Source organism: Stenotrophomonas sp. YJH_SMC_120 (assembly GCF_059368675.1).
In genome coordinates, this window is sequence record NZ_JCAFRY010000001.1 from 1 (window position 1) to 52382 (window position 52382).

A 52382-nucleotide genomic window follows, 5' to 3' on the forward strand; every position below is an offset into this window, starting at 1 on the left:
CGTCACCGGCTCCGGCAGCTCTGCCGGGGGCTGTTCGCTCACGGCGTCGGCGGCCTCCGCAGCGGCTTCAGTGACAGTGGGTTCTTCCGTCACCGGCTCCGGCAGCTCTGCCGGGGGCTGTTCGCTCACGGCGTCGGCGGCTCCGGTGTCGATGAAGTACTGCCCGCGGCTGCTGTCCATTCGAACGGTGGTGCCGGCGCGCGGATCCGGCTCTTTGAACTTGATCAGCATGATCCTCTCCGAACCCGGCCTGCACTGTGGCAGGCCGGGATAGCCTGGAACGGTGGATTAGGCGACGTTGCCCAGGTCGCCGTAGATGAAGGCCTGCGGCCGGTAGACCGCCAGCGCCAGGCGCTCTTCGGCCAGGATGGTCACCAGGTTCTTGACGAAGTCGTCTTCGTTCTCGGTGGCCACCTCGACACGTGCCTGCCAGCGATCGAACAGCTGCGCCCCCAGCTTGAAGGCGCCAGTGAGGAACTTGTCCTCGGCGATCGCCTGGGTTGCAACGACCGGCAGGTTCCACAGCGTGGCGCCGATGACACCCTGCGGATTTCCGATGATGTAGCGGCCGGTGGTGTCCTTCAGGAGCTCGACACGTGCCCAGTCGATCGGGTTGAGCACGATGCCGCTGGCCGGGAACTCAGCCAGCTGCGCCTGCAGCATGGCCAGGCGGATCTTGTCGATTACCGTGGCATCGGCCGGCTCGAACGGTGCAGCGTAAGCCGTCGCCTGCGGGATGATGCCCAGCAGGTTCTGGCCGGTGCCGTCACCATTGAGAAGCTGCTGCTCTTCCTTGAACGCCAGACCGTAGCGCAGGCGGCCATCGATGTAGCTGGCGAGCTGCGAGGCATCGCTGAGGATCTGGCGCGATGCCTTCATGTAGTGCGCGACCACCTTGGCAGTGGTGCTCACCAGGTCGAACTTCAGGCTGGACTCGGGCTTCTTCGCACCCTCGGCCACCGGTGCGGCATTGTTGGTGAAGCCAGTTTCCTTCACGTACTCCAGCGTGTTGCCGTCCATTCGGCCCGGCGTGATCAGGTCGCGGACAGTCAGGCGGCGGTCCGGCGGCGCGATGACACCAGGCAGACGGGTGGGGGTGACCAGGTCGCCGGCCGCGCCGTCGGTGTCGGTCGTGACCGAGGTGATCGCAGCACTGAACGTCATGTCGACGCGACCACGCGGGGTGGTCTTGCTGGCGAATGCCTGGAACTCGTCACTGTTGACGAACTGCTGGCCAAACGACTGGTGTTGCACGTCGCCGCCCGCGCCGTTGGCCTCGATCTTGGCCAGCCGCTGCTCTGCGGCCTGGAGGTTGGCCTGCAGCTCGCCCTGCTTCATGAGGGCTTCATCGACTTTGGCCCGGGTTTCCGCGGACAGCTCAGTATTCTTTGCGGCCACCTCGGCGTAGGACTTCAGCTGGTCGCCTACGGTCTTCAGGTCCGCACTGACCTGCTTGTACTGCTTCTCGACGTCCTCGCCCACGTCGCCGAACTGGGCATGGCGGCGGAACTGGGGAGTGTTGCTGGGCTTGATCAGCATCGCCGCCAGGGCGACTACGCCTGCACTGCCGAGCAGGCTCATCGCAAGGACGGACGGGCCGACCTTTGCGAATGCGCCAACCGCCAGGGGAATCGCCGATGCGATGGCGAGGACGACCAGGTAGAACGTCGCGGAGAGTTTCATGGACTTCATGTGCAAAGCTCCTATTGCGGGAGATTGAAAGAAAGACGCGGCAGCGGATCTGCCTGCACCCGGATGGCCTTTCGGCCGCTATCGGTGGGATCGCCCTCACCGCTGCCAGTGGGATCGCCCCGACTGGACTTGATTTCGCTGATCAAGCGCATCGCTTCTGACTTCGGCATGCCTGTGGCACGCAAGCCGGCCTCCACACGGCGTACCGCTGAGGCGTTCTCTTTGCTTGCGCCCTTCTCCACCTGATCGGATGCCAGAAGCTCATCTGCAAAGCCGTCCTCAACTGCGGAGGCACCACCGATCCAAGTCTCGGCATCCATCAGCTTTGACATGGCCTTCTGCTCGGCACCGGTGCGCGCGGCGTAGATGCTGGCCATCGCGTCGTCGAAGGGCTTGAGCGTCGCGGCAACGTCGGCAAGGTCGTGGCGATTCCCCACGGCAACGACCCAAGCGTTGTGGATCATCAAGAAGCCGGCGCGCGCGATCTGGACCGTGTCACCGGCCATGGCGATGACGGACGCAGCCGATGCAGCCAAGCCCAGCACCTTCACAGTGACCTCGCCGTCGTGCTCGCGCAGCAGGTTGTAGATCGCCAGGCCTTCGAACATGTCGCCGCCGGGGCTGTTGATGTTGACCGTGACCGGTCCTTTCCCCATCCCACGCAGGGATGCCGCGATGCGCTTGGCGGTCACGCCTTCGCCCGTCCAGTAGTCGTAGCCGATCACGTCATAGATGCTGATGGACCGCTCCGCATCGGTGTCGGAAGCCGCCCTGACGCCAGCCTCCCAGCGGTCAAGGGCGCGCGGCTGGATCTGGCTGCTGACAGCGGCGCAGGGGCGGCCCTCCGGTACACCCGGCAGCGTCTTGATCGTCATGTGGTCAGTCCTTCTTGTCTTCGGAGAATCCCAGGAACGCGCGGATAGCGGCCCGGGCCTGGTCGGCATCTGAACCAGCGCCGATGGCATCCAGCGTGGTCATCGCGGTTTGCACGGTGAGCACGGCGGCATTACCGCCCATCGGCTCCCGGTCTTCCAACTCGCGCACTTCATCACGGGTCAGAATGCCCTTGTCCACCATCACCCCGTAGAACGCAGCGCGTCCGGCGCTGTCGGCGCGCAGAAGGCCTTCGACCGTGAACTTTGGGTAGTAGCGCAGGCGCTCCGCCGGCGTCAGCAGGTCCTTGCTGATGGCCTGCTCGATGCGCCGCAGCCACGGCCCCAGCGTGAAGGTCAGGAAGCCGATCATCTGCTGTTCGATGCCGGTTCCCCAGCTAGTCGACTTCTCCGTATGGCCAACCATCCACGGCGGCACGCGGAACCAGCGGCAGATCGACTCCACGGAGAACGCCCGCGACTCCAACAGCTGCGCGTCGGATGGCTTGATGCCAAGCGTACCGGCCTCCGTTCCACCTTCGAGCAGCGGGGTTTCACCGCGCTCAATTGAACCCATCAGGTTCTTCTTGAACTCCGTCCGCTGCTCAGGCTTCAGGAACTCCTGGACCTTGTAGTAGATCGTCTGGAGCAGCCCGTTTCGGAATGTGCGAGCCGCTGCTCGGTCTGCAGCGATGGCGTTGCCGAACACCTTGGCACCGTAGGCGATCACAGACACGCCGTTCTCGCCATCCAGCGTGAACCCTGGAATGCGCCAGATCCTCGCCGGCGCGATGATCCTGGGAGCACCATTGGCGCGCAGGTAGCGATACACCTTGTTACCGTTCAGGTCTCGATTGATGGTGAGCCTAGCTGGATCAAGGAACTGCAGGCCGATCAGGCGTTCGCCGGCGTAGAGCTTCTCAGCGTACGCGTTGCCCCGAAGAAGCATTGCGACAACCATGGCCTCCCAGAACACCGCTGCTGTCGAGTCACTGTTGGGCTGGTCGTGAACAACGAAGTGCAAAGGATGTTGGCTCGCGACGCGCTTACCTGACTTCGTCCTTTCATACATCGAGAGCGGCAAGGTTGCGATGGTCTCCGAAATCAGCCGAACGCATGCCCAGGCTGCATCGACCTGTAGAACGGTCTTGGCCGTGACAGCGACTCCAGCCTCGTTTGCCATCTCGCGGTCAATGTAGAGCTCAGCGTCGCGGGTCGTGAATGACCGCACCCAGCCATCGACTGCCGCACGCACTCGCCCGAGGACGCCTTGCCGTGGTTTCGTCTTCATGCCCTACCCGCCATGACCGGATCGCTCAGCCAATCGTCCATAGTTCCTTTCGCTTCTGGGTTCCGCGACATGAGCTCGACCGCATTCATCGCCGCCATCAGCGGGTCGATCTTTCCGGTTCCGCTTGCCGCCTTGGTGACATAGAGGGCGTTCTTGGATGCTTCGACCTTGGCGTTGCCCACGCACCAATCCATCAGCCGAGAGCCGTCATGCTCCAGCAGGCCATCGGAGAGCCAGCGCTCGAACACCTTGCAGGTTCCGGTCAACTGCCAACCCTGTCGGATGCCAATGATCAGATCGGGATCGATCTGCTCGGCCGCCAAGGCGTCGAGCACAGTGCCCAGCCCTGACGGATCCACGCCGATTCCCGCAAGCAGGCCGGCGTCGTCCACCAACTTCACCATCTTGGCCATGTCGCGCAGGTCGGTTGCACCCTCGCCCTCCATGCCGCCGACGAACATGCTGCCGTCCTTGATGAAGCCGGCATATCGCTCCTGCTCGCTCTTGCGCCGCTCAACTGCCTTGGGGTGTGCAAAGGCAAAGGACACCAGCATTTTCCGCTTGGTGTACTTGTGCCGACCGCAGAATGAGAGCCCCAACAAGTCGTCCAGCCCGCCACCGTCGATGCCGGCAGTCATGACCTCGCAGACCTTCAGCATGTGCGCGAGTTTGAGATTCTTGTTGGCCTGTTGCTCCCAGTACTCCGCACCCGCCCAACTTCCTTGGTGCAGCGCCACGCCGATCTGCACGTTGAGGTGCTGCGATGCCCAGCTGCGAAGCTCGGCCTCGCTGGTGCCGACAGCGTCGTCGAACTCTTCCACCATGCGCTCCAGCGTCATGGCCCGGCCGATGTTCGGGTTCAGCAGCGGCCACAGCTGCGGGTCCTTCCACTGCTGGTCCTTCGACTCCTGCACCTCCTGCGGGAACTCGAACAGCACCGGCAGCATCTTGCCCACCCGCTTTCCGTCGCGGATGTCCCGAGCCTTCTGCAGCTCATCTGCGAACACCCCGACGGGCTGCTCGTCGCTCTGCGTGGTGATGAACCACAGGAACGCTTCCGGGTAAGGCACCATGCCGCCGCGGATCTGGCGTAGCGCCTGGGCGGCCTTGGCCTTCTTCGCGCACACGTGCAGCTCGTCGATCAGCGCGCCGCCCGATACCTTCACGCCGGTCAACACTGCAGGGTCAAACGTCATGATCTCCAGCGAGGCCTTCGTCTCGCGGTGGATGATCGTCTTCAGGTGGTGGCGGATGTGGAACTTGGCATCCAGCACCGGGTCCAGCTCGATCGCGCCGGCGGCGGCGTCGAACGCCAGCTGGGCTGTGTCCTGCACCGGTGCCGTCATCAGGAACGTGGCACGTGGGCGCTGGTTGATCAGCGTGGCCGTCACCATCCCCAGCGCCCCGAATGTCGTCTTGGCGTTCTTCTTCGGTACCAGGGCGAACAGGTCGCGAATCTCGCGGTCACCGTTCTCCGGGTTCACCGAGCCGAACATGCAGCGCGTCACGTCCTGGAACCACTCCCCGCCCGCCTCCGCCAGCGTGGGCGTCCCCGGAACATCAGCCAGCCGCAGCCGCCCGAGAATGTTGGCTGCCCGTTCGGCCTGCGGCGTCCACAGCGGCAGGTTTCCCACTGGCAGCTGGCCGGCCTGAAGACGCTCCCACCAGTCCCGGCAGGAGAGGTCCCAGCTCACTTACCCGCTGCCCGATGGATGGGAGTGACGTTCTCGCCCAGCAGGCCTTCCCACCCGGTACCGACCTCGGCACCCACCGCCTTCGCATTGGCCTGGGCCTTCTTCCCTTCCGGCTTTGCGGCCTCCGGGGCCTGCTGCTCAGGCGCTGCGGGCGCCACTTCGAACTCCGGCGAATGCTGCAGGTACAGCCTGGCCGCCGACGTGTTGCCCTTCTTGGTTGCCGACCGGAAGGCCACCGCGAGGACCTCCATTCGCTTCAGGGACGCGCCCGAGGAAAGCTCGGTGGCGTAGTGCTTGCGCAGGGTTGGGATGGTGATGCCCAGCGCGTTGGCTATCTCTTCGTGTCGCATGCCGCCACCGGCAGCGACGGCGACCTTCAGCTGCGTGGCCTTGGTCGGCTTGTGTGCGGGTCGTGCCATGTCGGATCAGCCGTTATTTGCTTCGGAAAGCGCTCCGGTGAAATCTCCGGGGCGAGAAAAAAACCTCTGAATGAGTGGGCGGCGGGTGTCCGTGGCAAAGGGCATGAAGTTTTCTCCCTCCCCCCCGGGCCTATTCCCACCGATGTGAAACAGCCGTCGCGTCGCGTTTGGTTCCACGCGATCCGTTCAACGGCGTGCCGCACCTCGCCTTGCCTCTGCCTGGGTCTTCACCCCATGGCATTCGGTGCAGATCGCCTGCAGGTTCGTCTCGTCATCGCTGCCGCCCTCGGCCACGTTGACGATGTGATCCACCTCAGTGGCTTCGGTGACGCGTCCCTGCTGCTTGCAGGGCTGACATAGGTACTGGTCTCGCTGCATGACTGCGTCGCGCTTCCTACGCCATGGCCTGCCGCCCCTACCCTTGCCGTAGCTGGGTGCCACCGGTGCGGTCGGCCTCAGCCTGCTGGGCGCGCTGGCGATGCGCGGAGCAAGGGTGGTGACCCTCGCCATCAGGCGAGGCTCTGCGACTGGTCGCGCTCGCCGGGCACCAGCTCACCGTCCAGGCTGCGGGCTGGCTCTTCCTGCCCTTCCTCTCCCTCAGCTGCCAGTGCCGCCAAGAGGGCATCGACCTTCTCTTCGAGCCGGGCGGTGGCCTGGCGCTGCTCTTCCTGCTGCAGCTCGATGCGGCGAAGGCGGTCGGAAAGGCTCACGGCTTCACCTGCTTCTGGTCGCCGGCCGGGGCCAGCTTCTCGATGGCGTCCAGCTGGCTGTTGCACTGCTCCAGGCTCAGGACGTTGGCGTTGTAGGCCGACACCACGCTCTCGATGGTCCGCTGACTGGCCCGCTTCACGGGGCAACGGGAGGTCAGCGCCGCCGGCACAGCAACCGTGCGCTCCACCGGGACATACACCACCTTGGGCAGGTCAGGCTTCTCGGCCTTGCTGCAGCTGCCGAACCCGCACAGCGGCAGGGCCGCTGCTAGGATCACAGCAACGGAATGGCGTCGCATAGGTTCTGCTCCAACTGCTGCCGGCATCCCGGCTGGGTCTTGGCCGCCTGCAGGGCCTGCTCGGCCTGGGTAGCGCGGCGCTGGCTCTGAGCTGCTGCCGCTTCAGCCCGGCGCGCAGCTTCGTTCGCTGCCGCCTTCTGACGGGCCGACTCGTCGATCGCCGCTTGGGTCTGCCGGTTCACCTCCTGCAGCAGCTGGCCGCAGGCGTTGGCCGCGCGCAGGTTCTCGTCGGAGTTGGCCTTGGCCTGATCGCGCTGCTTCTCGGCTGCGGCGATCAGGGCCTGGTCCTTCTTGCCGCGGTAATCCGACCCCAGCCGGGCCCCTATCAGCAGGACAGCTCCCACTGCGGCAACCCACAGCCCCACGCGGATCATGCCCACGTAGGGCCGCAGGGGGTCAGGGATCAGCATCGCCGCTGCTCAACTTGGGCTGCACGAAGATGCGGGACACCGCAGCAAGGAACGACGTGACGCCAGCCGATGCCAGGGCGCTGTAGGCCACGGTCTGCTTGAACCCGTCGTGCACCACCGGCAACCAGTCCGCCGGCAGCACCATGTATGCGCCGATGATCCCAAGCGCAGTGGCACTGATGATACCGGCCAGCAGCGACAGGCGCACCGACCAGAACCGCCAGAAGTGGCGCCGGTCGCTGGTGAGTTTCACGTTCTTCACTTCAGCCCCCTTAGCTGCTTCAGCTCGCGGATGTCGGACTTGTTCTGCTCGACCTGCACGGCCTGCTTGGCCAGTTCGAGCTTCAGCGCCGGGACGTCTGCCAGCTGGGTGTTCATGATCTGCAGCTGTTGCTGCAGGCCGGTGATCTGTTGGTTCGTTACCTGCTGCTGGGTCAGAACCGATTGCATGGAACCCACCAGCCAGTAGCCGATGCTGACGATGGCGCAGGCGATGACCAGGGCAATCCAACGCTCCACCGGGCCGAGGGAGATCTTGGTTCGGCCGTCCTGGCTCGGCTGGGCTTCCATCGTCACGCCCTCACCGCCTCAACCGCGGCGCGGTAGTTCCTCGGCCAACGGTCGATGTGCGGCTTGCCGGGACGCCAGGCGTCCAGGTACTGCCCCCAAGCCACCGAGACGTTGCCGATCGGCGGCAGGCGCTTGGGCAGCGTGAACAGCAGCAGGCGGGCGAACCCAGCGGCCAGGATGTCGTCCTGCTCCAGCTGGGCATACACGGCGGCCGGCGTAGCAGTGACCCCGCGCGCGCCGCACAGCAGCGCGGCCGCTGCCCGTGTCGACGGGTGGTTCAGCACCCCGCGCACTCCGCCGCCCTGTTCGAACTGCCACAGGCCACGAGCCGGACCCTTCACCTGTCGGCGATGGGCCAGGCCAGATTCCTGCCCGGAGATGGCCAGCAGCATCACTCGCGCCTCGGGCGAGTCGTAGCGGGCGGCTCCCAGCAGTGCCAAGGCCGGGACGACCACGTGTTGCAGGCACTGCGCCGCCGTCATCGGCAGCGGTTGCTGTGACATGGGTGGATCTCCGGCGATAGGGTGCCCGTCACCGCAGCCCGGCAGGCTCGGCGAATGGGTCCGGTGAGGGTGGACGGGCGTAGGTGGTTGCGGGGCCCGGATTCGAACCGGGGACTTCCGGGTTATGAGCCCGGCGGCTTAGACCACTGGCCCACGCCCGCAGGAGACGATGCCCCGAAATGCAGAAGCCCCGGCGTTGGCCAGGGCTTCAGGGGGGACTTCTCGAATGGTGCCAAGTTTCTAGGCCACATTGTCTAGACGCAATACCTTGCACAACGACCGGATCGCATCGAGGCTCATGTGCTTCCACCGGGTTTCGCTCACGCCGAAATGCTTCACGACCAAGGCCGTTGCATCCTTCATCGCTTGCTTGTGGATGGGGTCAGACAGGTTCATGCGGAACCACTCACCCTGCGTGTGATAGGCGCGGAGCTGGTCATGGAACATGGCCTCAGCTGACCGAGCACCACGGGGTAGGTCCAGGTAGGCAACATCGGTGATCGGCATCGGGCAGCCGGTTTGCACGGCGCTGACCCGCGCAGCCAGATCGGTGGTCACCCCGATCTTGCAGAAGCTCTCACCACAGCAAGCGTCGGCGATCATCATGTATACGCGCATCTTCATGCTGCGTTCTCCTTCGAAAGTTGACCCATCACGAATGCCTTTGCAATGGCGAGATAGTCGTAGTAGGTCGGCCGCTTAATGTCGATACCCGCGCGCCGCAGGTTCTGCAGCTTCAGTTCCAGTGGCGCCGACTTCAGGAAGTACTCGCATCGCAGCGTCCGACCGGGTCGGATGTAGCCATACGCCTCCATGGCAAGCACTGCGGATTGGACTTCGTCCCCAGGCGTGTTGATGAGAATGCCGCGGTAGCCACCGGTACCCGGCACGAACCCTTGATGCTCAATCAGGGACTGAAGCAGGTTCCGGCTGGAGTAGCCGATGTGCTCGTACCGGCCACCGCCGTACTCTTCCGCCCACTGGATCAGGCGCGCTTCGAGCTGCTTCTTATCCATGGGTCACCTCAGGATTCATCGCGCATCCCCTTCAGTACGTTCTCGTCGAATCGAAACACCGGCAGCAGACCGTCGGTGTCGCAGTTCCCCCTCCTGTCCGGCCGGCGCTGGCAGTGCGCCGGGCTGCTCCCGCGCTCGCGCATGGTGCAGACCGAGCACACGCCATGCCGGCGCAGGTAGGCGTTGTATCGCTTCCGGGTGCGGGCCTCGGCTGTGGTCATGCGCCACCCCTAATCAGGCTGTCGCCGTACAGACCAATCAGCAGCGCGTCTGCCCGGCCGTTGTCCTTCTTCCGTTGCAGCTGCACCGCCGCAGCGGGGAAACGCTGGATAGCCAGCACACGGCCAGCGTCCTTGCCCTTCCCCGACAGGTCGAAGCGTCGCTTCCAGACCGATGGCTGGACCAGCAACAGCTGCATGCCCAGCAGCCGCACGGTTGCCTTCAGCTGGCCGAATCCCTCCGCTAGGTTGTGCCTGGCCACCGATCCCTCGATGGCCTTGCCCTCGCCGTTGCGCATCGGCCGGGCGTGGATCCGTTCCAAGGCCACGGCGATCAGCGCGCCAGGGTTAGCATCCCGCTGCTGCCGGAGGAACGCCGCGACCGCGCGCGCGTCAACCTCCCCGTCCATCACCGGCATGTCGACCATCGGGCCCGGCTCGCCGTCGAGCAGCGTCACGATGGCGCCGGTCAGGCCCGGGTCAATGCCGAACGTCAGGCGGCTTGCCATTGGCGCGTCTCCTTCATGTGTTTCTCGATCAGGGTGTTCTGCAGGTCCAGCAGGTAGTCGTCGCTCCCGACCTCCTGACGGAACTTGCGGGGTTGGCGGGCGTAGGATGGACCGAACAGTTCTTCGCACCGGGCAGCTGACATGCCTCCGAACGGCTCACCGCGGTGGGACCAAGGGTTAAGGCCGATGGTGAAATCGTGTCCACGGCGCTTGGCACCGTGTTTGCCGCCGACCGTGAGGTGATGAACCTCAGCCGGGATCGGTCCGTCGTCCAGGTCAATGCCAAGGCTGTGGGCAACGATGCAGCCGATTTCGGTGATGGCATCCATCCGCTGCTGCTGGGCAACGGTGGGCTTGCTGGTAGAGCGGCCGCGCTTCATGCTCTGCCTCCACATTCAGCGGAAAAAGGACTTCGAGCATGCAAGTGAAGGAACGTAGAAAGCCTCGCCACCCGATTGACTGGGGTCTTGTGTTCATGCACGTAGCGGGTATTGGTATTGGATTCATAGCTGGTGTAATCGCGACCAACTATCAGACATTGCCTGCCGGCGATCCGCTTACGACCGTTGCGACGGTCGCCGCAGCCATTGGAACCTGGGCCATAGGCATCGGCGCAAACAGATACGCAAAGTCCACCCATGAGCTTCAAAAGCAACAAGCAAATGAAAGGCTCTACGGACACTACGCGGCCCTTAGCGCTCTCACCGTGAGAGTGAAGATCGCGCGCGAAATATTCCCGCAGACTTCGGATCAACTGAAGGAAGAAAAGCGAACTCAGGCTGCAATGCACATGATCCTGGACGCCTCCGAGTCCCTTATTCCGCAGACCATCGGATCGTCCACAGTTCTTGCTGTTCCTGATAGTTTGAGAACTCGGCTGTATGTCCTCGACAGTGGTATAGCCATGTATCGCGTCGCGGTGAATGATTTCCGAATTCGCTTTGAGCGACTCTCCGATACTCCATCCGTGTCTGCCTGCACGGCATTTGACAGTGCGATGAAGCAGCTCAGAGGAATTGGCCAGATTGCGGACGAGGTGGGAGACGCTTTGGACACCTTTCGTTCTGAAGCTGGCATGACCTAGGACTGCCTGGGTCTTCATACCACCCTCCTGTTCGAACCTGCCATGTTCCAGAACTCGGCGCGCACGTCGTCGAGCATTACGTGCGTGTAGCGCTGGCCAATGTGCTCAGTGATCCCATCGAACAGGACCTGGAATCGGTCCTGTTCCATTTCGTCGAAGGACAGGCTCTCCGCCTGCTTGACCATCAGGCGGCCGACACCGGGGACGTCGATCTCCATTTCCTCGCAGCAGGTGCCGGACTCGCGCTGTAGGCGCTTCACCGCGTCGTGGCTGCCGAGCTGTTCCCAGCCCTCCACGTTGTCGACCATCAGCTGGCCGATCTTGTGCACCAGTCGGTGCTGCCAACCTTCGCGCGGCTGCTTCAACTCCGCGCGAACCTCGCGGCCCACCTTGAACTTGCGCTCTCGCATCAGGCGCTGGTCGACCTCATGCGCCGGAACCAAGGCACCTACCAGTTCACCGGTGGCCGGATCGATCAGCTTGGTCACGACCATGTAGATCGGCCGGCGCGCGCGCTTGGCCTTCACCTTTCGTGCTGCTTCCGTCTGTTTCATACGGTGCTCCCATGGTGCAGGCGACGCTTTGCGCAGACGTAAGCCGCATGCGCTTCCTCCGCTGTGTCGAAGTGCCCGAGGTGATGGAACTGCTGGCCGACTCGAATGGCAGCACGGAACTTCCCGCCCCTGGCGGGGGTTACACCGAGCAGGCCTGTCCTCGAGTTGCGCTTGGCTGATCGAACGTTCTGCTGATTCACTGCTCGCGGCACGTCCCGGAGGTTCGCCCAACGGTTGTCTGTTGAGTCTCCATTGATGTGGTCGATCTCATTGGCCGGCCATGACCCCGTCATGTAGAACCAGGCAAGTCGATGCAGTCGGTAGATCCGGCCATCAACTCGACCTTGCAGATAGACTCCGCCACGCGACGCCTTTGAGCGGGTAGCCATGACACTGCCTACGCGGGTCTTTCGCGATGTCGCCACCTTCCAGCAGAACGCGCCGGTCTCAGGTTCGTAACGAATCACTTCCAGCAGCCGGGCGTGGGTGATCTTCTTCGCTGCTGCGGTCATGGTCATGCGCGATCTCCTGCGGCGCGGTCCTTGCCACTTCTGCGGTTGCTGGCCGGCACGTCGAACCCGCCGTCCTCGTCGCCGGGCGCTTCCCGAACGATGGGCTTAAGCGTGTAGTTCGGCTTCTCGCCGTGGTAGTTCTCGAAACGGCTGCATTCGAGGTGGTGGCGCAGGTAGGAGGTACCGGTCTCGCCTTGGCGGTTCTTGGCCAGAATGAACTCCGATATGCCGGGAGCGCCGCAGGCGTCCTTCGTGTAGTAGTCGTCGCGGTAGATGAAGGCGATCACGTCGGCGTCCTGCTCAATGCCGCCGGACTCGCGCAGGTCGGCCATCACCGGGCGCTTGTCGGTACGCGTCTCCAGCGAGCGGTTGAGCTGCGAAAGTGCGATCACCGGGCAGCCCAGCGTCTTGGCCAGCTTCTTCAGCGTGCGCGAGATGTAGGAGACTTCCTCGGTCCGGTTACCGGCCTTGGCCGGCCCAGACAGCAGCTGCAGGTAGTCGACCGCGACCACGCCCAGCCCGCCCTTCACCTTGGCGTGCATGCGGGACGCGCGCGCCACCAGCGAATCCACCGGCAGCGAGCCGCAATCATCAATTGCCAGCGGCAGGCCGTGCAGGAAGTTGCGGGCGATGCTCAGCTTGTGCCAATCGTCGTCGGTCAGTTCGCCCTTGACGCGCATGCGCGACAGCGGCACGCCCGAATGCATGCTCATCAGCCGCGCGAGCAGCTGCCTGCGCGACATCTCCAGGCTGAACACCGCAGCGTGCTTGCCCTGCACTGCCACGCTGTAGACCCACTCCAGCATGTTCGCCGTCTTTCCCATCGACGGTCGAGCCGCGAGTATCATCAGGTCGGTGGGTTCCAGCCCGGGCAGCTTCCTAGACACGTTCTGCCACGGCGGGACCAGCCCCAAGTCGGCGGTACCCTCGAACCGGGCTTCCATTTCCTCCCACATGCCCTGTAGGTCGCTGCGCACCATCACAAGGCCACCGTTGCCGCCTGACTGCACGCTGAGGTTGGCGAACTTCGCGGTGGCGCTGGCCACCAGCGCATCAGCGTCCTCGTCGGCGGTGCCGTAGGCGTCGTTGGTGATTTCGGTCGCACGTTCGATCACCCCCCGCAGCAGCGCCTTGTTTCGCACGATCTCGGCATAGCCACGAATGTTCGCCGCCGAGGGCGTTGTGCTGGCCAGCTCCACCAGATACGCACCGTCGCCCACCAGCTCCAGCTTCCCCTGGTTCTCGAACCAGTTGCCCAGCAGCACCGCGTCAAACGGCTGCTCGCGGTCGGCCAGGTCGCAGATGGCTTGCCAGATCAGCTGGTGGTCGCGGCGGTAGAAATTCTGCTCGGTCAGCACATCGCGGACCTCGCGCAGCGCTTCCGGGGCAAGCATCAGGCCGCCGAGAACCGACTGCTCGGCGTCGATCGAATGCGGCGGCACCTGCAGGTAGGCGTAGTCGTCGCGGTAGGCGGGCTGGGCGCTCATGCGGCCTGCTCCTGCTCACGGGCCTTCTCGGCATCACGCTCACGGGCCAACTGCACGCCCGCCGTGGTCAGTTCGCAGGGTCCGGTCGCCGGGAACCACCAGAGCTTGAACCAGTTGCGGCGAACGGCGTCGCGGAAATGGGCCCGCCAGTCCTTCTGCATCCGGCCACTGTCGCGGTGCCGGGCGGTGAACTCGCGCCACGCCAGGTGCAGGAAGTCCCTCGGGATCCCGGTGTCCGTGGCGAACGTGAAGATCGGGTCTGTCCGCGGGATGGCCGACTCGCCGGACTCCTGGCACAGGTCGAGGAACGCAGCGAAGGTGATCTTCTCCCGCTTCCGTCGTCCGGGCTTCGCCCCCTCGGCGTCAGCCGGGGGGGTATGGGGGGGCTTTTCTTCTTTTGGAGACGGAGATGGAGACGGAGACGGAGCATTGCTAGAAGCTGCTGGACGCATTGCTGCGTCACTGCTACCTGCATTGCTAGTAGCATCGTTTTTCTTTCTACCAGCATCTGAATCGGCGTTTGCAGCACGAATCCGTGCGTATTCTGGAACCTGCCGATCAGCCTCAGATTCGCCGTGATGACGCTTGACCGCGTTCCATTTCGCCTTCAGTGAGCGCAGATCCGACCCTGCCGACCACGGTTGGTGATCAGCCCAGTCATGCAACTGGTAGGCCCCTTCCACGCCATCCAGGAAGCCAACGGACGCCAGCTCGCGGACGAACGCGTCGTTCTCTCCAGTCCAATCAGCGGCCAGCTCGATGTCCTCCGCTGACATGCCGGACAGGTCGCCATCGGGCCGGTTTGCGCGGGCCCACAGGATCAGGCACACCAGGGACCAGCCAGCCGAGGCGTCCAGACGGCGGATAAGCTTCTTCGTCTTGGGGTGGCCAGGAAGGCCGACGCTCAGGCGCGCATCGGTGCTCATCACGCACCCCGCAGGAGTTGCAGGCAACCGGCGATGTGCCAGCGCTGCTGGACGAGCCAGATGGCCCGTGCAAGCGGATCGGTCAGGCGCTTCATGCCCCTACTCCACGCTGGCCGGTCACGGCCCGCAGGCGTGCCAGCAGGTTGATCATGGCCTCCACCTGCGCAGTGCCGGCGCTGCTGATTGCCTTCATCTCGTTCTCGCTGATCAGGCCGTCTGACAGAGCCTCCTGCAGCGCCTGGGCGAACGCGCCCTGCTTGGCGGCGTTCTCCAGCATGGCGCCCATCACGGACGCCATGCCGTCCGCCTGCATCTTCTGGAGGGTGTAGCCGTGCTCAGCGGCCATCGCATGCAGGATGCGGTCGTCACCGGTCACGCCCATGATCTCGCTGGCCTCGGCCAGGGTCAGGTGATGCGTGTTGTTGTTCGGGTTGACCTTGTTGCGCAGCACCGCGGCGGACATGCCGATGCGGACGGCCAGCGCTTCACTACCACCGGGGTAGTCCTTCACGGTCTTGTGTGCGGCGTCTGTGATGTTCATGGGCGGTCTCGGTGAACGTGGTTTGCGTTACGACGCCGGCGCAAGATGCGCGGCATGGAGAAGCGAGCGAAAAAGGAAGCAAGGCTGCTGTGGGCACCGAATGTGGTCAGGCTGGTGCACATGGCGGGGAGGTCGTACGCGATCAGGAGGGTCAAAGGCCGGGATGTGGTGCGATGCCTGCGCAAGCCCCGCCGAGCGCCAGGGATGGCGCTGGGGGCGGTGCTCCCCTTCCCTGCCAAGAGGGCCGTCCGTTGACGCCTCCCCTGCTCTCGGTACGGTCGAGGTGCAACACCCACCCAACCGATCAAGGAACTACCCATGTACGAGATCAAGAAGCTGGAACTGCGCCTGCGGCACACCGAGGCGAGGACCGAAGCCCTAGAGGAAATGCTGGTGATCGTGAGCAAGGGACTCATCCCCGGATCCCCCGCAGCCGCCGCGGTCCAGGCGCAACTGCGAGACGCAGCTGCATACGCAGGCCCGTCCGTAGCGAAGAAGGAACTGGCCTCCCTCGCCCGAGCCGTGGGCAACCTGCAGTAGCTACTCCGACGGCCATCTCAGGCTGCGGCTCCGGCGGGTTTAGCGCCGGTTGCATAGAGGTGATGGAGCTGGACGGCAGCCATGCCGCCCGGCTCTTTAGTCCTGCCCTGTTTGATGTCGCTCACGGTCTGAGGCGATTTGCCGATGGCACGGCCAATTTCGGTCAGGGACCAGCCGCGCTGTTCGAGCGCTTTGATTCGGTCTGCCCAGGTGATTTCCATGTGCGCGTTCCTGTTGGGTCGCCCAAGACTATGGGATGCCATAGCTTCATGTCAACGGCATCCCATAATGGGTTTCCGTAATGCTCGCAGTCATGAACACGATTGGTGAACGAATTAAGGAAGCTCGCCGGATACGTGGCCTGTCTCGGCCTCAATTGGCTGAGGCAGCCAAGATCAAGTACCCGACGCTTGCTGGCATTGAGAACAACGACCAGGCGGGTACAACCCAGCTACCTCAGATTGCAGAGGCTCTCAGGGTCTCCGCCAAGTGGCTTCAGACCGGAAAGGGGGCGATGGAGGTCGCCGAAGCTGGACCTGATGACTCTGACTACACTGACGTCACAGGTTACTCCCAGGCGGTGGGACTGGGTGCGGCAGGTGCCGAAGCTGAAGAGTATGCGGAGACCCACAGCCTCAAGTTCAAGAAGACCAGCCTAAGGCGCAGGGGCATCTATGGACGCAATCTGGCTGTCTACTACGGCAAGGGCGACTCGATGGAACCGACCATCGAGGACGGAGACGCGATCTTGTTTGACACCTCAGATACAAGGGTGGTGGACGGAGCGCTCTACCTTGTCCAGGTTCACGGCGCCGCCAACCCTGAGTACTACGTCAAGCGCGCTATGGTGCTGGAAGCAGGCGTTTACTTTGCGAGCGACAACCCTCGAGGCGACCATAACTGGCAAAAGCCTAGGCCGATGGATTCAAAGAGGGAGCCAATCACCGTAGTTGGTCGTGTTCATTGGATAGGTGGTTGGGCTGACTGAACCCTTGTTCATTACTTAAGGAAGACTTTATGGCACTGGTCGTTTGCCGAGAGTGCGGTGGAAAGGTTAGCGATTCCGCACCCGCTTGCCCTCATTGCGGGTACCCGCAGACTTCACTTGATTCCCCATCGATCCCCAGCTACCAATCGCCAGCAGAAGTGAAGGGCAAATCAGTCCGCAGCGGCTGCTTAGCAGCTGTGCTTGTAGTCGTTGGCCTTGTGATTGTGCTGCTGGTGCTATCTAACCTGCCAAGAGGCCACGGAGGTAAGGCAAGCACCGATGGAGATTCAACGAGCCGCGCGCTGAAGAGCGAGCAGGAGAACCTGCTCCGAGACGTGAAAGACCCATCGATACCTCTCGCCACTAGGGCGGTCCGTGCTGAATACTTGATCGAAAAGTACCCTGCCACTGCGGAGGCAGCAGAGGCTAAGCAGCTCATTGAGCAGATACGGGCTCAGCAGGAAACGGCTAACCAAGAAGCAGCCAAGCTTGCCGCTGAAAGCATAGGAAAGCAGTGGTCGTATTCGACCTTCAAGGACGATATGACGAGCAAGACTGGATACTCTGCATCGGTTACCAGCACGAACAGCTTTGAGTTTGAGTTCCCCTACCAAGGGAAGCAGCATGCACGGTTGACGTTGAGGAAACATCCTCGCTGGGGCAACGACATCTTGTTCTCGATAGAGAAGGGCCAGATCCTTTGTCACTCCTATGGCGATTGCTCCGTTCGCGTGAGATTCGACGAAGGCCCTGCCATGACGCTGACCGGAACTGATCCTTCCGACAACAGCACAGAGACCGTCTTCATCCCAGGTTTCCAGCGGTTCTCATCGCAGTTGGCTAAGGCAAAGACGGTAAGGATCGAGGTGAACGTCTTCCACCAAGGCGCACTTACGGCGACCTTCGACGTGTCGGGATTCGACCCGAAGCGGCTCAGTTCCGCCCAATAGCGCTGAAGCAACAGATCCGACAGCTCTGAACCCCGCCACGGCGGGGTTTTCTGTTCTCGTCAGAGAAAGTTATGGGATCCCATTGACAGTGGACTATGGAATGCCATAGTTTAGCCCCGTCGGCCCACCCGGGCCATCCAGACGGGGTCACCCATGGCAGTCCGCACCGCAAACGACCTGGCCCGCGCCGCTCAGCGCAGCCACGACGGCCGTGCACCGGCCGAACCGAACGACGAGGCCTTCCAGTTCGCCTGCGACCACGTGGCGGCGGAGCTGGAGCGCGAGGGCGACGTCGCCCCGCTGGTCGAGAAGCTGAGCCAGGCTCGGCACGTGATAACCCACCTCCTGACGCAGGAGGTTCCGGCCCACCTGTTGCCCCACTTCCGCGAGCTGGCCGACCTGGTCCGCGACATGTCCCGCCGCGTGGACGCCTCGATGAAGGATTTCGAAGCCGGGCATCTGGAGGACGCCGCATGACCGCCTCCGAACGCGATCAGCGCCACCATGTGGTGGCCACCGTCGTCGCCAATGCCCTGTCGTTCTGCCTGGGCGTGCTGGCCGCTGTGCTGGCGCAGGCGGTGCTGTCGTGAGCCGCCGCCTCCGCATCGCCTGGGCCGCCGTCGCGCTGTTCGCCGCAGTCGTCGTACCGCTGCGCATCGCCGAGATCCACCAGGCCCACACCGACCGTGACGCTGCCAAAGCCCGCTGGGCTGCAACCAGCAGCGTGCGCGGCTGACCATCCCCGCCGGCGCGGCCGGCTCCTACGAGAGGCACCACCGATGTTCCAACTCGATCAACACGATGCGGTGTTCTCGCATCTGAACCTGCGGAAGGAAAAGCACGGCGACGAAGACGCGGCCGCTGCTGACCTGAAGTTCTCGCTGAACGCTCCGAACACGATCCTCAACACCATCGACCCGGCCATCCTGCCGGCGTTCTGGAAGAAGGCCGACAAGGGCCAGCAGCAGAACCTGCCGATGGAAGGCAGCACCGACCTGGTGGCGCTGAACCTGCCGCTCCTGGGCGAGCAGGACATCACCGGCAAGTTCGAAGGCTACGAGCTGTCGATCGGCTCCCTGATGGACCACATCGAAGCGGTGTTCTTCGCCGACGCCAAGGTGAAAAAGATCACCTGGAAGCCGCTCGAAGGCGGCAGCGTGGCCATGGGCTTCACCGTCTCGGTGCTGCTGGACGAGGACGAAGACGCCGAGCTGATCTCTGCATGGCGCCGCGGTGAGGTGCGCCTGACCCTCACGCCGCCGAGCGCTGCCGCGCAGCAGGAAGACCTCGCTGCCTGATCCCCCTGCCCTGCGCCTCCCCCCTGTGGCGCAGGGCTGACAGCCCGGAAAGACGGGCATCCCTCTACCCGCCCTGGAGCACAACATGACCAGCACCACCCCGGCCACCGGCCGCATCCAGCTCTTCGACGTCGACAGCTCGCAGATCCACAGCATCGGCCACGACGCCGCCACCAACACCCTCGCCATCTGCTTCAAGCGCGGCAGCGGCGATGCGCGTGGCCCCGGCTCGATCTACCACTACGCCAACTTCAGCGCCGAGGAGTTCCAGGCGTTCAAGGACGCCGAATCCATCGGCAAGCACTTCGGCGCGTACATCAAGCCGTTCCCGGAGAAGTACCCGTACCACAAGGTCGCCGAGCAGCAGCTGGCCGCCTGACCGCCTACGGAGAGGAATGCGCAGGCTGATGCGCGCGGTGAAGCACGTGCCGGTTCGACTCCGGTGATGGGGCGGTCCCCTGACTGCTAGGCCAGCAGATCGAGCGAAGGCGGTTCAAGTCCGCAGTAGGCCATGCCGGAGATCAGCACCGGCCCTCTCCACCTCTATTCCATGCACGCCGGCCAGCGCCGGCCGGAGATTCCATTCCATGAATGCCCACGTACAGGAAGGCCAGCTCGTCCCCGAGGAGGGCATGGCCGCGATGATCAACCGCTCGGAGATCGAGCAGCAGATCAGCACCGCCCGCCGCTTCCCCCGCTCTCTGAAGAAGTTCCGCGACGAAGCCATCCAGATGGTCACCCTCAGCCAGAGCATCGCTGAGCAGTGCGTCTATGCGCTGCCGCGCGACGGCAAGACCATCGAAGGTCCTTCCGCCCGCTTCGCCGAGGTGATCGCCTCTGCGTGGGGTAACAACCGCGCCGGCGCTCGCGTCATCGATGACAAGGGCGAGTTCATCATCGCCCAGGGCGTTTTCCACGACCTCGAGCGCAACGTCGCCATCACCTACGAGGTGCAGCGCCGGATCGTGGACCGCCAGGGCCGCCGCTTCAAGCCCGACATGATCGGCGTGACCGCCAACGCGGCCTGCTCCATCGCGCTGCGCAACGCGGTGCTGAAGGGTGTACCCAAGGCCTTCTGGGAGGACATGTACGTCGAAGCACGGAAGGTGATCATGGGCGACATCAAGACGCTGGCCAACCGCCGCGCCGATGCCCTCGCCCACTTCCAGCGCTTCGGCGTCACCGCTGAACAGGTCTGCGCGAAGTTGGGCGTGGCCGGCGTCGAGGACATCGGTCTGGAGCACCTGGTCCTGCTGCGCGGCATCGTCACCGCCATCAAGGAAGGCGACACCACCCCGGAAGACGCGTTCGCTGCCGAGGGCGCGCCCGCAACCCAGCGCAAGACGCTGCCGGCCTACACGGATGAAGCCTTCGCAGCGGCCCTGCCGCAGTGGGAAGCCGCCATCAAGGCCGGCAAGAAGACGCCCGACGCGATCATCACGATGGCGCAGACCAAGGGCGCGCTCAGCGACGCGCAGAAGAAGCAGATCCTGGCGCTGGCCGCGAAGCCCGAAAGCGAGCAGCAGGCCGGCCCGGCCGTGGCTGAGGAGGTTGCCGAATGATCACCGTCGAACTGATTCAGGGCACCCCGGAATGGCACGCCCACCGCGCTACCCACTTCAACGCCAGCGACGCGCCGGCCATGATGGGCTGCAGCCCCTACAAGACCCGCAGCCAGCTGCTGCGCGAGTTCGCCACCGGCGCGACCATTGAGCACGATGCTGCCACGCTGCAGCGCTTCGCCGACGGCCACCGCTTCGAAGACCTGGCCCGGCCGCTGGCCGAGCGGATCATCGGCGAGGAGCTGTATCCCTGCGTCGGCGTCGACGGCAAGTACTCGGCCAGCTTCGACGGCCTGACCCTGCTGGAGGACAAAGCCTTCGAGCACAAGTCGCTCAACGACGACCTGCGGCTGGCCATGCCGGTGGATGGCGGCGACGCCTGCCTGCCGCTGCACTACCAAGTGCAGATGGAGCATCAGGCCATGGTCAGCGGCGCTGAGCGCGTGCTGTTCATGGCTTCGAAGTGGAGCGGTGACGACCTGGTCGAGGAGCGCCACTGCTGGTACACGCCGAACCCGGAACTGCGCGCCAAGATCGTGGCCGGCTGGGCCCAGTTCGATGCCGACGTGATGGCCTATGACCCGGCGCCCGTGGCCGAGCCGGTGGCCGCCGGCCGCGCGCCGGACCAGATGCCGGCCCTGCGCATCGAGGTAACCGGCATGGTCACCGCATCGAACCTCGCCGAATGGAAGGAACAAGCCATCGCCGTGTTCCATGGCATCAGCACCGAGCTGGTCAGCGACCAGGACTTCGCCGATGCCGAGAAGACCGTGAAGTGGTGCGGCGATATCGAGGACCAGTTGAAGGCCGCCAAGCAGCACGCCCTCAGCCAGACCCAGAGCATCGACCTGCTGTTCAAGACCATCGACGCGATCGCCGACGAAGCCCGCTCCAAGCGCCTGGCGCTGGAGAAGCGCGTCAAGACCCGCAAGGACGAACGCCGCACCGAGATCGGCAACGCTGCCCGCCGCGCGGTGCAGCAGCACGTGCTGGCCATCAACGAGACGCTCGGCGAACACGCCATCCCGATGCCGGCCACGCTGATTGCCGATATCGGCGACGCGATGAAGGGCAAGCGCTCGTTCGCCAGCATGCAGGAAGCGGTGGACACCGTGGCTGCCAACGCCAAGGTCGACGCCAGCCAGTCGGCCGAGCGGATCCGCGCGAACGTGGCCATCCTCGCCGGGCATGCTGAGCACGCAACGCTGTTTGCGGACCGGGTCCAGCTGTGCGCGACGAAGGCGCCGGAGGATCTGCGCAACCTGGTCGCGGCGCGCATTGCAGAGCACCAGCAGGCCGAGCAGGCACGGCTAGACGCTGAACGCGAGAAGATCCGCGAACAGGAACAGGCCAAGGCTCAGGAAGCGGCCGCTGCAGCCCAAGCGGTACAGGTCCAGCAGGCGCCGGTTGCGGAGGCAGCACCGGCGCAGCCCGAGGCCGCTACCCCCGCCAGCGCACCATCGCCGAGCGCCACCCCGCGGCAGATCGTCCGGATCAAGCTCGGCCAGATCGTGGATCTGATCGCACCGCTGAAGATCGACGCCGAAGGCCTGCGTCAGCTCGGCTTCGACCCGGTGGCCACCGAGCGTGGATCGAAGCTGTACGACGCCGACCAGGTCGACGCGATGCGTGCCGCGATGATCCGCAGCCTGCAGCGTCCACTGTCGGACATCAATGCGCAGGCAGCCTGATGGACGTCGCCCTGTACCCCTGCCACGCCAAGAGCCTGCGCCGTGCCGGCCAAGCCCGCGCCCAGCTGTTCGCACAGGTGATCGAGGGCAAGCGCTACACCACCAGGCAGGTGGCCGAGATTCTGGACGTCTCGCGCAGCACGGCCTACGACCGGATCAAGCGCGGTCCCTACCCGCTCACCTGGGCCAACCTGATGAAGGCTCGCCTGCCATGAAGACCTGCACGAAGTGCGCGGCCCGGCTGCCGGACCGTTTCTTCCCTCTGATCAACGGCAAGGCCACCGCCGCGTGCGCGCCCTGCCGGAACACCGAGCGCCGCCTGCTCGACCCGCTGCGTCCCCTGCGCCGCTATCCGCTGCAGGTCGAACTGAACCACCTCACCCAAAGCTGGCAGCGCCGCACCCGTTGGCCGCTGCTGGCACATCAGGAGACGCATCCGTGACCAGCATCCACGTACAGCCGACCTTCGACCTGGTCACGCAGGCCGAGAAGGACCGCCAGCGGGCCGAGATCGCCGACGACGTGGCGCAGTTCCTGCGCTCGGGCGGCAAGGTCCAGATCCTCGGCAACAGCCCCATCGACCGATCCACCATCAGCCGCCGCCAGGTGGTCGAGGGTGGCCACGACAGCCGCACGAAGAAGGGAGCATCCGCATGACCACCGACAACAAGACCCTTCCAGTCTTCCGCTTTGCGCGCTACGTCAATGGTGTCCGGATGGCCGAAGGCGTGACAATTGAAAAGGCGAACAATCTTCCCGATGCGATGCGAACCGCTGCGAAACTTGCCACGATTGGTCATGGTGGCGACGTTCCAGTGCTTGTGCACGAACCCGCTACCCTGGCGGACGTGCAGTCCGGTGGGAGGGTGAGGCTGGGGGATCAGGCCGAGCGGGCGCGGTTTGAGGCGTGGCACTGCGAGAAGTTTAAGACTCGCTGTCTTACAGGCGCTCCAACGCGCGACATGCATAACGGCGTGTATGCGGAAAACTACGGCCCGGCAGAGCAACAGGAACGATGGGAACTGTGGCAAGCCGCCCTCTCCGCCCATACCTCCCCGGGCGGTCAGGGGGATGCGCCCGAGCACTGCGCCGAGTGCCGCCACACCACGTTTGAGGCGCACCCGGACGGCCATATCTGTGTTCACTGCAAGCTGATAGTCGCCACCCGCCAGACGGTGGGGGAGCATGGCGAAGGCGACGAATTCCTAGCCGGGATCTGCGTGGCGCTCCAATGCGTCACTGCACAGGATAGCGGTGTGCTTTGGGCGGAAATCGTTCGAGCAGTTGGGGTTGACGACCTGTTGCAGTACGCCACGTTCATCGAGCCAGCGGAATGGGATCTGGCTGGATTCAGCAAGTATGCCTCGACCGAGTTGCATCGACGGAAGCCACGGAGCAAGGCTTCGAAGCAAGCCAAGCGCCCGCCCGCGCAGGCCGTGGACCTGGGGCAGATCATCGAGCAGATCGCCCAGCAGTGGGACGGCTGCAGCTACGACGCCGTCGGCGAAACCATCGACGTTGGGCAGGCAATCCGGACTGCTGGCAAGCGACTGGCAGACAGCCAGGCGGTGGGCAATGGCTGACCGCCAGCACATCAAATGCACCAACAAGAAGTGCATCGACGGCGTGATCGTTGAGCCACCCGGCAGCTGGTATGGCGCTGCCGTTGTCTCTGGCGACTGCGAGGAGTGCAACCGACTGTTCCAGCGGGATCAGGAGAACCCGGATGGCTGACCAGCTGCTCACTGCTGCAATGGTCCACGTGTTCGCCCTGGCCGGGTTTGCGGCCGGCATCGCCACCCTGTGGGCGATCAGCCGCGCATGCCGCGCAGCGCGCAATGGGCTGCTCTGGTGCTGGCGAAAGGCGGTGGCCTGATGAAGATCCAACACCTGGTCAACGTCTCCGGCGGCAAGGACAGCACCGCGGTCTACCTGCGCGCAATCGAGCTGGGCCGGCCATTCCGTGCCGTGTTCGCTGATACGGGCAACGAGGATCAGCGCGTCTACGACTACGTGGCGGAGCTGGCGCACAAGACCGGCGGCCCCGCGGTCGAAACCGTCCGCGCAGACTTCAGCCGGCAGCTCGCGCAGCACCGCGAGTACATCCTGCAGAAGTGGCCAGACCAGGGAATTCCCGATGAGGTCGTGCGCCAGGCCGCTGCGCTGCATGAGCCGACGGGCAACCCGTTTCTCGACCTGTGCATCAGCAAGGGGCGCTTTCCCTCGCGCATGGCGCAGTTCTGCACCGAGGAGCTGAAGACAATCCCCATCACAACCCAGGTGGTCGGGCCGATGCTGAAGGCTGGGCCGGTACTGCAGTGGCTCGGCATCCGGGCCGAGGAATCCGCCAACCGGGCCAAGCAGCCGCGCTTCAACCGGCATGAGTCCGGGTGCCACGTGTGGCGGCCGATCTTCGATTGGACAGTCCAACAGGTATGGGACCAGCACCGCCGGCATGGAATTGCCCCCAACCCGCTCTATGCCCTCGGCATGGGGCGTGTCGGATGCATGCCCTGCATCAACTGTCGGAAATCAGAGCTGCGCAACATCGCCGACCTGTTCCCCGATCACATCGACCGGATTCGGAGCTGGGAGGCGCTGGTGGCCGCTGCCAACAAGCGGGGCAGCGCGACGTTCTTCCCCGCCGTGACAGATCCCACCGACGTGGATCGGCCCGGCACCTATTCGCGGATCGACACCCTGGTGGAGTGGAGCCGCACCAGCCGCGGCGGCCGGCAGTTCGACCTGTTCTTTCAGGAACAGGCCGGCGGCGGCTGCAATTCCGACCTCGGGCTATGCGAGCGAGGTGCTGCGTGACTGACCAGCTTTTCCCCCGCGAACCGCGCCGCATGAAGCAGCCGGCCAAGGACGTGCTGCGCGAGCAGCTGGTGGTCGCGGCCGATGAAGTGATCCGCCTGCGCGCTGAGGTACTACGCCTGCGCGGCCAGATTTACCAGGCCACCGAGCAGCTGCGCGCTGCGCTGGCCACGAACTGAAGGAGGACAACATGGCTACCGAGCCGCTCGTTTTCATCAAGATGCCCGAGGTCAAGCGCCGCACGGGCTTGGGCAAGACCACGATCTATGACCGGATCAGCGCCGGAACCTTCCCGGCGCCCGTGCCGCTGGGCGGCAACGCGGTAGGCTGGATCGAGGCCGAGGTGGACGCCTGGCAGGCCGCCAGGGTTGCCGAGCGGGATGGAATTGAACCCGCTAAGGCTGCATAGAGTGGGGGTATTGCTGGGGGTATAGGTTTCGAACACCAGCATCAACCACCTTCGCCATCAACAACTTACGTTAACATTGCGGTAGGGCCCACCTCCACCATCTGTATGGCCTGTCGAGGCTGCAAGAAGCCGGATCTCCCGTCAATGGAGTTCCGGCTTTTTTGTTTTCCGAGGATGGCGCTTCCTCTGCTGTCCCGACATTCCCCGATGCCACCCGCATCGGGAGCCAGTCACAGAAGCTGAGATCCGGATCCAGTAGAGTCCCTGCGTCACACGACGTGACCCGAAACCTGAAAGGACATCAGATGAAGCGCATCACACTGTTTGTGGGCTTGGCCGTGGCGTTGGCACTGGGGCAGGCTTCCGCTGCCACGCCAGGCTCCCGCTATCTGCAGCTGGCCGCTGACCAGCGCGTACAACCCGGCACGGCAACCCTGCTTTCGAGCACCATCGATCTGAACGCCCCTGGATGGGTATACGTGCAGTCGGATGGACGGTACTTCCCTGGCGGCCGCTCTGCCGCCAACGCCTACATCACCATCAACGGTGAGGTGGTCTCCAACGACAGCTACATCGACTGGCGGCAGTCGACATCGGCCCAACAGCACTCCTTCAATGTCATCGGTGCCAAGTACCTGCCCGCCGGACACCATACGGTCAACCTGGCCGGACAGGCCATCGGTTCGGCCGTCAATTTCGGCTCCGCCAGCAACCTTTCCGTGCTCATCACATCTGCAGGCTCGGTAACCAACAGCAGCCTTCCGAGTGACACCGCGCAGCTGGACTTCAATACCGTCGGCAGCCCTGAAGGAATGGCGTTGCAGGCCAAGGACCGCAAGCTGCTGATGACTGCCCAGGCCGGCAATCCCGGTGGCCCCATCGTGGCCATGGCTTCCGGCCGCGCGTTCGCATGGGGCAACTACGGCGATGGCATGATGGGAATTTTCCTGAACGAGCAGGAGCCCGGCATCGAATCGATGACCTGGTCGATCAATGACATCTTCAGTGGCGCAGAAACGCAGGCTCCCTTCTATTCGCAAGGCCTGTTCGTCAATCCGCCGGCTTACAGCACTGTCAGCTTCGTCGCGTCCGAATCGCCGTACTACCAGCCGCAGGACGCCAACACCAACAACGTAAAGTACAAGTTCGGCGCCAACTCCCGACTGGTGACGCTGTCCAACGGCTTTGGCGTGGTCGGAAAGGGGTTGAATCCTGGATTCAACTACGCCGCCGCAGGCCCCTACCGCCGCTTCGCCTATGTCTGCGTCGGGACCAATGGCTTCGCGCCGGGCTGTCCGTCAGCGGGCTCGCAGGTGGTCATTGGCGAGGGCCAGGTCTGCATTCCGCAGGGGCACAACGGCGTGGTGCTTTTCTCGACAAAGTCCCGCGTGCAGGGTGACCCGAACGACGGTGGCGGAAGCGTGTTCCTGTTCCTGAAGATCGATGGCCAGCAGGTGGGCAGCCTCGGCACCCAGCAGTTGGGCTCCAGACCGGACTCGGTCAGCACCCGTACCATCTCCGCCAGCTACCTGAGCGCGGGATCGTCCGCGCTGGGAACGGGCTGCCACACCGTGCAGGCCGTGGCCCAGGTGCTAGGAGATTTCCGCCACATGTCGCTCAATGCCGACATGCCGCTGGTCTGGTTCGACTGACCCATCACGCCGAATGTGGCCGGTGGCCGGGATCTGTTCGCCCCGCCACCGGCTATCCCGCGACACATTAAAGGATCTGCCATGAAAGCTCCCGTCGCTCTCACCCTGTTCCTCGTCACCCTCGCCGCAACCCCAGCCACGCACGCCGCGGCACCGGCCATCGCGCCCCCCGGCACCGCCACGCTGGAAGCCCTGCTGGCCTGCAAGGCCGGCTCGGACTTCAGCGAGGCCGACGCCATCGATGCACTGCAGGCCGCTGGCCTGGCCAGGAAACCGGGTGGCACCTTCGAGCCGGAAGACAAGCCGGTCGCCCTGTTCGGCGGCACCGTCACCAGTGCCGATGTGAACGTGGCCGAGGGCGAGAAGAGCCTCTTCGTCTACTTGAACGGCGTTGACGCCACGCATCTGGCCAAAGCGTGGTCAGTGAACACGGTCAACGAACACGCCAACACGCAGGAACCTTCATACGTGAAGACCACTGACAAGCGCCACACCCTGCACGTGATCGCAGGCGATGACTACGAAGGCTATTCCGCTGCCGTGAAGTGCCAGATCTCTCGATAATGGGTGATGCCCGCTACAGCCAACGCCGCACTCGTTGGCGGAACATCGGATACATGTCGGGGAAGCGGGCCAGCAACGCCCGCTCTTCCGGCATGATCTGCAACCAGGTGATGTAGAGCACGAACAACGGCACAGCCAGCAACGCGATCGTGTTCTGCAGGTACAACATTGCGCCAGTGAGGATCGTTGCCTGGCCCAGATACATCGGATTGCGCGTGTAACGGTACATGCCGCGCGTGACCAGCGCGCTTGATGCCGAAGGGCGCAGCGGATTGACCGTGGTGCGCGCCCGCTGGAACGCAAGCTTCGGCAGCAGGTTCAGCGCCACACCGATCGCCATCACCCCGCCTGACATCAGCGCCCGCATCGGCAGGGGCAACACCGCCTCCGGCCACAGTCGGCTCCCCAGCCAGCCGATCCCCGCGCATAGCAGCATCACCAGCGGCGGCGGGATCCGGGTCTCAAGCCACGTCATCGCAGTCCCTGCATCGCTCCATTCACCCCAGTGTCACACGGAACCGGCTGAATCGCTCGGATGGCAGCGCCTGAGCGCCCCAAACCGACCGCCCGGTATCTTCCGCTTTGACATGCCGACCGCTAGAGTGGCGCCACCGCGCAGGAGGATCGTATGGCAACCACGGGCTTGGGCTTCATCGGCCGCACGACCCTCATCATCACCGTGCTGCTCACCTTGGGCGGCTGCGCCACGTTGCGCCAGTTCGGGCCGTCGGTGCAGGTGGCCTCGGTCACGCCCGGCCAGTACATCGCGCTCAAGCGCGGTGACATCCTCACTTCCGGCAAGCTCAGCGCGGCGACCACGGAGACCTTGCGGGTGGCCGGCCTCGATGAAGGCGTATGCGCCAAACCGGGCCTGCCCTGCATCGAGGCGATGGAAGGCAGCATCGTGGTGCGCGAGGAAGACAAACGCTCCAGCCTGGCCGAGTTGTGGCTGCAGTATGCGATGACCCTGCCGGCGCCGAAGCGTGAGTACTCGGCATCCGGCCGCGCCAAGAGCGCGATCACCGAGCTGGATGCCGATTTCCAACCGCGCCTGGATGCGTGGATGCAGGTCGCGCGCCAGGCCTATGCGTATCTTTTCTTCACCGAGCGCACCGCCAACCAGCGCGGCTTCGAAGATCGCCAGACCCAGGTGCGCGACTATTACAACCTGGCCGTGCAGGAAGCCTCGGTACAGCTGTACGACGCCTATGCCACGGGCCGCGTGCACGGCCAGGCCAGCCACTTCCAGCTGGGCCGCTGGACCTTCGTGCTGGCCCCTTCAGGCGAAGCATCACCGCTGGATACGCGTACCCCTACCGAACTGGTACCGGCGGCCTCGCTGTCGTTCACTGGCACGCTGCGCAGCGTGCATCGCCGCGATGGCTTCGGTGCCGAGCTGGTGGCGGTAATGAACGATCCGGCTGGCAGCACGGCCACCCCGCCTTCGGCAGCGACGCCCGCCGCGCAGAGCTGGAGCGAGATGCCCTCCCCTTCAATGACGGTGCTGCTGCGCTTCTCGGGAAAGAACCTGTGGGAAGTGCTGCACGACGACGAGCCTGAGCTGGAGATCCACGATCCCTACCAGGTCACGGAAGTCACCCTGCATGGCCAACAGGTTCCGCTGGCCGCGAACTTCACCGCCGGCTATGCGTTGTGGCTGGCCCGTTCCAACTTCAGCCACCAGTCGCTGCGCTCGCTGTTCGGTGGCAAGGGCGGCATCGACACGCCGCACCTGTACATGATGCAGCCCTACGATCCGAACCGCCGCGTGCTGCTGATGATCCATGGCCTGGCCAGCAGCCCGGAAGCCTGGGTGAACGTCGCCAACGAACTGATGCGCGACGACGAGATCCGCCAGGACTTCCAGGTCTGGCAGTTCTACTACCCGACCAACATGCCCATCGCGATGAGCCACGATGCGATGCGTCATACACTGTCCGAAGTGCTCAAGCATTTCGACCCCAGCGGCAAGGCGCAGGCTTCGCATGACATGGTGCTGGTCGGGCACAGCATGGGTGGCGTGATCGCGCGGCTGATGATCTCTTCTTCCGGCGATCATCTGGTCGACACCCTGCTGGAGACTGCGCAGATGACGCCGGCACAGCGTGAACTGCTGCGTACCAAGGGCGCACCGGTGCTGACTTTCCTGCCGGAACCGGAAGTGTCGCGCGTGGTATTCATCGCCACGCCACACCGCGGCACCGACGTGGCGGGCACCCGCCTGGGCCGCTGGATCGGTCGCCTGGTGCGATTGCCGCTGACCGTGCTGGAAGACGTGGCCACCATTGCCAACGATGGTCAGATCGACCGCAATGACGGCAAGCACGGCTACCAGATGAACAGCATCCAGAACCTGGACAAGGATGATCCCTTCGTCCGCGCGGTGGCCGACCTGCCGATGTCGCCGAAGGTGCACTACCACTCGATCATCGCGCGCGCCAAGGCCGATGGGCCGCTGGAAAAGACCGACGACGGGCTGGTGCCCTACTGGAGCTCGCACCTGCCGCACGCGGATTCGGAGAAGGTGATCGTATCCGGGCACAGCGTGCAGGAAGCCACGCCGGCCATCGTCGAACTGCGGCGGATCCTGCATGAAGACATGCAGCAGCATTCGGCCACGGTGAAGTAGCTGCGCGCGGCTGAGGGAAAACCCTCATCGCACGTACGCATCAGCCCTTCTATGCTGGATCCCGCCACCCCACTGGAGGTCCGCATGAACACGCAAGAGCCCAGCCGCCAGCCCAGCCCCGACCCGGCCGAGCGCGATGCCTTCTTCCCGTCGCCCTACTCGCTGTCGCAGTTCACATCGCCCAAGAGCAACCTGTCCGGTGCCGACTATCCCGACGCACGCCGCGATGGCCGCTGGAAGGTGCTGATGATCGCTGCGGACGAACGCTATCTGCCCACTGCCAACGGCCACCTGTTCTCCACCGGCAACCATCCGGTGGAAACCCTGCTGCCGATGTACCACCTGGACAAGGCCGGCTTCGACATCGATGTGGCCACGCTGTCCGGCAACGCCGCCAAATTCGAGTGGTGGGCGTTCCCGCGCGAGGACACGGAGATCGGCGGACTGTACGAACGTTACGAGTCGCGCTTCCGCCAGCCGCTGCCGCTGGACGAGGTGGTCGCCGGTCTTGATGCGGATTCGGACTATGCTGCGGTGTTCATCCCCGGCGGCCATGGCGCCCTGATCGGACTGCCGCAGAGCCGCGCGGTGAAGGCCGTCCTGCACTGGGCGATGGCCCAGAAACGCTACATCATCACCCTGTGCCACGGTCCGGCCGCACTGCTCGCTGCAGGCGTGGACGAGGCCGATGGTGGTTCGCTGTTCCGCGGCTACCGCATCTGCGCCTTCCCCGATGCGATGGACCGGCAGACGCCAGAGATCGGCTACATGCCCGGGCAGCTGCCGTGGTTCTTCGGTGAGCGCCTGGCGCAGCAGGGCGTGCAGATCGTCAACGATGGCATCGACGGCAGCGTGCTGCAGGATCGCCTGCTGCTGACCGGCGACAGCCCGCTGGCCGGTAATGCGCTGGGCAAGCTGGCCGCGCGCACGCTGCTCGACGCCCTGGCCGGGCGCTGACCCGGATGAGCGAACTGGTGCAGGCGTTGCTGGAACTGGAACGCGCCCGCTCACTGAGTGCGGTGGGCGCCGTACTACGCAGCATTTCTGCACCACTCGGCTACGACCGCGTGCTGGTGTTCGCCACCGGCACGGGGTTGGAGCGCGGTACACAGCGTGTGTACTGGATCGAGGGCGACTGGTTCGGCGATGGCAGCGATACCGACCTTGCGCGCTACCTCCACACCTGCCCCGTCAATCGCCACGTGCTGGACAGCGATGCGCCGTTCTTCTGGAGCAAGCGCCAGGGTGTTCGCGGCGAACGCTATCAGGTGGTGAAGCAGCCACGTGGTGAAGGCCTGCACGGTCTGCAGGTGCCGGTGTTCGGCACCACCGGTCTGGAAGGCGCGATCAGTTTTGCCGGGACAGCGATCGATGCATCGGCCAGCGCGCGCCTGCAGCTGGAAGCTGCTGCAGCTGCAGCATTCCGGGCCGCGCGCCATCTGGCCGAATCGCCTGCCGAGCTTTCAGGAAGCGCACTGAGCAACCGCGAGCGCGAAGTGCTGCGCTGGGTCGCCGCTGGCCGTCGCCAAGCTGAGATCGCGGCCACGCTTGGGCTTTCCACGCGCACCGTGGAGAACCACCTGCGCCACGCGCGGCAACGGCTGGGTGTGGCGACCACCGCGCAGGCAGTGCGTGCTGCCAGCCGTCGCGGCGAGATCGAAGACTGATCACGGCGAGACACTTCCGGCGGCCTGGTTTGCGTGTTACACACGCCATGCGCATGTGCGCGATTGCAGAAAGCAAGGATGATGCTTATGAAACTGCAACTGGCCGCGATGGCCGCATTGATGTTGGCATTGGGTAGTGTGGTACCGGCAACCGGCCACGCGGCCGGGTCCCCCGGATCGACGACCGATTGCGTGCCCGTAAGACTGGGGCCCAACCTCGTGCATCAGCGCTGCACCGTCACCCGCACTCTGGCAGACGGCACCGTTTTCACGTCGGTGTACTGGATAGACGAGAACGGTCAGTGGTACCTCCCGGCAGACTGATCTGCATCGGACACCAACTACGACAAGGAGTGTGATCAATGACGCTGCACAATCGAATGACCGCTTTTTCTTTCGCTGCAGTAGTTGCACTTGCTGCCCTGGTGCCCTCGCCGCCAGCGAATGCAGCCGAAGAGGTCGGCCTGCAGGAGGAGTGCGTGCCCTTCCGCATCAGCGGCAACGTGTTCCACCAGCGTTGCACGCTGTACGTGGTCCATGACGACGGCACCCGCGTGGCCAGCGACCACTACAACCGCGACGAGAACGGGATGATCTACGACCCCTGATCGGGCAAGGGGCATCTGCCGGGCGGAGCGTCCAGCGCCCGTCCGGCATCTCCCAGTCGCCCATCCCGGCATACCGCTGCCCTCGCCTTCCATGGCATGCTTCATGAAACCGTTTTCATGGAATGGAGGGATTCCACGATGTTGTCGCGTTTCCGTCGCCCCGCGCTGTGTGCGCTGTTGGCGCTTGCGCTGCCTGCCGTCGCCTGGGCTGCTGCACCGGCGCCACTCAAAGTGATGTCGTTCAATGTCCGCACCCCGGCCGATACCGAACCGGGCAAGCGCTGGCCCGACCGCCGCGATGCCATGGTCAAGGTCATCCTCGATGCGCGCCCGGCTGTGATCGGCACCCAGGAACTGGTGAAGGAGCAGGCCGACTACCTGTCCGAACACCTGCCCGGCTACCACTGGTTCGGCGAAGGCCGCCGCGGTGGCAGCGGTGACGAACACATGGGCGTGTTCTACGACAGCAAGGTGCTGGCCATCGAGGAGTCCGGCAACTTCTGGTTGTCCGATACGCCCGACGTACCCGGCAGCATCACCTGGGGCAACCTGTACCCGCGCATGGTCACCTGGGCCCTGTTCCGCCGCCTGGACGATGGCCGTCGTTTCTATTTCATGAATACCCACCTGCCCTACCGCGACGAGGATGAACCGCGCCGGGTGAAGGGTGCCGAGCTGATCGGCAAGCGCGTGGAAGCCCTGCCGGCCGATCTGCCGGTGGTCCTGACGGGTGACTTCAACAGCGAGCCCGGTGGTGACACCTACAAGGCATTCACCCGCCTGCTGCAGGACACCCGTAACCAGGTGAAGGTTCCGCAGGGGCCACGCCTGACCTTCCACGATTTCACCGGCAAGGCCACCGTGCAGCTGGACTGGGTGCTGGTGCGTGGCTTCCATGCACGCAGCTTCCTGACCGATGACCGTCGCATCGACGGCGTGCTGCCGTCGGATCATTTCCCGCTGGTGGTCCAGCTGGACTGGCCGAAGCGCTGAACCTGTACGGCAGCCGCAGCTACGGCGGCGGCTGTCGCGACATCAGCCGGTACAGCGCCTGATGCTGGTTGCGTGCCTGGCAGATGCGGGCACCGACCGCCAGAAACACGGAGATGCCGATCAGGCCCAGCCCCAGCATCTGGTCCGGCAGGCGCATGAAGCCGATCGCAGCCGCCATGGTAGCCCACACCATCAGCACTACGACCGCTACCGACAGCCCTGCGCCAGGCGGTCCCGGATCACCAAACAGCATGCGCTGGGTATCACGTTTGTCGTCGCTCATCGCCTTCCCTCCTGGAATCTGCCCCACTAGTTACACCGCAGGCCCCGGTTCTGGCAGAGTCAGAAACGTCATGACTGTGACAACGTCCACAGCAAGCGACGCGCTACCCTCCCTCCATTCCCGATCTGCGGAGGACGTCATGGCGCACCAGAGCCGTCTGGCCGGATTCATCATCGACTGCGAAGACACGCCCGCTGACGAAGGCGCACGCTTCTGGGCGACCGCCCTCGGCCTGCAGGCGCAGCCATCGTATGGCGAAGATGGCGCCGAGTACGCCGACCTGCAGGGCGCACCCGCGGGTCTGAACGTGGAAGTGCAACGTGTCGCTCACCCCTCACGGGTGCACCTGGACATCGAGAGCGACGACATCGATGCCGAGGCAGATCGACTGGAAAAACTCGGCGCGCGCCGGATCGGCTTCGTCAAACGCTGGTGGGTGATGGAAGCACCCACCGGCCATCGCTTCTGCATCGTGCCCATGCGCGAGCGCGACACACCGGCCAATCATTGGCCCTGACAGAAGAAAGGGACGGAAGCCACTGCTTCCGTCCCTTGCGGTTACTGCACCTGCGCCACGCTGGGTTGCTGCGGCGATTGCCCCCAGCCACCCAGCGCCTTGTACACGCCCACCACGCTGACATTGACCTCGGACTCAGCCGCCGCCAACGCATCGTCGGCCGCCAGCTGCGTGCGCTGCGCATCCAGCAGGGTCAGGAAGTCTTCCGAGCCCTCGCGGTAGCGGATCTGCGCCAGCGACTCAGCCCGGCGTGCCGCCTGCGCCTGCTCGACCACGATCGCCAGCCGCGCCTGCTGCTTGGAATAGCGGGTCAGCGCGTTCTCGGTGTCTTCCAGCGCCAGCAGCACGGCCTGCTCATACTGCGCAGCCACACCCTCGGCTTCAGCCTTGCTGGCACGCAGGCGTGCACGCACGGTGCCGAAGTCGAACGCGGCCCAGCTCAGCGACGGCGTCAGCGACCAGGCCTTGTTGTTGCCATTGACCAGGCCACTGGCGTCGCCGCCAAGGAAGCCGACGAAACCGGACAGTGACAGCCGCGGGAACAGGTCCGCAGTGGCCACGCCCACCCGCGCGGTGGCAGCGGCCAGGCGACGCTCGGCCACGCGCACGTCGGCGCGTTGGCGCAGCAGCTCGCGGGTATCGCCCAGCGGCAGCGCCTTGGCAAATGCCGGCACGTCGTGCGGCGCAAGCATGGCAGTCAGCGTTTCCGGACGCTGGCCCAGCAGAACCGCCAGGCGATTGCGCGACTGCGTTTCGGCCACTTCCAGCAGCGGGATATCGGCCTCGATCGCCTTCAGCCGGGCGCGACTGCTCTGCACGTCCAGCTCGCTGCCGGCGCCCAGCTCCCAGCGCGCCTCGGTCAGCTTCTGCGTATCGCGCAGGTTGACCAGGGTGTGCTGGGCCACCGCGATGCGCTTCTGCGTACCGCGCAGCTCGAAGTAGTTGCGTGCCACTTCGGCGGCGACCAGTACCTGCGCATCGGCCAGGTTGGCCTGCTCGGCGTCCAGGTCGGCGCGCGCGGCTTCTGCTGCACGGCGCTTGCGGCCGAACAGATCCAGCTCCCAGCCGGCATCGAAGCCGAGCTGGTAGCTTTCACTGAACACCCGCTGCCCACCCAGCTGCGGATCGGGTTGCTTGCGGCGGTCGTAGCTGCCGCCCGCGGTGATGTGCGGGGCCTGGTCGAAGCGGCTTTCGACGAACACCGCACGGGCCTGGCTGACGCGGGCCACGGCCACGCGCAGGTCCAGGTTATCCGACAGTGCACCGTGCACCAGTTCTTCCAGCACCGGATCATCGAACTGCGCCCACCAGCTGGCCACCGGCGAGGTAGTGCTGAACACAGGCTGCTGCGCCCCCTGCAGCACCACCGGTTCCTGCACCGGCGCCTTGTAGTTCGGGCCGACGCTGACACAGCCCGCCAGCACCAGGCTGGAGACGGCCATCGCCAACGTGCGGATCACCATGGCAGCACCTCGCCCAGGTAGGTGAAGCTGCCGCTGGCACCGGATTCACCGATGAGTGCCATTTCCACGCTGGAGCGTGCACCTTCGCTGATTTCGATCTCGCCGTTGCCGCCGTTCATGTCGGTCTTGACGTAGCCCGGATGCACGGTATTGACCTTGATCGGCGTGTTGCGCAGTTCGTAGGCCAGGCTCAGGGTCCAGCTGTTCACCGCCGCCTTGGAGGCGTTGTAGGCCGGAATCTTGAAGTCGTAGATGCCCGAGGAGGGATCCGCGTGCAGGGTCTGCGAGCCGAGCATGCTGGACACATTGACGATGCGGCCAGACTTGGCCTGCTTGACCAGCGGCAGGAAGGCCTGGGTTACCGCCACCAGCGCATAGACGTTGGTGTCGAAAGTGCGCTTCCAAGTATCGAGTGACTGTTCCGACGGCGCCTGCGCCGGGTTCTCGATCATGATGCCGGCGTTGTTGACCAGGATGTCGAGGCGGCCATGGCGCTGGCGTACCTGCTCGACCGCTTCGGCAATGCTGGCCGCGTCGGTCACGTCCAGTTGCAGGGCTTCGACCGGCAGGCCTTCAGCCTGCAGCTTCAGCGCCAGCTCAACGGCGGTCTCACGCTTGCGACCGGCCAGCAGCGTGTGCACGCCCGCCTGGGCCAGCTGGCGCACGGTTTCCAGGCCGATGCCACGGGTGGCGCCGGTGACCAGCGCGATCTTGTTCTGATGGGTATTCATGGATGCATGCCTTGTGAGGGGAAAGCCGCCGCCGGCCATTGACCGGCGGCGACGGGGTTCCATGTCAGTGGTGGATGGTCGGCTCGCCGTGCTGCACCAGCTGGCCACCACCGTTGCGGGTGACGAACTTGCGCAGGGCCACGTAGAACACCGGGGTGAGGAACAGGCCGAACAGGGTCACGCCCAGCATGCCGGCGAACACGGTGATACCGGTCACCGAGCGCACCTCGGCACCTGCACCGTGCGACAGCACAAGCGGCACGGTGCCGGCGATGAACGCGATGGAGGTCATCACGATCGGGCGCAGGCGCAGGCGGCAGGCTTCCAGCGCAGCTTCAACGATTCCCTTGCCGCCCATCTCCAGTTCTCTGGCGAACTCGACGATCAGGATCGCGTTCTTGCACGCCAGGCCCATCAGCACCACCAGGCCGACCTGCACGAACACGTTGTTGTCACCGCCGGTCAGCCAGACGCCGAACAGCGCGGACAGCAGGGTCATCGGCACGATCAGGATCACCGCCAGCGGCAGCGACCAGCTCTCGTACAGCGCGGCCAGCACCAGGAAGGCCAGCATGATCGCCACCGGGAACACGATGAAGGCGGCTTTGCCCTGGGTCGCCTGCTGGTAGCTCAGGTCGGTCCATTCGGTGGTCATGCCCACCGGCAGCACCTTGCCGGCGATCTCGGTCAGCTTGGTCATCGCCTCGGCCGAGGACAGCAGGCGCGGGTCGGCTTCACCGGCCAGGTCCGCTGCCGGGTATCCATTGAAGCGCAGCACCGGGTCCGGGCCGAAGGTCTGCTTGATGGTGACCATCGAACCGATCGGCACCATCTCGCCGCGGTCGTTGCGGGTACGCAGCTTGCCGATGTCCTCGACCGTCTCGCGGAACGGACCGTCTGCCTGGGCGATCACCTGCCAGGTACGGCCGAACTGGTTGAAGTCGTTGACGTAGGCCGAACCCAGGTAGGTCTGCAGGGTGTCGAACAGTTCGGTGAGCTGCACGCCCTGTGCCTTGGCCTTGACGCGGTCGACCTCGGCATCCAGCTGCGGCACGTTGGCCTGGTAGCTGGAAATCGGGAAGGCCATGCCCGGCGTCTGCGCCACGGTGCCCTGCATCGCCTGCACCGCATTCTGCAGCGCGCCGTAGCCCAGGTTGCCGCGGTCCTCGATGAACATCTGGTAGCCGTTGCCGTTGCCGAGGCCGAGGATCGGCGGCGGCATCATCGCGAAGGCGAAGCCTTCCTGCAGGCCGGCGATCTTCTGGTTGATCTCGGCATTGATCTGCGCGGCGGTACGGCCATGACGCTCGGCGAAGGGCTTGAGCGGAATGAACGCCACACCGGTATTGGGCGTATTGGTGAACTGCAGCGCGTTCAGGCCCGGGAACGAGATGGTGTGGGCCACGCCATCGGTTTCCTGGGCGATCTTGGCCACCTTGCGCAGCATTTCATCGGTACGCGCGATCGACGAACCTTCCGGCAGCTTCACGCCGGCGATCAGGTACAGCTTGTCCTGGGTCGGGATGAAGCCCGGCGGCACCAGCTTGAAGATCACGCCGGTACCGACCAGCAGGATCGCGTAGACCACGAACACCGCGCCACGTCGGCCGAGGATGCGGGCCACGCCACGCTCGTACTTCTCCGAGCTGGACTTGAAGAAGCGGTTGAACGGGCGGAATACCCAGCCGAACAGGCGGTCGATCAGGCGGCTCGGGCCATCCTTCGGTGCGCCGTGGGCCTTCAGCAGGCGCGCGGCCAGGGCCGGCGACAGGGTCAGTGAGTTGATCGCCGAGATCACCGTGGAGATAGCGATGGTGACCGCGAACTGCTTGTAGAACTGGCCGGTGACACCGGACAGGAACGCCATCGGCACGAACACGGCACACAGCACCAGCGCGATCGCCACGATCGGGCCGGACACTTCGCGCATGGCCTGGTGGGCCGCGGCGGTGGGCGACAGGCCTTCCTCGATGTTGCGCTCGACGTTCTCCACCACCACGATCGCGTCGTCGACCACGATGCCGATCGCCAGCACCAGGCCGAACAGGCTCAGCGTATTGATCGAGAAGCCCAGCAGGTACAGCGCGGCGAAGGTACCCACCACCGACACCGGCACCGCGATCAACGGGATGATCGAGGCACGCCAGGTCTGCAGGAACAGGATCACCACCAGCACCACCAGCGCGATCGCTTCCAGCAGCGTGGAGACCACGGCCTTGATCGAGTCACGCACGAAGATGGTGGTGTCATACACGGCTTCGTACTTCACGTCGGCCGGCATGGTCTTCTGCATCTCGTCCATCGTCGAGATGACCTGGTCACGGATTTCCAGCGCGTTCGCACCTGGCGACTGGAAGATGCCGATACCGACCGCGTTCTTGCCGTCCAGCTGCGAGCGCAGGGTGTAGTCGCCCGCACCCAGCTCCAGGCGGGCCACGTCGGACAGGCGCACGATCTCGCCATCGGTGCCGCTCTTGAGCACGATGTCGCCAAATTCCTTTTCGGTCTTCAGCCGGCCCTGGGCATTGATCAGGGTCAGGAACTTGCTGTCCGGCAGCGGTTCGGCGCCGAGCTGGCCGGCTGACACCTGCACATTCTGCTCGCGCATGGCGCGCACCACGTCGCTGGCGGTCAGGCCGCGCGAAGCCACCTTGTCCGGATCCAGCCAGGCGCGCATGGCGTAGTCGCCACCACCGAAGATCTGCGCATCACCGACGCCCGGAATGCGCGCCAGTGCATCCTTGACGTGCAGGCGGGCGTAGTTGCGCAGGTACAGGGTGTCGTACTTGCCTTGCGGGGAGGTCAGGTGCACCACCATCAGGAAGGTCGGCGACTGCTTCTGGGTGGTCACGCCCTGCCGGCGCACGTCCTCGGGCAGGCGCGCCTGCGCCTGCGCCACGCGGTTCTGCACCTTCACCGCCGCTGCGTCCGGGTCGGTGCCCGGGCGGAAGGTGACAGTCATCTGCAGCACGCCGTCGGAACCGGCGACCGACTTCAGGTACATCATGCCTTCGACGCCGTTGATGGCTTCTTCAAGCGGCGTGGCGACGGTCTCGGCGATGACCTTGGGGTTGGCGCCCGGATAGACCGTGCGCACGACCACCGACGGCGGCACCACTTCCGGGTACTCGCTGATCGGCAGGATTGGAATCGTGATCAGGCCTGCGGCGAAGATCACGATCGACAGCACCGCCGCGAAGATCGGCCTGTCGATGAAGAAACGGGAAAAGTCCATGGAGGAATTCCTGGGAAAGGCATTCGGCGGGCAACAGCCGCCCTGCCCCTCGCCGAAATGACGAAGGCAGGGAAGGCTGCCGCTGGCGCCGGCAGCTAAGCGGGGACGCGGATCAGTGCTTCAGGGCGGCGGTGGCATCGCGGCCCGGTGCCGGCGCCGGCTGTGGCTGCATCGCCACCGCCTTGGCCTGCACCGGCATGCCCGGCATGAAGACCTTCTGCACGCCGTCGATGATCACCTTGTCGCCCGCGGCCAGGCCGTGTTCGACAATGCGCAGGCCATCAGCGGTGCGACCGAGCTGGATGTCGCGGCGCTGGGCCTTGCCATCCTTGTCGACCACGTAGACATACTTGCGGTCCTGGTCGGTCAGCACGGCCTTGTCATCGATCAGCAGCGCCTGGAACTGGCCGCTGCCGAGCAGCTGCACGCGGGCGAACAGGCCCGGCGTGAACTGGCGGTCGGCGTTGTCCAGCAGTGCGCGGACGCGGATGGTGCCGGTGCTGCGGGCGACCTGGTTGTCGAGGAAGTCGACCTTGCCCGAGTGCGGGTAGCCCTCTTCGCCGGACAGGCCAACCTTCACCGGCAGTTCGCTGTCACGCTCGCTCGGGCGCTCGCCCTTGCGTGCCATCTGGGCGTAGCGCAGGAAGGTGCTTTCGTCGGCATCGAAGTAGACAAAGACGGTATCCAGCGAGACCAGCGTGGTCAGCACGCTGGCACTGTCGCCGGCGGTGACCAGGTTGCCGGCGGTGACCATCGCGCGGCCGGCACGGCCGTCGATCGGTGCACGCACCTTGGTGAACTCCAGGTTGAGCCGGGCAGCGTCCAGCGCAGCCTGCGCGGCCTGCACGGCGGCACCGGACTGGTCGGCGGCCGCGCGACGCTGTTCGGCGGTCTCGGTGGAGATCGCCTGCTGCTCGGACAGTCGCTTGGCGCGCTCGGACTCGCTGCGGGCCAGCGTGGCCTGGGTGCGGGCGCGGGCCAGCTCGGCAGCCGCTCGATCGTACTCGGCCTGGTAGCTGCGCGCGTCGATGGTGAAGAGCACTTCGCCCTTCTTCACTTCCTGGCCTTCGACGTAGTTGACCTTGTCGATGTAGCCGGACACGCGCGGGCGCAGTTCAACGCTCTGCACCGCTTCGACGCGGCCGCTGAACTCGTCCCACTGGCTGACCTGCTTGACCAGTACCGGCGCGGCGCTGACCTGCGGCGGCGGCGGTGCACCGGCTTCTTCGGCGTGGCCGCCGCTGCAGGCCGCAAGCACGGCTGCGGCGAGGATCGACACGCCGACCATCGCAACGCGATGGCCGAAACGATGTGGGGTGGTATTGGGGGAAGTCATGGCATGCATCCGTACGGAGGGGTGGTACAGCTATATGAGAACGTGTTGCAAAAATCGGCGGCGTATCCTGCGACCTCAACCATGGTCGAGGTCAAGCAACGCCTGCGGTATCGCGCCACAAAGGGGGAACTTCCAGGTGCAGCAGGCCGCGCGGCAGTTCGGCATCGCTGCTGTCACAGCGGACGATGGCACGGTTGTCGCGGCAACCATCCAGCAGCGACACAACGCGGCGACCAACCAACAGCGAGCTGGGCCACTCGATGCAGGCATTGGCCGCATTGGCCGGGGTACAGACGGGGCTGCAGACTTCCAGCATCTGCGCGCGCACGCCCAGCGCCTGCGCTTCCTGGTGTACGACCTGCGCGTACATGCGCAGCGCGGCGGTGGTGATCGAGGTCTCACCGTAGCCCGCCCACGGCTTGGCGTTGGCCGGGCTGCCGATCATCACGTAGCGGCGCGCATGCACGTTGTCCTGCAGCAGCGGCAGCAGGTGACGCACCGCGTGCACGTGCGGCATCAGATCGGCCTGCATCGCGCCCATCAGTTCGTCACCGTTGCGGTCGACCACGCGACCGCGGCGGTACGGTCCACCCATTGCGGCGATCACCGCCGCCAACCGGCGCGGGCGCTGCGCGATGCGTTCGGCCAGCGCACGCGCCGACCCGTCGTCGCTGAGCGACCCCAGCAGCGTCTCCAGGCCCGGCTCGTCAGCGAACTGCTCGCGCAGCGCCGCCAGCCGGCCCGGATCGCGGCCGACAACCAGTACCGGGCTGCCGGCCTCCAGCAGCGCGCCAACCACACCCTGGCCGACGGCACCGGTGCCGCCCAGGACCAGGACTTCAGGCGTCAGCATCCCATTCACGGGACATTTCCTCCCAAATCCGGGATAGTCCCGATTCGGCGCAGGCGGTCACCCTTGTGAGGGGCCAGGCGGATGGCACCGCCACGCTGCTGACGCATGGGCGCGGTAAACTCACGAAAGTCCTTGTGTACCAAGGAACTCGGACGGGCTTCGACGGTCATCGCCAGGTCCAGGGTGTTCTGGCCGGCGTTCCGGAGTCGGGCAAGAATGTTGCGCAGGCTCATGGCGGACGGGCTCCAATTAACGAATGGCGCCACGATAGACCTCAAACCTTTACTTGATTAGTCCTGATTAAGGGGAATAATCATCCCGCTCCCGGTCCAATCGTTCTGTCACGATTGTCCCATCCCCGACGTCCAGGATCCCCGACCATGTCCCACGATCTCAACGAGACGCTGATCTTCGTCAAAGTGGTCGAGCAAGGCAGCTTCATTGCCGCTGCCAAATCGCTCGGCCTGCCCAAGACCACGGTCAGCCGCAAAGTGCAGGAGCTGGAAACGCGCCTGGGCGCGCGCCTGCTGCACCGGACCACGCGCCGCCTCGGCCTGACCGAAGCCGGTTCGATCTACCACGAACATTGCCAGCGCATCGCGCGCGAACTGGAAGAGGCCGAGAGCGCGGTGAGCCAGCTGCAGTCCGGCCCGCGCGGCTGGCTGCGCTTCACCGTGCCCTATTCGATCGGCATCACCTGGATCGCCCCGCTGCTGGGCCAGTTCCATGCGCAGTACCCGGAAATCCGCCTGGACATGCACATGGGCAACGAGAAGGTGGACCTGATTGCAGGTGAAGCGGACCTTGCGCTGCGCGTGGGAGCCCTGCCCGATTCCAACCTGGTCGCACGCAAGCTCGGCAGCCTGCGCACGCAGGTGTTCGCCAGCCCGGCCTACATCGAGCGCTATGGCGAGCCGCTGCATCCGGAGGAGCTGCAGTTCCATCGCATCCTGGCGATGCGCAAGCCGTACCACACCGGCAATTCGCCGCGCTTCACCTGGCAGCTGGGCGAGAACGGCGGCGAGCTGCGTGACTTCCCGGTCACCCCGCTGATGACCGCCAACGACATGTCTGCGTTGAATGGTGCATTGGTCTGTGGCGAAGGCCTGCTGCTGACCGGCGACGTGATGGCCAAGCCGTTCGTTGAATCGGGCATGGTGCGCCGCGTGCTGGCCGGCTGGACCGGCCCGGAAGTGGACTTCAACGCCGTGTTCGCCGGCGGCCGCCTGGTCTCGCCAAAGGTGCGTGCGTTCGTCGACTTCCTGGTCGAAAAGCTCAACTTCGACGCCAATTACATGCTGGCGCAGTGCCCGGGTGCGAAGCTGGCGCAGCAGCAGAAGGAAAAGGAAGACGCCGCTCTGGAAAGCAGCGGCAAGCGGATCCTGGAGAAGGTGGCCGCTTCGGCGGCGTAGCCTGCAACAAGAGCGCCTACCCATCTCCTGGTAGATGCCGACCTTGGCCGGCATGGCTTACAGAGGGATGCGCTATCGGCGTGCCGAGCAACGCTCGACACCCACAAAAATGCCGCCTGCAAGGGCGGCATTTTCGTTCCGGCCGATGGCCGAACCGGCTCAAGCAGTAACGCTACGCGTTATTGCTTGAGCGGAATCACCCGGATCTCGACACGGCGGTTCTTGGCGCGGCCGGCGTCGGTGCTGTTGTCGGCAATCGGGTACGACTTGCCGGCGCCCAGCGTTTCGATGCGCACGCTCTGCACGCCCTGGCCGATCAGGTACTGCGCGACCGAGTCGGCACGTTCCTTCGACAGGCGGTTGTTGACCGCATCGCTGCCGATGCTGTCGGTGTGGCCGACCACTTCGATCATGGTCTGGTTGTAGTCACGCAGGGTGCCTGCCACGCCATTGAGCGCGCCGTAGAACTGCGGCTTCAGGGTCGACTTGCCGAAGTCGAAAGTGATGCCGTCCGGCAGGTTCAGCATGATGTTGTCGCCCTGGCGCTGCACATCGATGCCGGTGTTGGCAGTGCGCTCGCGCAGTGCGCGTTCCTGGCGATCCTGGTACTGGCCGACGGCGGCGCCGCTGAGCGCACCGATACCGGCGCCGATCAGGGCATGCTGGCGGCGCTCGGTGGCGCTGTCGCCGGTCAGCAGGCCGGCTGCCACGCCGATGGCGGTACCGATCAGGGCGTTGCGCCCGGTGCGGTTCTGCTGCTCGGTGGGGTTGCCGTACTGGTCACTCTGTACGTAGGAGCCGCCGGTGGCGCAGGCCGACAGGACGGCCGCGCTCATCAGGGCCAGTGCGACGTTGCGGGTGGTGTTGCGGATCATGAGGTTCTCCTTGGTTTCCGGTCGGCCGGCGGCCTGCGGGCGCAAAGAGAATAAACAGCCCGATGCGATGCCGGAATGATGATCGGGCACACCGACAGGGCCGCGTTCAGCTAACTGACCAGATCGCTCAGGTCGCCCTTTACCCCGCCCCCGACTGCCGGTAAGCCGCCAATGCGGCGTCGCGGCCCGCGGCCAGGTCCACCAGCGGCGTAGGCGGATACCCCGGGGCATGTGCCGCCAGCAGCAGCGGATGCTGCCAGGGCGCAAACCGGGCCTTCACCGGCAGCGCGGCGAGTTCGGGCACCCAGCGGCTGATGTACCGTGCCTGCGGATCGAACTTCTCGGCCTGGGTCACGGGGTTGAACACACGGAAGTACGGTGCCGCGTCGGCACCGGTCCCGGCCACCCACTGCCAACCCATGGTGTTGTTGGCCAGGTCGGCATCAACCAGGGTGTCCCAGAACCAGCGTGCGCCATGCAGCCAGTGCGCGCGCAGGTGCTTGCACAGGTAACTGGCCACGATCATCCGCACCCGGTTGTGCATGTAGCCTGTGTGCCACAGCTCGCGAAGGCCGGCATCGACGATCGGCACGCCGGTGTTGCCGCGTTGCCAGTCGTGCAGTTGCGCGTCACTGGGCGTTGCCCATGGGAAGCGATCGAAACGCGGGTTGAGGTTGTCGGTGGGCGTCTTCGGGAAGTGATGCAGCAGGTGGCAGGCGAAGTCACGCCAGCCCAGCTGGCGCAGGTAGCCGTCGATGTCGGCGTCGGTGCCGGCGCTACGCAGCCCTTCCAGCGCATGGGCAATCCGCCAGGGTGCGATTTCGCCGAAATGCAGGTGCGGCGACAGCCGCGAGGTCCCGACACGGTCCGGCAGGTCACGCTGCTCGCGATACCCGCGCAGGGCACCGTCTTCAAAGACGGACAGAGCTTCCAGCGCACCGGCTTCACCCGGCTGCCAGTGCTCCCAGAAGCCGGTATCCCAGTCCAGCGTCGGCGCCAGCTGGAGATCATCCAATGCCAGGCTGTCGGCCGCGTGCGGCGCCAGTGCTTCCGGTGCGGCCTGCAGTGCCGGCAGGCGCCAATGACTGAGTACATTGCGCCAGTACGGCGTAAATACCTTGTACGGCTGGCCCTGCTGGGTGGCGATGTCCCAAGGCTCGAACAACAGGCTGCCATTGCAGCTCTGCGCGTCGATGCCCTGCTCGCGCAGCATGCGCTTGATGGTGGCGTCGCGTGGCTGGGTGGCCGGTTCGTACTTGCGGTTCCAGTACACCGCCTCGGCGCCAGTCTGCGCGATCAGCAACTGCAGGGCCGGCAGGCTGTCACCACTGCGCAGCACCAGCGAGGAACCGCGCGTGCGCAGGTCCGCATCCAGCGCGGCCAGTGAACGGTGGCGCCACGCGTCGGAGGCAGCACCCGGCGCCCACTCACCTTCTTCGTGCGGCGCATGGATGTAGACCGGCACCACGTCGTGACCGGCATCCAGCGCGGCCTGCAGGGCCGGATTGTCCTGCAGCCGCAGATCACGGCGGAACCATACCAACGCTACCGACACAGGTACTGCCTTCGTTGTGGAAGGCGCACATGATAGCCAGCGGTGGTGAAGGGGATGCGCGCAGACGCCGTCTGCTAGGCTGCACGGCCGCTACCCGTTGGACTCTGACATGGATGATCTGCACGCCTCATTCGCCCGCTTCGGGCTGCTGCATGCGCAGCACGAGCGTGACTGGCAGGGCCCGTTCCAGCTGCCCACGGCACTGGCGTCGTTCTACGCGCAGGTCGGGCCGCTGGGCGAAGAGATCAATGCCAGGGTTGGCCGCGCCGGCATCACCGTTCCCGGCCTTGATGTCTGGATACCGCCACTGCAGCGCCTGTGGAGCCAGCAGGCCGGCTATCGATGGCATGGCGTCAGCGGCGAATGGATCAACGACTGGCCATCGAACTGGCTGGTGATTGCCGATCGCGGCGCTGATCCGTTCATCCTCGACCTGGACGACGGCCGTGTGCTGTTCAGCCACCACGGTGCCGGCCTGCTGGATGCCGGCGAGATCACTGCCGATGTGCCGACCTTGATGGCGGCTCTGGCTGCTGCAGGCACGGTGTACCTCGATGCCGGCGATGACCTCTACAACGACGATGACGATGGCGGCATCCGTCCTGAACACCAGGACGCAGCCGTACAGGCGGTGGCCCGGGTACTGGGCGACCGCCTGCAGGCCGAGTCGTTCATCGAGACGTTGCTGGACTGAATCCAGCCATGGCGTGGATCTATTTTTCGAAGCGCTTCATCGCTTCGCTGATCAGCGTCCGCGCCTCGGCAGCGTTGCCCCAACCGTTGAGCTGCACCGGGTTGCGCCCGGCCGGCAGGTCCTTGTAGACCCGGAAGAACGCTTCGATGCGCTGTCGTTCGATCTCCGGCAGATCGGCCAGGTCGCGGATGTTGGCGTAGGTCGGGTCAACCTTGTCGGTCGGCACGCCGATGATCTTCTCGTCGTGCTCGCCGCCGTCGACCATCTTCAGGTAGCCGATCGGCCGGAAGCGCACGATCACGCCCGGATGCAGGGGCTCACGGGTCAGCACCAGCGCGTCCAGCGGATCGTTGTCGCCAGCCAACGTGCGCGGCATCGAACCGTAGTTGGCCGGATAGGCGACCGGCATCGACTGGAAGCGATCCACATGCACCAGGCCGTCCTCCTTGATCTCGTACTTGGTGACGCTGCCGGCCGGAATCTCCACCGCCAGGTTCACTTCCTGCGGCGCCTGCTTCGGCTGCGCCACCAGGAACGGGTGCAGCACGCCGTCGGCGGCGGCCACCGCGGTCGCGAGCAGGAGCAGGGCCCCGCCGATGGCAGCCATGGGGACAAGACGGTGCACGGTTTTCATCTGGATCTCCTCCTCATTCCCAGCAGCGATCGGCGCGACCCTTGGCAGTCTGCGCGCGCGGGCAGTCACGCGGCGTGATGCGGCCTTCGGTCAGCTCCGTGCGCTGCTTGCCGCCCTTGGCGTCGCGACGCAGCTCGAAGGCATCGTAGAGTCGCCCGGTCACCGTGCGGGCTTCATAGCGCAGGTGCTGCGGATCGATGTGCAACACCTGGAACAGCTGGGTGTCCTCGGCCACCGGATCCATCGTCCTACGTGCCTCGTCGGAGAGACGGTACTGCTTCGGCCCCGCCACGGTCACCACATACTGCGGCGTCGCGACCTGTCCTTCACCACGGCGGCCATAGGTGTGATCGTGGCCCTGCAGCACCAGATCGACGTTGTGGCGACGTACCACCGGCAGCAGCACGTCACGCAATGCGGCGTTCTCGCGCCCTTCGCGCGGCGAATAGAACGGCTGGTGCAGCAGCACGAGCGTCCACGGCTGCGGATTGCCGGTCAGTACCTTGTCCAGCCACTGCGCCTGTGCCTTGGCCGTGCCAAGGTCGAGTGCAGACGTGCCATCGACCACGGCGACGCGCACGCCCTGCGCATCGAACCAGTAGCTGGTCTGCTGTGCGGCGGATGCCCCATTGCCCGGCAGCGCGAACGTCACCGGCCAGTGCCTGCCCAGCACGCGGCGTTCCTGCGGAGTGTCCTCGAACTCTTCGACATACTCGTGGTTGCCGATCGCCGGCGCGACCAGGGTTTCCTGCGCCAGCCAACCGGTGGCGGCAAACCATTCGCCCCACTCGCTGTCATCGGCACCATCGCCCCCACTGACCAGATCGCCAGCGAACAGGCTCAGGCGCGCCTCGGGTGCGGCCTTCTGCGCGGCGCGCACCACGCGGCTGACATGGCTCACGTTCTTGTTCTGGGTATCTCCAAAGTACAGCAGGGTCAGCGGCTGGTCGGGCGCAGCCAGCGTGCGCAGCTGGTTCCAGGCGCTCCAGCTGCCGTTGCCCTGCACGCGGTAGACGTACAGGGTATCGGGCCGCAGGCCGCTGACATCAGCGCGGTGGTGGTGCGACAGCCCGTTCTCGGTCTGCAGCGCGCGGGTCGTGGCGCGCACCTGGCGGATGCCCTCGATGGCCGGTGAATCACCGGCAAGGGCAATCTCCAGCAGCGGCGCCTGCACGCTGCCGTCGGTGCGCCAGGCCACGGCGAACCCATGGCCGGGATCGACTGCCGGCGAAGCGACAATGCGGTCCGGCACCGTCGTCGCTGCGTAGTGGCGGCTGCCCGCCGGCACCTGGGTGTTCGCTTCAGCCGCCGCGAAGCACAACGACGGCACCGCCAGCAGCAGGCCCAGCGCCAACGTACGCATCAGGCAACGACCGCTCACGAACCACACTCCAGCGGCAATGCCAACTGCTTGGCAATGCTCTCCCAGTCGAACGCCACCACGCCCTGGTCGTCATGCACCGCATACAACGCGCCGTGCGGGAAGCGCGCGCTGGGCTGCGGCATCATCCAGATGCCATCGGTGTTGGCCACGGTATTGCCCTGGAACGCGCCGACCGGCTTCAGGGTGTGGCGGTCGAACAGGTGGAACACGCTGCGCTGCTTGCCCTGTTCGGTGGTGATCCACCAACCATCCTTGCCGCAGGTGCGCAGGGTTACGCCTTCGGCCTGCGCCTTGAACACGTCGCGGCCGAAGGTGGTGCCGGTGAAACGCCCGGCCAGCGTGTAGACCTTGAACTCGCTGGCGTAGCCCTCGTCCTCTTCGGCGATCAGCAGGCGATCGTTCTCGGGGTCGCCCCAGATCGACTCGACCACGCGCAGGGCACCCGCCTCAGTGGTATCACCGATGCTGGCCACAAGCTTCGCTTCGACCTTCGCGCCATCGCGGGTCACCTGGTACTGGCGCACGCGCTTGTCCAGCTCGGTCAGCGGCGGCAGGATGTCACGGCCCTGTGCATCCTCGCCGTTGTCCCAGGAGTCGGTCACGTAGACGCTGTAGCCATCGGCACGGCGGTCGACCCACAGTCCGTACGGCTTGCGCAGGTCGTCCGCAGCGAAGGTCGCCAGTGGAGTGAAGTCCGGCAGGCTCAGTACCTGCACGCGGTGATTGTCGCGCTCCACGATCCACAGCAGATCGTCGGTCACCGCGATGCCGTTTGGGCGATCGAACTGCCCTGGCGCGGTGCCGCTGCTTCCTACGTCGCGCAGGTGCTGGCCGCTGCTGCCGTCGTAGACCACCAGCTTGTCGGTGGCCTTGGCAGTGGCGATCAGCCACAGCTTTCCGTCAGGTGCACGCCAGGCGGCAGGCGAATCGATGTTGTCAGCCGGCGTCATCGGTGAAAGGAATGCCTCGGCGATGGTGGTCACCGCACGCTCGTTCGTGGTCTTCGCTCCGGGCTTGGCCACGGCCGGATCATTGCCGTTGGCCGGCGTGCAGCCGGCCACCAGCGTCACGGCCAGCAGGGTGGCCAGCAGGGTGATGCGAGGCCCGCTCACAGTGCCACCTTCAGGCCAAGGGCGTAGGTGCGGCCATATTCTTCCATCTGCAGGGTGCGCGAGCGCGTGCCCTGGTACAGTTCCAGCGGCTTGTCCAGCAGGTTCTGTGCCTCGAAATACATGCTCACGCGCGGAGTGAACCTGTAGTCAAGCGAGAAGTCGAGCTGGGTGTTCGGCGCTACGTAGATGTCGAAGGCACGGCCGGCACCAAGGGTATCCAGGTACTCGCTGCGGTGCACGGCTGCCACGCGGGTGCTCAGGCCGTACTTCTCGTAACCGATGTGCGCGCTGTACACGTTCTTCGAGGCGCGCGGCAGGGTGAAGTCCTCACCGGCGCGCTTGGCCAGACCCGGGTCGAAATCAGTGTCCAGCCAGGTGCCGCTGGCACCCACCAGCAGGCCATCCCAGCCAGCCGGGAGGAACGACAGCTGCTGCTGCCAGTTGAACTCGGCGCCACGCACCTTGGCCTTGTCGCCATTGACCGAGGTCACCACCGGCAGGCCGTCGTAGATGCCGTCGGCGCCGGCCTGGCGGACCTGCACGATGTAGCCGTCGATCGACTTGTGGAACACGCCCAGCGAGAGGATGCCGCTGTCGCCGATGTACTTCTCCACCGACAGGTCGATGTTGGTCGACTCGTACGGATCCAGCTCCGGGTTGCCCAGGCGCACTTCATTGTCGTTGCGAGCCAGGCCGATGCGCGGCGAGGCATCGCCGAAGCCCGGGCGCGCCACCGTCTTGTTGGCAGCGAAGCGGAACACCCAGTCGTCGCTGGCGTCGTAACGCAGGTGCAGGCCCGGCAGTACGTTGTTGTAGCTCTTGCTGGCGGTAACCCGGGTCGCGGTGTAGGAGCGCCCGTCCTTGGCCACGTCCACGCGATTGCCGGTGGCGCTGAAGCGGGTGTTCTCCACACGCACGCCGCCAATCACGCGCAGCGCACCGATGTCCCAGGTGCCCATCGCATAGCTGGCGAACACGTCTTCGCGCGCAGTGTAGTCGCCTTCCAGAGACGTCGCGGCGTTGCCACCGACGTCCTGCGGACGCGCGCTGTATTCGCCACCGCGCTGCGACCAGTAGCTGCGCATCGCCGACGAGTCCATGCCCTGCCCCATCGGGCCGTGGCGATGTTCCGGCGAGCCGGTCGTCCAGTCACTGAGCTTGATCGCCGGACCCACGCGCAGCGACGCCTCATCGACATTCACGTCACGGTCGCGCCAGCGCCCGAGCAGGCCGAACTTGTAGCTGCTGTTGTCGCCGTCGAAGCGGATATTGACCTGCGCGCTGCGCTCCTCGTCGTCCACCTTCTTCGGCTTGGCCACCACACGGTCGAACTTGTAGTTGGCGTTGTCCAGCCACTGGTCGTTGTCGAAGGTGTAGGTGGGCAGGCGGCTGCGCTGGTCCAACGTGCCATTGAAGGCCTTGCCGTTGAGCTTGAATCGCGACTCGATCTCGTCGTCCACGCGTTCTTCGGTACGGGTATAGCCGATCTTGTAGTCCAGTACCGCGTCGGTCAGCTTGTTCTCGCCACCCAGGCTGGCGGCGAAGGTGTTCTCTTCCTTGGTCCGGTAGCGCATGCGCTTGTCGATCGAATCCTTCGGCATGCCGGCAAGTCGATACTGGTCGGTGCCGGTGGCGATCATGTCGGCGCTGTTGAAGTTGAAGATCACGCGCTGGCGGGTTTCGGCATCGTCGAACTGGCTGTACAGCGTGCGCAGGTAGTAACGGCTGTCCTCGTTCGGGCGCCAGTCGAAATTGAGGTTGGCGCCGATGCGCTTGCGCTCGATCTCGTACTTGCGGTTCTGCAGGTTCAGCGCGGTGATTTCGCCCGGGCGGGTGGTGGTCGGATCCTTGTTCCCGCTGACATCACCGTACTCCACTTCGCTGTTGTCCGATTCGAACGTCCGCTTCTGGTAGTTCACGCCGGCGGCGATGCCGAAGGTGTCGTTGAACACTTCGCTGTAGTTGAAGGCGGCCTTCGGGCTGGTCTCGCCCGAAAGCTGCTGGTGGCTGCCTTCGATCTTGCCACGCAGGCTGCGGCCCTCGCGGTCGAACGCCGAGGCGGTCTCGACCAGGATCGCGCCGCCAATGGCGTCGCCCGGCATGTCCGGGGTCGGCGATTTGACCACGCGCAGGCGCTCGGTCGAATCGGACGGGATCACGTCCATCGGTGCGGCGCGGCTGGAGTTGTCCGGTGTGCCGATGGCGATGCCGTCGACGCTGACGCTGTTGAGGTTGGCATCCAGTCCGCGCACGACCACGTAGCGGCCCTCGCCCTGGTCGCGCGTCACGCTGATGCCCGGCAGGCGTTGCAGCGACTCGGCCACGTTCTTGTCCGGGTACTGGCCCAGCGCGTCGGACGACACCGCATCCTCGATGGCGTTGCTGCTGCGCTTGAGGTCCACCGCGCGGATCTGCGATTCAAGCTGGGCGCGCACTTCAATGCGGTCCAGGTCGACCGCATCGGCGGCCACTGCACCGGTGGCAGCGACCGCCTGCTGCCCGGCGGCCTGCAGTGGTGCAGCAGCCCCCATCGCCAGGGTCAGGGTGATGGCAACGGCCAACGGAGTCTTGATATGCACTGGGAATCCCCATTCCTGTTAAGAATGGGTCTGCACGGTATGTC

At 65.1% G+C, this 52382-nt stretch carries 68 protein-coding genes and 1 tRNA gene; 30 read left to right on the forward strand and 39 right to left on the reverse strand.

Features of this window, described 5'->3' with window-relative positions; genetic code table 11:
* The 19 genes from AC5P60_RS00005 to AC5P60_RS00095 form a co-directional block, all read right to left on the reverse strand.
* The coding region (locus AC5P60_RS00005) for a hypothetical protein (RefSeq protein ID WP_495201658.1) at window positions 1-231 on the reverse strand (231 nt) is incomplete at its 3' end.
* A gap of 57 nt (window positions 232-288) precedes the next feature.
* Window positions 289-1692, reverse strand: a complete 1404-nt coding sequence (locus tag AC5P60_RS00010; RefSeq protein WP_242898942.1) for a phage major capsid protein — start codon at window positions 1690-1692, stop codon at window positions 289-291.
* 11 nt (window positions 1693-1703) lie between these two features.
* Complete coding sequence (locus tag AC5P60_RS00015) at window positions 1704-2567, reverse strand: head maturation protease, ClpP-related (protein ID WP_053092058.1); 864 nt, start codon at window positions 2565-2567, stop codon at window positions 1704-1706.
* Window positions 2568-2571: 4 nt separating this feature from the next.
* Window positions 2572-3855, reverse strand: coding sequence for a phage portal protein (locus AC5P60_RS00020; RefSeq protein ID WP_242898943.1), 1284 nt, complete (start codon window positions 3853-3855; stop codon window positions 2572-2574).
* Entirely contained in the window at window positions 3852-5549 is a 1698-nt protein-coding gene (locus tag AC5P60_RS00025; RefSeq protein WP_242898944.1) for a terminase TerL endonuclease subunit, read from the reverse strand. Before AC5P60_RS00025 ends, AC5P60_RS00020 begins: the two co-directional genes overlap by 4 nt.
* Window positions 5546-5968, reverse strand: coding sequence for a hypothetical protein (locus AC5P60_RS00030; RefSeq protein ID WP_242898945.1), 423 nt, complete (start codon window positions 5966-5968; stop codon window positions 5546-5548). The genes AC5P60_RS00025 and AC5P60_RS00030 overlap by 4 nt, the downstream gene beginning before the upstream one ends.
* Before the next feature lie 186 nt (window positions 5969-6154).
* A complete protein-coding gene (locus AC5P60_RS00035; RefSeq protein ID WP_216358876.1) occupies window positions 6155-6346 on the reverse strand; it encodes an HNH endonuclease in 192 nt (63 codons plus the stop codon).
* A 131-nt stretch (window positions 6347-6477) separates the two neighbouring features.
* A complete protein-coding gene (locus AC5P60_RS00040; RefSeq protein ID WP_242898946.1) occupies window positions 6478-6678 on the reverse strand; it encodes a hypothetical protein in 201 nt (66 codons plus the stop codon).
* Complete coding sequence (lysC, locus tag AC5P60_RS00045; RefSeq protein ID WP_242898947.1) at window positions 6675-6977, reverse strand: Rz1-like lysis system protein LysC; 303 nt, start codon at window positions 6975-6977, stop codon at window positions 6675-6677. The genes AC5P60_RS00040 and lysC overlap by 4 nt, the downstream gene beginning before the upstream one ends.
* The gene (locus tag AC5P60_RS00050; RefSeq protein WP_242898948.1) at window positions 6953-7387 is read right to left on the reverse strand and encodes a hypothetical protein; all 435 of its coding nucleotides are present in this window, start codon (window positions 7385-7387) and stop codon (window positions 6953-6955) included. Before AC5P60_RS00050 ends, lysC begins: the two co-directional genes overlap by 25 nt.
* The gene (locus AC5P60_RS00055; RefSeq protein ID WP_242898949.1) at window positions 7374-7640 is read right to left on the reverse strand and encodes a DUF7940 domain-containing protein; all 267 of its coding nucleotides are present in this window, start codon (window positions 7638-7640) and stop codon (window positions 7374-7376) included. Before AC5P60_RS00055 ends, AC5P60_RS00050 begins: the two co-directional genes overlap by 14 nt.
* A 5-nt stretch (window positions 7641-7645) precedes the next feature.
* Window positions 7646-7957, reverse strand: a complete 312-nt coding sequence (locus AC5P60_RS00060; RefSeq protein WP_187576201.1) for a hypothetical protein — start codon at window positions 7955-7957, stop codon at window positions 7646-7648.
* Window positions 7958-7959: 2 nt separating this feature from the next.
* Window positions 7960-8460, reverse strand: a complete 501-nt coding sequence (locus tag AC5P60_RS00065) for a hypothetical protein (RefSeq protein ID WP_242898950.1) — start codon at window positions 8458-8460, stop codon at window positions 7960-7962.
* An 84-nt stretch (window positions 8461-8544) separates the two neighbouring features.
* Window positions 8545-8622, reverse strand: a tRNA-Met gene (locus tag AC5P60_RS00070).
* A 78-nt stretch (window positions 8623-8700) separates the two neighbouring features.
* Entirely contained in the window at window positions 8701-9084 is a 384-nt protein-coding gene (locus tag AC5P60_RS00075; RefSeq protein ID WP_242898951.1) for a GIY-YIG nuclease family protein, read from the reverse strand.
* Entirely contained in the window at window positions 9081-9476 is a 396-nt protein-coding gene (locus AC5P60_RS00080; protein ID WP_065197438.1) for a hypothetical protein, read from the reverse strand. The genes AC5P60_RS00075 and AC5P60_RS00080 overlap by 4 nt, the downstream gene beginning before the upstream one ends.
* An 8-nt stretch (window positions 9477-9484) precedes the next feature.
* Window positions 9485-9697: a hypothetical protein gene (locus AC5P60_RS00085; RefSeq protein ID WP_242898952.1), complete on the reverse strand. Its 213-nt coding sequence runs from the start codon at window positions 9695-9697 to the stop codon at window positions 9485-9487.
* Complete coding sequence (locus tag AC5P60_RS00090; protein WP_057495451.1) at window positions 9694-10203, reverse strand: RuvC family protein; 510 nt, start codon at window positions 10201-10203, stop codon at window positions 9694-9696. The genes AC5P60_RS00085 and AC5P60_RS00090 overlap by 4 nt, the downstream gene beginning before the upstream one ends.
* Window positions 10188-10583 carry a Ref family recombination enhancement nuclease gene (locus AC5P60_RS00095; protein WP_242898953.1) on the reverse strand — a complete coding sequence of 132 codons (396 nt, stop codon included), beginning with the start codon at window positions 10581-10583 and terminating at the stop codon, window positions 10188-10190. Before AC5P60_RS00095 ends, AC5P60_RS00090 begins: the two co-directional genes overlap by 16 nt.
* 38 nt (window positions 10584-10621) lie before the next feature.
* On the opposite strand from AC5P60_RS00095, the gene AC5P60_RS00100 reads away from it, so the two are divergent.
* Window positions 10622-11287 (forward strand): hypothetical protein, encoded by a 666-nt coding sequence (locus AC5P60_RS00100; protein WP_242898954.1) that lies wholly within the window; start codon window positions 10622-10624, stop codon window positions 11285-11287.
* 14 nt (window positions 11288-11301) lie between these two features.
* On the opposite strand, the gene AC5P60_RS00105 is transcribed toward AC5P60_RS00100, so the two are convergent.
* The 5 genes from AC5P60_RS00105 to AC5P60_RS00125 form a co-directional block, all read right to left on the reverse strand.
* Complete coding sequence (locus AC5P60_RS00105; RefSeq protein WP_242898955.1) at window positions 11302-11841, reverse strand: hypothetical protein; 540 nt, start codon at window positions 11839-11841, stop codon at window positions 11302-11304.
* A complete protein-coding gene (locus tag AC5P60_RS00110) occupies window positions 11838-12359 on the reverse strand; it encodes an HNH endonuclease signature motif containing protein (RefSeq protein WP_242898956.1) in 522 nt (173 codons plus the stop codon). The genes AC5P60_RS00105 and AC5P60_RS00110 overlap by 4 nt, the downstream gene beginning before the upstream one ends.
* Window positions 12356-13840, reverse strand: a complete 1485-nt coding sequence (dnaB, locus tag AC5P60_RS00115) for a replicative DNA helicase (protein ID WP_242898957.1) — start codon at window positions 13838-13840, stop codon at window positions 12356-12358. Before dnaB ends, AC5P60_RS00110 begins: the two co-directional genes overlap by 4 nt.
* Window positions 13837-14766, reverse strand: coding sequence for a hypothetical protein (locus AC5P60_RS00120; RefSeq protein ID WP_242898958.1), 930 nt, complete (start codon window positions 14764-14766; stop codon window positions 13837-13839). Before AC5P60_RS00120 ends, dnaB begins: the two co-directional genes overlap by 4 nt.
* Window positions 14767-14857: 91 nt before the next feature.
* Window positions 14858-15307 (reverse strand): phage regulatory CII family protein, encoded by a 450-nt coding sequence (locus AC5P60_RS00125; protein ID WP_180853704.1) that lies wholly within the window; start codon window positions 15305-15307, stop codon window positions 14858-14860.
* Between the two features lie 318 nt (window positions 15308-15625).
* Between AC5P60_RS00125 and AC5P60_RS00130 the strand changes: the two genes are divergently transcribed.
* Window positions 15626-15847, forward strand: a complete 222-nt coding sequence (locus AC5P60_RS00130) for a hypothetical protein (protein ID WP_088470459.1) — start codon at window positions 15626-15628, stop codon at window positions 15845-15847.
* 17 nt (window positions 15848-15864) lie between these two features.
* On the opposite strand, the gene AC5P60_RS00135 is transcribed toward AC5P60_RS00130, so the two are convergent.
* Window positions 15865-16068: a helix-turn-helix domain-containing protein gene (locus AC5P60_RS00135; RefSeq protein ID WP_088470458.1), complete on the reverse strand. Its 204-nt coding sequence runs from the start codon at window positions 16066-16068 to the stop codon at window positions 15865-15867.
* Between the two features lie 92 nt (window positions 16069-16160).
* On the opposite strand from AC5P60_RS00135, the gene AC5P60_RS00140 reads away from it, so the two are divergent.
* The 19 genes from AC5P60_RS00140 (at window position 16161) to AC5P60_RS00230 (ending at window position 27778) form a co-directional block, all read left to right on the forward strand.
* Window positions 16161-16835 carry an XRE family transcriptional regulator gene (locus AC5P60_RS00140; protein ID WP_242898959.1) on the forward strand — a complete coding sequence of 225 codons (675 nt, stop codon included), beginning with the start codon at window positions 16161-16163 and terminating at the stop codon, window positions 16833-16835.
* A gap of 218 nt (window positions 16836-17053) precedes the next feature.
* Window positions 17054-17785, forward strand: coding sequence for a hypothetical protein (locus AC5P60_RS00145; RefSeq protein ID WP_495201659.1), 732 nt, complete (start codon window positions 17054-17056; stop codon window positions 17783-17785).
* Window positions 17786-17938: 153 nt separating this feature from the next.
* On the forward strand, window positions 17939-18262 hold the full coding sequence (locus tag AC5P60_RS00150; protein WP_242898961.1) for a hypothetical protein: 324 nt from the start codon (window positions 17939-17941) through the stop codon (window positions 18260-18262).
* A gap of 109 nt (window positions 18263-18371) precedes the next feature.
* Entirely contained in the window at window positions 18372-18521 is a 150-nt protein-coding gene (locus AC5P60_RS00155) for a hypothetical protein (RefSeq protein ID WP_180836300.1), read from the forward strand.
* A 43-nt stretch (window positions 18522-18564) separates the two neighbouring features.
* Window positions 18565-19083 (forward strand): hypothetical protein, encoded by a 519-nt coding sequence (locus tag AC5P60_RS00160; RefSeq protein ID WP_153855836.1) that lies wholly within the window; start codon window positions 18565-18567, stop codon window positions 19081-19083.
* A gap of 85 nt (window positions 19084-19168) precedes the next feature.
* Window positions 19169-19462 carry a KTSC domain-containing protein gene (locus AC5P60_RS00165; protein WP_242898962.1) on the forward strand — a complete coding sequence of 98 codons (294 nt, stop codon included), beginning with the start codon at window positions 19169-19171 and terminating at the stop codon, window positions 19460-19462.
* A 208-nt stretch (window positions 19463-19670) separates the two neighbouring features.
* On the forward strand, window positions 19671-20645 hold the full coding sequence (locus tag AC5P60_RS00170; RefSeq protein ID WP_242898963.1) for a hypothetical protein: 975 nt from the start codon (window positions 19671-19673) through the stop codon (window positions 20643-20645).
* A complete protein-coding gene (locus AC5P60_RS00175) occupies window positions 20642-22336 on the forward strand; it encodes a YqaJ viral recombinase family protein (protein WP_242898964.1) in 1695 nt (564 codons plus the stop codon). Before AC5P60_RS00170 ends, AC5P60_RS00175 begins: the two co-directional genes overlap by 4 nt.
* Window positions 22336-22551: a helix-turn-helix domain-containing protein gene (locus AC5P60_RS00180; protein WP_242898965.1), complete on the forward strand. Its 216-nt coding sequence runs from the start codon at window positions 22336-22338 to the stop codon at window positions 22549-22551. The genes AC5P60_RS00175 and AC5P60_RS00180 overlap by 1 nt, the downstream gene beginning before the upstream one ends.
* Window positions 22548-22778 carry a hypothetical protein gene (locus AC5P60_RS00185; protein ID WP_242898966.1) on the forward strand — a complete coding sequence of 77 codons (231 nt, stop codon included), beginning with the start codon at window positions 22548-22550 and terminating at the stop codon, window positions 22776-22778. The genes AC5P60_RS00180 and AC5P60_RS00185 overlap by 4 nt, the downstream gene beginning before the upstream one ends.
* Entirely contained in the window at window positions 22775-22993 is a 219-nt protein-coding gene (locus tag AC5P60_RS00190) for a hypothetical protein (RefSeq protein WP_111113529.1), read from the forward strand. Before AC5P60_RS00185 ends, AC5P60_RS00190 begins: the two co-directional genes overlap by 4 nt.
* The gene (locus AC5P60_RS00195; protein ID WP_242898967.1) at window positions 22990-23919 is read left to right on the forward strand and encodes a hypothetical protein; all 930 of its coding nucleotides are present in this window, start codon (window positions 22990-22992) and stop codon (window positions 23917-23919) included. The genes AC5P60_RS00190 and AC5P60_RS00195 overlap by 4 nt, the downstream gene beginning before the upstream one ends.
* Entirely contained in the window at window positions 23912-24070 is a 159-nt protein-coding gene (locus tag AC5P60_RS00200; protein ID WP_242898968.1) for a hypothetical protein, read from the forward strand. The genes AC5P60_RS00195 and AC5P60_RS00200 overlap by 8 nt, the downstream gene beginning before the upstream one ends.
* Window positions 24063-24212 carry a hypothetical protein gene (locus tag AC5P60_RS00205; protein ID WP_242898969.1) on the forward strand — a complete coding sequence of 50 codons (150 nt, stop codon included), beginning with the start codon at window positions 24063-24065 and terminating at the stop codon, window positions 24210-24212. The genes AC5P60_RS00200 and AC5P60_RS00205 overlap by 8 nt, the downstream gene beginning before the upstream one ends.
* Window positions 24212-25153 (forward strand): phosphoadenosine phosphosulfate reductase domain-containing protein, encoded by a 942-nt coding sequence (locus AC5P60_RS00210; protein ID WP_242898970.1) that lies wholly within the window; start codon window positions 24212-24214, stop codon window positions 25151-25153. The genes AC5P60_RS00205 and AC5P60_RS00210 overlap by 1 nt, the downstream gene beginning before the upstream one ends.
* The gene (locus AC5P60_RS00215) at window positions 25150-25332 is read left to right on the forward strand and encodes a hypothetical protein (RefSeq protein ID WP_242898971.1); all 183 of its coding nucleotides are present in this window, start codon (window positions 25150-25152) and stop codon (window positions 25330-25332) included. Before AC5P60_RS00210 ends, AC5P60_RS00215 begins: the two co-directional genes overlap by 4 nt.
* A gap of 11 nt (window positions 25333-25343) precedes the next feature.
* Window positions 25344-25562 carry a helix-turn-helix transcriptional regulator gene (locus AC5P60_RS00220; RefSeq protein WP_065183319.1) on the forward strand — a complete coding sequence of 73 codons (219 nt, stop codon included), beginning with the start codon at window positions 25344-25346 and terminating at the stop codon, window positions 25560-25562.
* Window positions 25563-25723: 161 nt separating this feature from the next.
* On the forward strand, window positions 25724-27214 hold the full coding sequence (locus AC5P60_RS00225; protein WP_133050682.1) for a hypothetical protein: 1491 nt from the start codon (window positions 25724-25726) through the stop codon (window positions 27212-27214).
* A gap of 81 nt (window positions 27215-27295) precedes the next feature.
* Entirely contained in the window at window positions 27296-27778 is a 483-nt protein-coding gene (locus AC5P60_RS00230) for a hypothetical protein (protein ID WP_043035468.1), read from the forward strand.
* A gap of 13 nt (window positions 27779-27791) precedes the next feature.
* Here the strand turns inward: AC5P60_RS00230 and AC5P60_RS00235 are convergent, their stop codons facing one another.
* Window positions 27792-28253, reverse strand: coding sequence for a methyltransferase family protein (locus AC5P60_RS00235; protein ID WP_108270155.1), 462 nt, complete (start codon window positions 28251-28253; stop codon window positions 27792-27794).
* A gap of 153 nt (window positions 28254-28406) precedes the next feature.
* Here AC5P60_RS00235 and AC5P60_RS00240 point away from each other — a divergent pair, with 153 nt between their 5' ends.
* The 6 genes from AC5P60_RS00240 (at window position 28407) to AC5P60_RS00265 (ending at window position 33675) form a co-directional block, all read left to right on the forward strand.
* Window positions 28407-30407 (forward strand): esterase/lipase family protein, encoded by a 2001-nt coding sequence (locus AC5P60_RS00240; RefSeq protein WP_483692810.1) that lies wholly within the window; start codon window positions 28407-28409, stop codon window positions 30405-30407.
* An 84-nt stretch (window positions 30408-30491) separates the two neighbouring features.
* Window positions 30492-31364, forward strand: a complete 873-nt coding sequence (gene hchA / locus AC5P60_RS00245) for a glyoxalase III HchA (protein ID WP_033833105.1) — start codon at window positions 30492-30494, stop codon at window positions 31362-31364.
* A gap of 5 nt (window positions 31365-31369) precedes the next feature.
* Window positions 31370-32074 carry a PA1136 family autoinducer-binding transcriptional regulator gene (locus AC5P60_RS00250; RefSeq protein WP_033833099.1) on the forward strand — a complete coding sequence of 235 codons (705 nt, stop codon included), beginning with the start codon at window positions 31370-31372 and terminating at the stop codon, window positions 32072-32074.
* Between the two features lie 87 nt (window positions 32075-32161).
* The gene (locus AC5P60_RS00255) at window positions 32162-32398 is read left to right on the forward strand and encodes a hypothetical protein (RefSeq protein ID WP_033833098.1); all 237 of its coding nucleotides are present in this window, start codon (window positions 32162-32164) and stop codon (window positions 32396-32398) included.
* 56 nt (window positions 32399-32454) lie between these two features.
* Complete coding sequence (locus AC5P60_RS00260; RefSeq protein WP_227200225.1) at window positions 32455-32682, forward strand: hypothetical protein; 228 nt, start codon at window positions 32455-32457, stop codon at window positions 32680-32682.
* Window positions 32683-32820: 138 nt separating this feature from the next.
* On the forward strand, window positions 32821-33675 hold the full coding sequence (locus tag AC5P60_RS00265) for an endonuclease/exonuclease/phosphatase family protein (protein ID WP_495201660.1): 855 nt from the start codon (window positions 32821-32823) through the stop codon (window positions 33673-33675).
* A 19-nt stretch (window positions 33676-33694) separates the two neighbouring features.
* Here AC5P60_RS00265 and AC5P60_RS00270 read toward each other — a convergent pair whose 3' ends face one another.
* Complete coding sequence (locus AC5P60_RS00270) at window positions 33695-33958, reverse strand: hypothetical protein (protein WP_049453718.1); 264 nt, start codon at window positions 33956-33958, stop codon at window positions 33695-33697.
* 139 nt (window positions 33959-34097) lie between these two features.
* Here AC5P60_RS00270 and AC5P60_RS00275 point away from each other — a divergent pair, with 139 nt between their 5' ends.
* A complete protein-coding gene (locus AC5P60_RS00275; RefSeq protein ID WP_033833094.1) occupies window positions 34098-34475 on the forward strand; it encodes a VOC family protein in 378 nt (125 codons plus the stop codon).
* Between the two features lie 41 nt (window positions 34476-34516).
* On the opposite strand, the gene AC5P60_RS00280 is transcribed toward AC5P60_RS00275, so the two are convergent.
* The 6 genes from AC5P60_RS00280 to AC5P60_RS00305 all read right to left on the reverse strand — a co-directional run bounded on the left by AC5P60_RS00280 (window position 34517) and on the right by AC5P60_RS00305 (window position 42326).
* On the reverse strand, window positions 34517-35938 hold the full coding sequence (locus AC5P60_RS00280; protein WP_043035475.1) for an efflux transporter outer membrane subunit: 1422 nt from the start codon (window positions 35936-35938) through the stop codon (window positions 34517-34519).
* On the reverse strand, window positions 35932-36669 hold the full coding sequence (locus AC5P60_RS00285; RefSeq protein ID WP_033833092.1) for an SDR family oxidoreductase: 738 nt from the start codon (window positions 36667-36669) through the stop codon (window positions 35932-35934). Before AC5P60_RS00285 ends, AC5P60_RS00280 begins: the two co-directional genes overlap by 7 nt.
* Before the next feature lie 64 nt (window positions 36670-36733).
* Complete coding sequence (locus tag AC5P60_RS00290; protein ID WP_005409111.1) at window positions 36734-39904, reverse strand: efflux RND transporter permease subunit; 3171 nt, start codon at window positions 39902-39904, stop codon at window positions 36734-36736.
* A gap of 112 nt (window positions 39905-40016) precedes the next feature.
* Entirely contained in the window at window positions 40017-41240 is a 1224-nt protein-coding gene (locus AC5P60_RS00295) for an efflux RND transporter periplasmic adaptor subunit (RefSeq protein WP_483692811.1), read from the reverse strand.
* Window positions 41241-41331: 91 nt separating this feature from the next.
* Window positions 41332-42102, reverse strand: a complete 771-nt coding sequence (locus AC5P60_RS00300; protein ID WP_033833089.1) for an SDR family NAD(P)-dependent oxidoreductase — start codon at window positions 42100-42102, stop codon at window positions 41332-41334.
* Window positions 42099-42326 (reverse strand): hypothetical protein, encoded by a 228-nt coding sequence (locus AC5P60_RS00305; RefSeq protein ID WP_005409108.1) that lies wholly within the window; start codon window positions 42324-42326, stop codon window positions 42099-42101. Before AC5P60_RS00305 ends, AC5P60_RS00300 begins: the two co-directional genes overlap by 4 nt.
* Before the next feature lie 147 nt (window positions 42327-42473).
* Here AC5P60_RS00305 and AC5P60_RS00310 point away from each other — a divergent pair, with 147 nt between their 5' ends.
* Window positions 42474-43505: a LysR family transcriptional regulator gene (locus AC5P60_RS00310; RefSeq protein ID WP_483692812.1), complete on the forward strand. Its 1032-nt coding sequence runs from the start codon at window positions 42474-42476 to the stop codon at window positions 43503-43505.
* Window positions 43506-43684: 179 nt separating this feature from the next.
* On the opposite strand, the gene AC5P60_RS00315 is transcribed toward AC5P60_RS00310, so the two are convergent.
* On the reverse strand, window positions 43685-44380 hold the full coding sequence (locus AC5P60_RS00315; RefSeq protein ID WP_005409106.1) for a YiaD family glycine zipper/OmpA-like lipoprotein: 696 nt from the start codon (window positions 44378-44380) through the stop codon (window positions 43685-43687).
* A gap of 139 nt (window positions 44381-44519) precedes the next feature.
* The gene (locus tag AC5P60_RS00320) at window positions 44520-45935 is read right to left on the reverse strand and encodes a cryptochrome/photolyase family protein (RefSeq protein WP_049453715.1); all 1416 of its coding nucleotides are present in this window, start codon (window positions 45933-45935) and stop codon (window positions 44520-44522) included.
* Between the two features lie 109 nt (window positions 45936-46044).
* Between AC5P60_RS00320 and AC5P60_RS00325 the strand changes: the two genes are divergently transcribed.
* Window positions 46045-46629, forward strand: a complete 585-nt coding sequence (locus tag AC5P60_RS00325; RefSeq protein ID WP_483692813.1) for a hypothetical protein — start codon at window positions 46045-46047, stop codon at window positions 46627-46629.
* 19 nt (window positions 46630-46648) lie between these two features.
* Here the strand turns inward: AC5P60_RS00325 and AC5P60_RS00330 are convergent, their stop codons facing one another.
* The 4 genes from AC5P60_RS00330 to AC5P60_RS00345 are packed head-to-tail and all read right to left on the reverse strand — an operon-like array spanning window position 46649 to window position 52290.
* Complete coding sequence (locus AC5P60_RS00330) at window positions 46649-47263, reverse strand: inorganic diphosphatase (protein WP_024956423.1); 615 nt, start codon at window positions 47261-47263, stop codon at window positions 46649-46651.
* Window positions 47264-47276: 13 nt separating this feature from the next.
* Window positions 47277-48626 (reverse strand): purple acid phosphatase family protein, encoded by a 1350-nt coding sequence (locus tag AC5P60_RS00335; protein WP_242898993.1) that lies wholly within the window; start codon window positions 48624-48626, stop codon window positions 47277-47279.
* A gap of 14 nt (window positions 48627-48640) precedes the next feature.
* Window positions 48641-49759, reverse strand: coding sequence for a phytase (locus AC5P60_RS00340; protein WP_187757291.1), 1119 nt, complete (start codon window positions 49757-49759; stop codon window positions 48641-48643).
* Window positions 49756-52290, reverse strand: coding sequence for a TonB-dependent receptor (locus AC5P60_RS00345; RefSeq protein ID WP_269328405.1), 2535 nt, complete (start codon window positions 52288-52290; stop codon window positions 49756-49758). The genes AC5P60_RS00340 and AC5P60_RS00345 overlap by 4 nt, the downstream gene beginning before the upstream one ends.
* Window positions 52291-52382: the final 92 nt, after the last annotated feature.

Excerpts from the sequence above, each read along its gene's own strand:
- AC5P60_RS00010 (WP_242898942.1), bottom strand. The coding sequence starts at position 1,692 with ATGAAGTCCATGAAACTCTCCGCGACGTTCTACCTGGTCGTCCTCGCC.
- AC5P60_RS00015 (WP_053092058.1), bottom strand. The coding sequence starts at position 2,567 with ATGACGATCAAGACGCTGCCGGGTGTACCGGAGGGCCGCCCCTGCGCC.
- AC5P60_RS00020 (WP_242898943.1), bottom strand. The coding sequence starts at position 3,855 with ATGAAGACGAAACCACGGCAAGGCGTCCTCGGGCGAGTGCGTGCGGCA.
- AC5P60_RS00030 (WP_242898945.1), bottom strand. The coding sequence starts at position 5,968 with ATGGCACGACCCGCACACAAGCCGACCAAGGCCACGCAGCTGAAGGTC.
- AC5P60_RS00035 (WP_216358876.1), bottom strand. The coding sequence starts at position 6,346 with ATGCAGCGAGACCAGTACCTATGTCAGCCCTGCAAGCAGCAGGGACGC.
- lysC (WP_242898947.1), bottom strand. The coding sequence starts at position 6,977 with ATGCGACGCCATTCCGTTGCTGTGATCCTAGCAGCGGCCCTGCCGCTG.
- AC5P60_RS00050 (WP_242898948.1), bottom strand. The coding sequence starts at position 7,387 with ATGCTGATCCCTGACCCCCTGCGGCCCTACGTGGGCATGATCCGCGTG.
- AC5P60_RS00060 (WP_187576201.1), bottom strand. The coding sequence starts at position 7,957 with ATGGAAGCCCAGCCGAGCCAGGACGGCCGAACCAAGATCTCCCTCGGC.
- AC5P60_RS00065 (WP_242898950.1), bottom strand. The coding sequence starts at position 8,460 with ATGTCACAGCAACCGCTGCCGATGACGGCGGCGCAGTGCCTGCAACAC.
- AC5P60_RS00075 (WP_242898951.1), bottom strand. The coding sequence starts at position 9,084 with ATGAAGATGCGCGTATACATGATGATCGCCGACGCTTGCTGTGGTGAG.
- AC5P60_RS00080 (WP_065197438.1), bottom strand. The coding sequence starts at position 9,476 with ATGGATAAGAAGCAGCTCGAAGCGCGCCTGATCCAGTGGGCGGAAGAG.
- AC5P60_RS00085 (WP_242898952.1), bottom strand. The coding sequence starts at position 9,697 with ATGACCACAGCCGAGGCCCGCACCCGGAAGCGATACAACGCCTACCTG.
- AC5P60_RS00090 (WP_057495451.1), bottom strand. The coding sequence starts at position 10,203 with ATGGCAAGCCGCCTGACGTTCGGCATTGACCCGGGCCTGACCGGCGCC.
- AC5P60_RS00095 (WP_242898953.1), bottom strand. The coding sequence starts at position 10,583 with ATGAAGCGCGGCCGCTCTACCAGCAAGCCCACCGTTGCCCAGCAGCAG.
- AC5P60_RS00100 (WP_242898954.1), top strand. The coding sequence starts at position 10,622 with ATGCAAGTGAAGGAACGTAGAAAGCCTCGCCACCCGATTGACTGGGGT.
- AC5P60_RS00105 (WP_242898955.1), bottom strand. The coding sequence starts at position 11,841 with ATGAAACAGACGGAAGCAGCACGAAAGGTGAAGGCCAAGCGCGCGCGC.
- AC5P60_RS00110 (WP_242898956.1), bottom strand. The coding sequence starts at position 12,359 with ATGACCATGACCGCAGCAGCGAAGAAGATCACCCACGCCCGGCTGCTG.
- dnaB (WP_242898957.1), bottom strand. The coding sequence starts at position 13,840 with ATGAGCGCCCAGCCCGCCTACCGCGACGACTACGCCTACCTGCAGGTG.
- AC5P60_RS00120 (WP_242898958.1), bottom strand. The coding sequence starts at position 14,766 with ATGAGCACCGATGCGCGCCTGAGCGTCGGCCTTCCTGGCCACCCCAAG.
- AC5P60_RS00125 (WP_180853704.1), bottom strand. The coding sequence starts at position 15,307 with ATGAACATCACAGACGCCGCACACAAGACCGTGAAGGACTACCCCGGT.
- AC5P60_RS00130 (WP_088470459.1), top strand. The coding sequence starts at position 15,626 with ATGTACGAGATCAAGAAGCTGGAACTGCGCCTGCGGCACACCGAGGCG.
- AC5P60_RS00135 (WP_088470458.1), bottom strand. The coding sequence starts at position 16,068 with ATGGAAATCACCTGGGCAGACCGAATCAAAGCGCTCGAACAGCGCGGC.
- AC5P60_RS00140 (WP_242898959.1), top strand. The coding sequence starts at position 16,161 with ATGAACACGATTGGTGAACGAATTAAGGAAGCTCGCCGGATACGTGGC.
- AC5P60_RS00150 (WP_242898961.1), top strand. The coding sequence starts at position 17,939 with ATGGCAGTCCGCACCGCAAACGACCTGGCCCGCGCCGCTCAGCGCAGC.
- AC5P60_RS00160 (WP_153855836.1), top strand. The coding sequence starts at position 18,565 with ATGTTCCAACTCGATCAACACGATGCGGTGTTCTCGCATCTGAACCTG.
- AC5P60_RS00165 (WP_242898962.1), top strand. The coding sequence starts at position 19,169 with ATGACCAGCACCACCCCGGCCACCGGCCGCATCCAGCTCTTCGACGTC.
- AC5P60_RS00170 (WP_242898963.1), top strand. The coding sequence starts at position 19,671 with ATGAATGCCCACGTACAGGAAGGCCAGCTCGTCCCCGAGGAGGGCATG.
- AC5P60_RS00175 (WP_242898964.1), top strand. The coding sequence starts at position 20,642 with ATGATCACCGTCGAACTGATTCAGGGCACCCCGGAATGGCACGCCCAC.
- AC5P60_RS00180 (WP_242898965.1), top strand. The coding sequence starts at position 22,336 with ATGGACGTCGCCCTGTACCCCTGCCACGCCAAGAGCCTGCGCCGTGCC.
- AC5P60_RS00185 (WP_242898966.1), top strand. The coding sequence starts at position 22,548 with ATGAAGACCTGCACGAAGTGCGCGGCCCGGCTGCCGGACCGTTTCTTC.
- AC5P60_RS00195 (WP_242898967.1), top strand. The coding sequence starts at position 22,990 with ATGACCACCGACAACAAGACCCTTCCAGTCTTCCGCTTTGCGCGCTAC.
- AC5P60_RS00200 (WP_242898968.1), top strand. The coding sequence starts at position 23,912 with ATGGCTGACCGCCAGCACATCAAATGCACCAACAAGAAGTGCATCGAC.
- AC5P60_RS00205 (WP_242898969.1), top strand. The coding sequence starts at position 24,063 with ATGGCTGACCAGCTGCTCACTGCTGCAATGGTCCACGTGTTCGCCCTG.
- AC5P60_RS00210 (WP_242898970.1), top strand. The coding sequence starts at position 24,212 with ATGAAGATCCAACACCTGGTCAACGTCTCCGGCGGCAAGGACAGCACC.
- AC5P60_RS00220 (WP_065183319.1), top strand. The coding sequence starts at position 25,344 with ATGGCTACCGAGCCGCTCGTTTTCATCAAGATGCCCGAGGTCAAGCGC.
- AC5P60_RS00230 (WP_043035468.1), top strand. The coding sequence starts at position 27,296 with ATGAAAGCTCCCGTCGCTCTCACCCTGTTCCTCGTCACCCTCGCCGCA.
- AC5P60_RS00235 (WP_108270155.1), bottom strand. The coding sequence starts at position 28,253 with ATGACGTGGCTTGAGACCCGGATCCCGCCGCCGCTGGTGATGCTGCTA.
- AC5P60_RS00240 (WP_483692810.1), top strand. The coding sequence starts at position 28,407 with ATGGCAACCACGGGCTTGGGCTTCATCGGCCGCACGACCCTCATCATC.
- hchA (WP_033833105.1), top strand. The coding sequence starts at position 30,492 with ATGAACACGCAAGAGCCCAGCCGCCAGCCCAGCCCCGACCCGGCCGAG.
- AC5P60_RS00250 (WP_033833099.1), top strand. The coding sequence starts at position 31,370 with ATGAGCGAACTGGTGCAGGCGTTGCTGGAACTGGAACGCGCCCGCTCA.
- AC5P60_RS00255 (WP_033833098.1), top strand. The coding sequence starts at position 32,162 with ATGAAACTGCAACTGGCCGCGATGGCCGCATTGATGTTGGCATTGGGT.
- AC5P60_RS00260 (WP_227200225.1), top strand. The coding sequence starts at position 32,455 with ATGACCGCTTTTTCTTTCGCTGCAGTAGTTGCACTTGCTGCCCTGGTG.
- AC5P60_RS00265 (WP_495201660.1), top strand. The coding sequence starts at position 32,821 with ATGTTGTCGCGTTTCCGTCGCCCCGCGCTGTGTGCGCTGTTGGCGCTT.
- AC5P60_RS00270 (WP_049453718.1), bottom strand. The coding sequence starts at position 33,958 with ATGAGCGACGACAAACGTGATACCCAGCGCATGCTGTTTGGTGATCCG.
- AC5P60_RS00275 (WP_033833094.1), top strand. The coding sequence starts at position 34,098 with ATGGCGCACCAGAGCCGTCTGGCCGGATTCATCATCGACTGCGAAGAC.
- AC5P60_RS00280 (WP_043035475.1), bottom strand. The coding sequence starts at position 35,938 with ATGGTGATCCGCACGTTGGCGATGGCCGTCTCCAGCCTGGTGCTGGCG.
- AC5P60_RS00285 (WP_033833092.1), bottom strand. The coding sequence starts at position 36,669 with ATGAATACCCATCAGAACAAGATCGCGCTGGTCACCGGCGCCACCCGT.
- AC5P60_RS00290 (WP_005409111.1), bottom strand. The coding sequence starts at position 39,904 with ATGGACTTTTCCCGTTTCTTCATCGACAGGCCGATCTTCGCGGCGGTG.
- AC5P60_RS00295 (WP_483692811.1), bottom strand. The coding sequence starts at position 41,240 with ATGACTTCCCCCAATACCACCCCACATCGTTTCGGCCATCGCGTTGCG.
- AC5P60_RS00305 (WP_005409108.1), bottom strand. The coding sequence starts at position 42,326 with ATGAGCCTGCGCAACATTCTTGCCCGACTCCGGAACGCCGGCCAGAAC.
- AC5P60_RS00310 (WP_483692812.1), top strand. The coding sequence starts at position 42,474 with ATGTCCCACGATCTCAACGAGACGCTGATCTTCGTCAAAGTGGTCGAG.
- AC5P60_RS00315 (WP_005409106.1), bottom strand. The coding sequence starts at position 44,380 with ATGATCCGCAACACCACCCGCAACGTCGCACTGGCCCTGATGAGCGCG.
- AC5P60_RS00325 (WP_483692813.1), top strand. The coding sequence starts at position 46,045 with ATGGATGATCTGCACGCCTCATTCGCCCGCTTCGGGCTGCTGCATGCG.
- AC5P60_RS00330 (WP_024956423.1), bottom strand. The coding sequence starts at position 47,263 with ATGAAAACCGTGCACCGTCTTGTCCCCATGGCTGCCATCGGCGGGGCC.
- AC5P60_RS00335 (WP_242898993.1), bottom strand. The coding sequence starts at position 48,626 with ATGCGTACGTTGGCGCTGGGCCTGCTGCTGGCGGTGCCGTCGTTGTGC.
- AC5P60_RS00345 (WP_269328405.1), bottom strand. The coding sequence starts at position 52,290 with ATGGGGGCTGCTGCACCACTGCAGGCCGCCGGGCAGCAGGCGGTCGCT.